Source organism: Arthrobacter sp. RCC_34, from assembly GCF_041360795.1.
Lineage (GTDB): Bacteria > Actinomycetota > Actinomycetes > Actinomycetales > Micrococcaceae > Arthrobacter_E.
In genome coordinates this window covers 1-56841 of record NZ_JBFUPW010000001.1, presented here as the reverse complement: position 1 = coordinate 56841, position 56841 = coordinate 1, and the positions used below count along the sequence as shown (strand labels likewise).

General features: G+C 69.0%; 50 protein-coding genes and 2 pseudogenes (1 of these 52 only partly in view). 24 read left to right on the top strand and 28 right to left on the bottom strand.

Annotated elements, in window-relative coordinates; translation table 11 throughout:
* A protein-coding gene (locus tag AB6732_RS00260; RefSeq protein ID WP_370957514.1) for a helix-turn-helix domain-containing protein crosses the window boundary here: on the top strand, positions 1–78 show its final stretch. It extends 1182 nt beyond the left edge of the window; the window shows 78 of its 1260 coding nt (coding positions 1183–1260); its start codon lies off the left edge, out of view; it ends in the stop codon at positions 76–78.
* Between the two features lie 121 nt (positions 79–199).
* Here the strand turns inward: AB6732_RS00260 and AB6732_RS00255 are convergent, their stop codons facing one another.
* Both AB6732_RS00255 and purD read right to left on the bottom strand, forming a co-directional pair.
* Positions 200–1117, bottom strand: coding sequence for a phosphoribosylaminoimidazolesuccinocarboxamide synthase (locus AB6732_RS00255; protein WP_370957513.1), 918 nt, complete (start codon positions 1115–1117; stop codon positions 200–202).
* Positions 1114–2436, bottom strand: a complete 1323-nt coding sequence (purD, locus tag AB6732_RS00250; protein ID WP_370957512.1) for a phosphoribosylamine--glycine ligase — start codon at positions 2434–2436, stop codon at positions 1114–1116. The genes AB6732_RS00255 and purD overlap by 4 nt, the downstream gene beginning before the upstream one ends.
* A 220-nt stretch (positions 2437–2656) precedes the next feature.
* Between purD and AB6732_RS00245 the strand changes: the two genes are divergently transcribed.
* On the top strand, positions 2657–3673 hold the full coding sequence (locus AB6732_RS00245; RefSeq protein WP_370957511.1) for an asparaginase: 1017 nt from the start codon (positions 2657–2659) through the stop codon (positions 3671–3673).
* Positions 3674–3681: 8 nt separating this feature from the next.
* The gene (locus AB6732_RS00240) at positions 3682–4071 is read left to right on the top strand and encodes a sterol carrier family protein (RefSeq protein ID WP_370957510.1); all 390 of its coding nucleotides are present in this window, start codon (positions 3682–3684) and stop codon (positions 4069–4071) included.
* Positions 4072–4123: 52 nt separating this feature from the next.
* On the opposite strand, the gene AB6732_RS00235 is transcribed toward AB6732_RS00240, so the two are convergent.
* Together AB6732_RS00235 and AB6732_RS00230 are read right to left on the bottom strand one after the other, a co-directional pair.
* Complete coding sequence (locus AB6732_RS00235; protein ID WP_370957509.1) at positions 4124–4867, bottom strand: Pr6Pr family membrane protein; 744 nt, start codon at positions 4865–4867, stop codon at positions 4124–4126.
* Positions 4868–5045: 178 nt separating this feature from the next.
* The gene (locus AB6732_RS00230; protein WP_370957508.1) at positions 5046–6431 is read right to left on the bottom strand and encodes a sugar porter family MFS transporter; all 1386 of its coding nucleotides are present in this window, start codon (positions 6429–6431) and stop codon (positions 5046–5048) included.
* Between the two features lie 283 nt (positions 6432–6714).
* Between AB6732_RS00230 and AB6732_RS00225 the strand changes: the two genes are divergently transcribed.
* Positions 6715–7119, top strand: a complete 405-nt coding sequence (locus AB6732_RS00225) for a thiol-disulfide oxidoreductase DCC family protein (RefSeq protein ID WP_370957507.1) — start codon at positions 6715–6717, stop codon at positions 7117–7119.
* 104 nt (positions 7120–7223) lie between these two features.
* Here the strand turns inward: AB6732_RS00225 and AB6732_RS00220 are convergent, their stop codons facing one another.
* The 5 genes from AB6732_RS00220 to AB6732_RS00200 all read right to left on the bottom strand — a co-directional run bounded on the left by AB6732_RS00220 (position 7224) and on the right by AB6732_RS00200 (position 12069).
* Positions 7224–8600 carry an MFS transporter gene (locus AB6732_RS00220; protein WP_370957506.1) on the bottom strand — a complete coding sequence of 459 codons (1377 nt, stop codon included), beginning with the start codon at positions 8598–8600 and terminating at the stop codon, positions 7224–7226.
* The gene (locus tag AB6732_RS00215; protein ID WP_370957505.1) at positions 8593–8754 is read right to left on the bottom strand and encodes a hypothetical protein; all 162 of its coding nucleotides are present in this window, start codon (positions 8752–8754) and stop codon (positions 8593–8595) included. Before AB6732_RS00215 ends, AB6732_RS00220 begins: the two co-directional genes overlap by 8 nt.
* A gap of 165 nt (positions 8755–8919) precedes the next feature.
* Positions 8920–9711 (bottom strand): SDR family oxidoreductase, encoded by a 792-nt coding sequence (locus AB6732_RS00210; RefSeq protein WP_370957504.1) that lies wholly within the window; start codon positions 9709–9711, stop codon positions 8920–8922.
* Between the two features lie 56 nt (positions 9712–9767).
* Entirely contained in the window at positions 9768–10502 is a 735-nt protein-coding gene (locus tag AB6732_RS00205; protein ID WP_370957503.1) for an aspartate/glutamate racemase family protein, read from the bottom strand.
* A 103-nt stretch (positions 10503–10605) separates the two neighbouring features.
* Positions 10606–12069 carry an NCS1 family nucleobase:cation symporter-1 gene (locus AB6732_RS00200; RefSeq protein WP_370959566.1) on the bottom strand — a complete coding sequence of 488 codons (1464 nt, stop codon included), beginning with the start codon at positions 12067–12069 and terminating at the stop codon, positions 10606–10608.
* A gap of 488 nt (positions 12070–12557) precedes the next feature.
* On the opposite strand from AB6732_RS00200, the gene aceE reads away from it, so the two are divergent.
* Together aceE and nboR are read left to right on the top strand one after the other, a co-directional pair.
* A complete protein-coding gene (aceE, locus tag AB6732_RS00195) occupies positions 12558–15305 on the top strand; it encodes a pyruvate dehydrogenase (acetyl-transferring), homodimeric type (RefSeq protein WP_370957502.1) in 2748 nt (915 codons plus the stop codon).
* Positions 15306–15416: 111 nt separating this feature from the next.
* The gene (gene nboR, locus AB6732_RS00190) at positions 15417–16022 is read left to right on the top strand and encodes a nicotine blue oxidoreductase (protein ID WP_370957501.1); all 606 of its coding nucleotides are present in this window, start codon (positions 15417–15419) and stop codon (positions 16020–16022) included.
* Positions 16023–16102: 80 nt separating this feature from the next.
* On the opposite strand, the gene AB6732_RS00185 is transcribed toward nboR, so the two are convergent.
* The 5 genes and pseudogenes from AB6732_RS00185 to AB6732_RS00165 form a co-directional block, all read right to left on the bottom strand.
* A complete protein-coding gene (locus AB6732_RS00185; protein WP_370959565.1) occupies positions 16103–18937 on the bottom strand; it encodes a molybdopterin-dependent oxidoreductase in 2835 nt (944 codons plus the stop codon).
* Between the two features lie 36 nt (positions 18938–18973).
* Positions 18974–19870, bottom strand: a pseudogene (locus AB6732_RS00180) (FAD binding domain-containing protein); the annotation flags it as partial.
* A 129-nt stretch (positions 19871–19999) separates the two neighbouring features.
* Entirely contained in the window at positions 20000–21154 is a 1155-nt protein-coding gene (locus tag AB6732_RS00175) for an XdhC family protein (protein WP_370957500.1), read from the bottom strand.
* Positions 21155–21254: 100 nt separating this feature from the next.
* A complete protein-coding gene (locus AB6732_RS00170; RefSeq protein WP_370957499.1) occupies positions 21255–22802 on the bottom strand; it encodes an NCS2 family permease in 1548 nt (515 codons plus the stop codon).
* A gap of 14 nt (positions 22803–22816) precedes the next feature.
* Positions 22817–23302, bottom strand: a complete 486-nt coding sequence (locus AB6732_RS00165) for a nucleoside deaminase (protein WP_066215998.1) — start codon at positions 23300–23302, stop codon at positions 22817–22819.
* Positions 23303–23693: 391 nt separating this feature from the next.
* On the opposite strand from AB6732_RS00165, the gene AB6732_RS00160 reads away from it, so the two are divergent.
* Entirely contained in the window at positions 23694–25043 is a 1350-nt protein-coding gene (locus AB6732_RS00160) for an 8-oxoguanine deaminase (protein WP_370957498.1), read from the top strand.
* 101 nt (positions 25044–25144) lie between these two features.
* On the opposite strand, the gene AB6732_RS00155 is transcribed toward AB6732_RS00160, so the two are convergent.
* On the bottom strand, positions 25145–25354 hold the full coding sequence (locus AB6732_RS00155) for a hypothetical protein (RefSeq protein ID WP_370957497.1): 210 nt from the start codon (positions 25352–25354) through the stop codon (positions 25145–25147).
* 411 nt (positions 25355–25765) lie between these two features.
* On the opposite strand from AB6732_RS00155, the gene pucL reads away from it, so the two are divergent.
* Positions 25766–26677: a factor-independent urate hydroxylase gene (pucL, locus tag AB6732_RS00150; RefSeq protein WP_307498064.1), complete on the top strand. Its 912-nt coding sequence runs from the start codon at positions 25766–25768 to the stop codon at positions 26675–26677.
* Positions 26678–26952: 275 nt separating this feature from the next.
* On the top strand, positions 26953–28422 hold the full coding sequence (locus tag AB6732_RS00145; RefSeq protein WP_370957496.1) for a nucleobase:cation symporter-2 family protein: 1470 nt from the start codon (positions 26953–26955) through the stop codon (positions 28420–28422).
* Positions 28423–28483: 61 nt separating this feature from the next.
* Here AB6732_RS00145 and AB6732_RS00140 read toward each other — a convergent pair whose 3' ends face one another.
* Positions 28484–29056 (bottom strand): hypothetical protein, encoded by a 573-nt coding sequence (locus AB6732_RS00140; RefSeq protein ID WP_370957495.1) that lies wholly within the window; start codon positions 29054–29056, stop codon positions 28484–28486.
* A gap of 537 nt (positions 29057–29593) precedes the next feature.
* The gene (locus AB6732_RS00135) at positions 29594–30349 is read right to left on the bottom strand and encodes an IclR family transcriptional regulator (protein WP_370957494.1); all 756 of its coding nucleotides are present in this window, start codon (positions 30347–30349) and stop codon (positions 29594–29596) included.
* A 228-nt stretch (positions 30350–30577) separates the two neighbouring features.
* On the opposite strand from AB6732_RS00135, the gene AB6732_RS00130 reads away from it, so the two are divergent.
* From AB6732_RS00130 to AB6732_RS00115, 4 genes are all read left to right on the top strand, one after another.
* Entirely contained in the window at positions 30578–31993 is a 1416-nt protein-coding gene (locus AB6732_RS00130; protein WP_370957493.1) for an NAD-dependent malic enzyme, read from the top strand.
* A gap of 74 nt (positions 31994–32067) precedes the next feature.
* Positions 32068–33666 carry a malate synthase A gene (aceB, locus tag AB6732_RS00125; protein ID WP_370957492.1) on the top strand — a complete coding sequence of 533 codons (1599 nt, stop codon included), beginning with the start codon at positions 32068–32070 and terminating at the stop codon, positions 33664–33666.
* The gene (locus AB6732_RS00120) at positions 33666–34931 is read left to right on the top strand and encodes an aldolase (protein ID WP_370957491.1); all 1266 of its coding nucleotides are present in this window, start codon (positions 33666–33668) and stop codon (positions 34929–34931) included. Before aceB ends, AB6732_RS00120 begins: the two co-directional genes overlap by 1 nt.
* An 18-nt stretch (positions 34932–34949) precedes the next feature.
* Complete coding sequence (locus tag AB6732_RS00115; RefSeq protein WP_370957490.1) at positions 34950–35780, top strand: bifunctional allantoicase/(S)-ureidoglycine aminohydrolase; 831 nt, start codon at positions 34950–34952, stop codon at positions 35778–35780.
* 98 nt (positions 35781–35878) lie between these two features.
* On the opposite strand, the gene AB6732_RS00110 is transcribed toward AB6732_RS00115, so the two are convergent.
* From AB6732_RS00110 to AB6732_RS00095, 4 genes are read right to left on the bottom strand one after another with little or no spacing between them, the layout of a single operon-like run.
* Positions 35879–39007, bottom strand: coding sequence for a glycoside hydrolase family 2 TIM barrel-domain containing protein (locus tag AB6732_RS00110; RefSeq protein WP_370957489.1), 3129 nt, complete (start codon positions 39005–39007; stop codon positions 35879–35881).
* Positions 39004–39918, bottom strand: coding sequence for a carbohydrate ABC transporter permease (locus AB6732_RS00105; RefSeq protein WP_066216019.1), 915 nt, complete (start codon positions 39916–39918; stop codon positions 39004–39006). The genes AB6732_RS00110 and AB6732_RS00105 overlap by 4 nt, the downstream gene beginning before the upstream one ends.
* Positions 39915–40838, bottom strand: a complete 924-nt coding sequence (locus AB6732_RS00100) for a carbohydrate ABC transporter permease (protein ID WP_370957488.1) — start codon at positions 40836–40838, stop codon at positions 39915–39917. Before AB6732_RS00100 ends, AB6732_RS00105 begins: the two co-directional genes overlap by 4 nt.
* Positions 40835–42172 (bottom strand): ABC transporter substrate-binding protein, encoded by a 1338-nt coding sequence (locus tag AB6732_RS00095; protein WP_370957487.1) that lies wholly within the window; start codon positions 42170–42172, stop codon positions 40835–40837. The genes AB6732_RS00100 and AB6732_RS00095 overlap by 4 nt, the downstream gene beginning before the upstream one ends.
* Before the next feature lie 136 nt (positions 42173–42308).
* Between AB6732_RS00095 and AB6732_RS00090 the strand changes: the two genes are divergently transcribed.
* From AB6732_RS00090 to AB6732_RS00080, 3 genes are all read left to right on the top strand, one after another.
* Entirely contained in the window at positions 42309–42908 is a 600-nt protein-coding gene (locus tag AB6732_RS00090; RefSeq protein WP_370957486.1) for a TetR/AcrR family transcriptional regulator, read from the top strand.
* 80 nt (positions 42909–42988) lie between these two features.
* A complete protein-coding gene (locus AB6732_RS00085) occupies positions 42989–43633 on the top strand; it encodes an NADPH-dependent F420 reductase (protein WP_370957485.1) in 645 nt (214 codons plus the stop codon).
* Positions 43634–43800: 167 nt separating this feature from the next.
* Positions 43801–44859, top strand: a complete 1059-nt coding sequence (locus AB6732_RS00080) for an App1 family protein (protein ID WP_370957484.1) — start codon at positions 43801–43803, stop codon at positions 44857–44859.
* A 30-nt stretch (positions 44860–44889) separates the two neighbouring features.
* Here the strand turns inward: AB6732_RS00080 and AB6732_RS00075 are convergent, their stop codons facing one another.
* Together AB6732_RS00075 and AB6732_RS00070 are read right to left on the bottom strand one after the other, a co-directional pair.
* The gene (locus tag AB6732_RS00075) at positions 44890–45474 is read right to left on the bottom strand and encodes a histidine phosphatase family protein (RefSeq protein ID WP_370957483.1); all 585 of its coding nucleotides are present in this window, start codon (positions 45472–45474) and stop codon (positions 44890–44892) included.
* Positions 45475–45614: 140 nt separating this feature from the next.
* A complete protein-coding gene (locus tag AB6732_RS00070) occupies positions 45615–46349 on the bottom strand; it encodes an NUDIX domain-containing protein (RefSeq protein ID WP_370957482.1) in 735 nt (244 codons plus the stop codon).
* Between the two features lie 102 nt (positions 46350–46451).
* Between AB6732_RS00070 and AB6732_RS00065 the strand changes: the two genes are divergently transcribed.
* The 3 genes from AB6732_RS00065 (at position 46452) to AB6732_RS00055 (ending at position 49003) form a co-directional block, all read left to right on the top strand.
* Complete coding sequence (locus AB6732_RS00065; RefSeq protein ID WP_370957481.1) at positions 46452–47450, top strand: SPFH domain-containing protein; 999 nt, start codon at positions 46452–46454, stop codon at positions 47448–47450.
* Between the two features lie 12 nt (positions 47451–47462).
* Complete coding sequence (locus AB6732_RS00060; RefSeq protein WP_370957480.1) at positions 47463–48365, top strand: hypothetical protein; 903 nt, start codon at positions 47463–47465, stop codon at positions 48363–48365.
* Positions 48366–48454: 89 nt separating this feature from the next.
* On the top strand, positions 48455–49003 hold the full coding sequence (locus tag AB6732_RS00055) for a hypothetical protein (protein WP_370957479.1): 549 nt from the start codon (positions 48455–48457) through the stop codon (positions 49001–49003).
* Positions 49004–49042: 39 nt separating this feature from the next.
* Here AB6732_RS00055 and AB6732_RS00050 read toward each other — a convergent pair whose 3' ends face one another.
* Complete coding sequence (locus tag AB6732_RS00050) at positions 49043–49231, bottom strand: hypothetical protein (protein WP_370957478.1); 189 nt, start codon at positions 49229–49231, stop codon at positions 49043–49045.
* 61 nt (positions 49232–49292) lie between these two features.
* Here AB6732_RS00050 and AB6732_RS00045 point away from each other — a divergent pair, with 61 nt between their 5' ends.
* Complete coding sequence (locus AB6732_RS00045; protein ID WP_370957477.1) at positions 49293–49940, top strand: adenylate kinase; 648 nt, start codon at positions 49293–49295, stop codon at positions 49938–49940.
* Positions 49941–50007: 67 nt separating this feature from the next.
* Positions 50008–50490: a GNAT family N-acetyltransferase gene (locus AB6732_RS00040; protein ID WP_370957476.1), complete on the top strand. Its 483-nt coding sequence runs from the start codon at positions 50008–50010 to the stop codon at positions 50488–50490.
* Between the two features lie 43 nt (positions 50491–50533).
* On the opposite strand, the gene AB6732_RS00035 is transcribed toward AB6732_RS00040, so the two are convergent.
* The 3 genes from AB6732_RS00035 to AB6732_RS00025 are packed head-to-tail and all read right to left on the bottom strand — an operon-like array spanning position 50534 to position 52981.
* Entirely contained in the window at positions 50534–51142 is a 609-nt protein-coding gene (locus AB6732_RS00035) for a DUF1992 domain-containing protein (protein ID WP_370957475.1), read from the bottom strand.
* 4 nt (positions 51143–51146) lie between these two features.
* Positions 51147–51539, bottom strand: a complete 393-nt coding sequence (locus AB6732_RS00030) for an OsmC family protein (RefSeq protein ID WP_370957474.1) — start codon at positions 51537–51539, stop codon at positions 51147–51149.
* Positions 51540–51568: 29 nt separating this feature from the next.
* Positions 51569–52981 (bottom strand): APC family permease, encoded by a 1413-nt coding sequence (locus tag AB6732_RS00025; protein WP_370957473.1) that lies wholly within the window; start codon positions 52979–52981, stop codon positions 51569–51571.
* 172 nt (positions 52982–53153) lie between these two features.
* Between AB6732_RS00025 and AB6732_RS00020 the strand changes: the two genes are divergently transcribed.
* A complete protein-coding gene (locus AB6732_RS00020; RefSeq protein ID WP_370957472.1) occupies positions 53154–53585 on the top strand; it encodes a MepB family protein in 432 nt (143 codons plus the stop codon).
* Positions 53586–53622: 37 nt separating this feature from the next.
* Here the strand turns inward: AB6732_RS00020 and AB6732_RS00015 are convergent, their stop codons facing one another.
* A complete protein-coding gene (locus tag AB6732_RS00015; RefSeq protein ID WP_370957471.1) occupies positions 53623–54024 on the bottom strand; it encodes a hypothetical protein in 402 nt (133 codons plus the stop codon).
* Between the two features lie 371 nt (positions 54025–54395).
* On the opposite strand from AB6732_RS00015, the gene AB6732_RS00010 reads away from it, so the two are divergent.
* Together AB6732_RS00010 and AB6732_RS00005 are read left to right on the top strand one after the other, a co-directional pair.
* Positions 54396–55649, top strand: coding sequence for a hypothetical protein (locus tag AB6732_RS00010; protein ID WP_370957470.1), 1254 nt, complete (start codon positions 54396–54398; stop codon positions 55647–55649).
* A gap of 89 nt (positions 55650–55738) precedes the next feature.
* Positions 55739–56841: pseudogene (locus tag AB6732_RS00005) on the top strand (hypothetical protein); the annotation flags it as partial.

Genomic DNA, 56841 nt, shown 5'->3' with positions numbered 1-56841 from the left:
GAGGGCATCCAACAGGCCATGGACGCCATGCTGGAGATCCGGCTCGCCGAACGCCGCGCCAAGGCCAACAGCGCCTGACGCGCGCGGCTGGGCACAGCACGCACGAAGGAGGGGTTCGACGGCGGTGATCACCGCCGTCGAACCCCTCCTTCGTTGTCTCCTACGCCGGCCGGGCCCACGCCGTGGGCTGGCGCTGCGGTTACGCCTCCGGTTCGAAGGCGTGTCCGGTGAGCCGTTCGTAGGCCTCGATGTAGCGGGCGCGGGTCTTCTCCACGACCTCGGCGGGCAGAGCGGGCGGCGGGGTGTCCGACGCCTTGTCCCAGCCCGATTCGGACGACGAGAGCCAATCACGGACGAACTGCTTGTCGAAGCTCGGCTGGGCCTTGCCCGGCTCGTAGGACAGCGCGTCCCAGAAACGGGAGGAGTCCGGGGTCAGGACCTCGTCGCCCAGGGTGATGACGCCCGTGGCCGGATCGGAGCCGAACTCCACCTTGGTGTCCGCCAGGATGATGCCGCGCTTCCGGGCGATCTCCTCGGCCCGCGTGTACACGGTCAGGGTCAGCTCGCGGAGACGGTCGGCCACGTCGGGACCGACGGCGTCCACCACGGCTTCGAAGGTGATGTTCTCATCGTGCTCGCCCACCTCGGCCTTGGCCGACGGGGTGAAGATCGCGGGCTCCAGGCGGGACCCGTCCACGAGTCCCTCCGGCAGCGGCAGGGAGCACACGGTGCGGGATTCACGGTACTCGGCCAGGCCGGAACCGGTCAGGTAGCCGCGCGCGATGCACTCGACGGGGAACATGTCGAGCTTCTTGCACAGCATGGCGCGGCCCACCACGGCCGCGGGAACGCCGTCGGCCTCGGTGGAGCCGAGCACGTGGTGCTCGACGCCGAGCTGGTCGAACCACCACAGGCTCAGCTGGGTCAGGACCTTGCCCTTGTCCGGGATGGTCGATTCGAGGACGTGGTCGAAGGCGCTGATGCGGTCGCTCGCCACCACCAGGAGGCGGTCCGTCGGCGCGTCCGGTCCGACGGGCTCGTAAAGATCGCGGACCTTCCCGGAGTAGACGTGCCGGTACCCCGGCAGCTCCAGGACCTCGGTGTCCAGCCCGCTCATGCCTGCTCCCCTTCCGCTGCCACGTGACGGCCCGGCGCCCGGCGGGACGCCACCACGATCTCCCCGCGAGCGGCCTTCGCCGCGATGTCACGGCGGAACTGGCCGCCGTCCAGCTGGATGAGTTCGATGCCGTCGTAAGCCTTCTCGCGGGCCTCCACCAGGTCATCGCCCAGAGCGACGACGGCGAGCACACGGCCGCCTGCGGAGACCACCTTGCCCTCGTCATCCAGCGCCGTCCCGGCATGGATCACATGGACGCCTTCCAGCGCATTGGCTTTCTTGAGCCCGCGGATCCGGTCGCCCTTGCGAGGGGTGTCCGGGTAGTTCTCCGCGGCCAGGACCACGCACACAGCGCTCTCGCGGGACCAGCGGAGGTCCTCGGCCTGGTCCAGCTCGCCCTTGGCCGCGGCGAGGAGCAGGCCGCCGAGCGGCGTCTTGAGGCGGGCAAGCACGGCCTGCGTCTCCGGGTCGCCGAAGCGGGCGTTGAATTCGATGACGCGCATGCCACGCGAGGTCAGCGCGAGACCGCAGTACAGCACGCCGATGAAGGGGGTGCCGCGGTGGGCCATCTCGTCCACGGTCGGCTGGGCCACCCGGTCGATGACCTCGCCCACGAGTTCCTCGGGAGCCCAGTCGAGCGGGCTGTAAGCGCCCATGCCACCGGTGTTGGGGCCCTCGTCGTTGTCGAAGATGCGCTTGAAGTCCTGGGCCGGAGCCAGCGGGACGGTGGTCTTGCCGTCGCAGAGCACGAAGAGAGAGACCTCGGGGCCGTCCAGGAACTCCTCGATCACCACGGTGCCGCCGGCGTCGAAGCAGGCCTGTGCGTGGGCCAGCGCCTCGTCACGGTCCGAGGTGACCACGACGCCCTTGCCGGCCGCCAGGCCGTCGTCCTTGACCACGTACGGTGCGCCGAAGGTGTCCAGGGCGTCCGCGGCCTCTTCGGCGTTCACGGCGACCTTGGCCAGGGCCGTGGGCACGCCGGCTTCGGCCATGACCTGCTTGGCGAACGCCTTCGATGCCTCGAGCTGGGCTGCGGCGCGGCTCGGGCCGAACACCGGGAAGCCCGCCTCACGCAGCGCGTCGGACACACCGGCGGCGAGGGGCGCCTCGGGGCCGACCACGACCAGGTCCACCTCGAGCTTCACCGCGAGCGCGGTGGCCGCGGCCGGGTCGTTGGCGTCGACGGCGTGGCACGGGACCAGCTGCGCGATTCCGGCGTTGCCGGGTGCTGCGTGGACCTCCGCGACCTGCGGATCGGAGAGGAGGGAGCGGATAATGGCGTGTTCGCGGCCACCCGGGCCAAGGACGAGTACCTTCACAGACACCAAGGGTACTGGGCGGGCCTCGGGCACGCCCAGTCCACGAGGAACGGTGACGTCCCCGTGGGCCCGGGCCCGGTCTGTGCCCGGGCACGCTCGGCTTGCGCGCTCGGTATGCGCTCACCTTGTGTGCTCAGCAGATGCGGGTGCACAGCCGAAACACCCGCATCTGCTGAGCACGCAACCCTGGAGGACCGGCGCGGGGCCATAAACTGGCGGTATGCCCCACACCTCACAGGCGACCTTCGACGCCGACTCCGCGGTGGAACTCGCCGTCCTGGAACGCAGCGGCTTCATCGAATCGCGGCACCTCGGGTCCGCCGTCGTGCTCTCCGGAGACGGACACGTGGTCACGGCCCTCGGGGACGTGGACGCGCCGGTGTTCGCCCGCTCCGCGCTCAAGCCGTTCCAGGCGCTCGCCTCGATGCGCGCCGGGGTTCCCCTGCGCGGCGCCCAGGTGGCCCTGGCCGCCGCCAGTCACGTCGGGTCGCTGGAACACATGGACGTGGTCGAGGGGATGCTCCGGGCCGGCGGCAACAAGGAGTCCGATCTCCAGTGCCCCGCGGACTGGCCGCAAGACGAGACCGCCCGCAACTGGCTGGTGCGCACGGACAAGGGCCGCACCCGGGTGGCGTTCAACTGCTCCGGCAAGCACGCCGCGTTCCTGTGGGCGTGCACCGAGAACGACTGGAACAAGTCGGGCTACCTGGAGCCGAACCACCCGCTGCAGCGCCTGGTGGGCAGCGTGATCGAGGAGTTCACCGGCGAGCGCATCGCCCACCTCGGCACGGACGGCTGCGGCGCACCGGTCGCCGCGGTCTCCCTGACCGGGCTGGCCCGCGCGTACTCACGGCTGGCGAAGGCTCCCGGCGACAAGAACGCCGACGCCCGTGCCGCCACGATCGCCACCTCGATGCTCGACTACCCCTGGGCCGTCCAGGGCAAGGGCGAGGCGAACACCGTGGTGATGGAGGAACTGGGTGTGATCGCCAAGCTGGGCGCCGAGGGCGTCATGGTCATGGCCGCGCCCTCCGGCGCCACCGTGGCCCTGAAGATCCTGGACGGCAACCTCCGGGCGGCGTCTCTCGTGGCCCTGACCCTGCTGACCGCTGCCGGGGCCCTCGAAGTGGGACCCGTGGCGGCCGTCCTGGAACAGATCGTGGAACCGGTGCTCGGCGGCGGGCGTCCCGTGGGCGGCCTCCGCCTGGGCACCCCCGTCATGGCGCTGCTGGGTTAGGAGCGGGAATGGCAGGCGCACGACGGCGGATCGACGTCGCGGAAGGCCAGGCGGCTCTGGCGTCCTGGCAGGCGGCCCGGGCCGGGTCGTCGGACGCGGGAAACGCAGCACCGTCCCGCGCGACGACCGCCATGGCCGTGCGCTACGCGCTGGAGGAGCTGACGTCCCGCGCCCCCGGCAATTCCGTGGAGGTTCGGGTCCCGCCGTTCGGCGTGACCCAGTGCATCGAGGGTCCCCGGCACACCCGCGGCACCCCGCCCAATGTGATCGAGACGGACGCCGTGACGTGGCTGGAACTCGTGACCGGAACCCTGAACTGGGCCGATGCCGTGACGGCCGGTCGCGTGGTGGCATCCGGGACCCGCGCCGACCTCAGCGAGCAGCTGCCGCTGGTCTGAGCCTCAGGCAGCTCTGGGCCTCAGGGGCTCTGAGCCTCGGGGGCTCTGAGCCTCAGGCGTCGAGGGTCCCGGCCGACGTCCCGCCAGCCGGCCCGTCCGGCTGAGCGTCCGGCTCCCGGTGCTGGTGCAGATGGACCCGCGACCCCGCCAGCCGTGTGGACAGCGCCGCGGCGGCCACGAACACGAACGCCGCCACCGCGATCACCACACTCATGACCGCCACCTGCCCGTAGCCGGAGATCCGCGGGTCGAGGAAGGGGTAGGGGTACCAGTCCACGAGCGGCCCCCGGACCAGGCTGTACACCAGGTACAGCGCGGGGTAGGCGAGCCAGATGAGCGCCGTGCGCAGGCCGATGCGCGGCGACGGCAGATCGACCAGCCAGTCGATGACCGTGATGGTCGGGATCGTGTAGTGCAGCACCACGTTCACCCAGGGCAGCGGAGTGTTGACGTCGATGTCGGACAGCAGAAGGCTGTAGACCACACCCGTGATCGAGATGTAGACGGTGGCCGCGCCCCGGAGATAATCCAGCCAGCGGGTGCCTCGTCCGCGCCATGCGGCGACGGCGGCGATCGCCAGCACGATCACCACGATGATGTTCGACTGAATGGTGAAGTAGCTGAGGAAGTTGCTGACTTTTCCGGGTGGCGTCCGCAGCAGCAGATTGACCAGTTGCGCCACGACCGCGGCCAGCCCCAGGACCGCGAAGAACGCGCGGAACAGCGCCAGTCCGCGGTTGACGGGAGCGCCCCGGTGGGCGGCGTCATTGCTGTTCACCCTGCGATTCGTGTCCACACTGCGAGTCTAGGTCCGCCCGGCCGGAACGGCGAGGGTTCCGGCGTCCTCAGACCCGGCCCGCGCCCCCGGGCGGCGAGGCGCGCTCAGCCGCTCCCCTCCCCCGGACACGACGACGGCGGCGCCCTCAGCGTGAGGGGGCGCCGCCGCCGCCGTCGTGCGGGCTGAGGGGTGAGGGCTAGCGCTTCGCTTCCCAGCGGCCGCCGTTCTCCCAGAAGATGCGGATGTCCTCGAGGTTCTTGCCCTTGGTCTCCGGGGCGAACTTGTAGACGAAGCCGAACGCCGCGAGCGCCAGGAGGCCGAACACGAGGAACGTCCCCACGCCGCCGAGGCCGCTGAGCATCGGCAGGAACAGGAAGCCGACGATCACATTGGCCACGAGGTCGCTCGTGAGCATGACCGAGGAACCCAGGGAGCGGAGCCGCGCCGGGAAGCTCTCACCGGCGTAGACCCACACCAGGGCGCCGAAACCGAAGGTGAACCCGACCGTGAAGAGCAGGACCCCGATGAAGCCGAGTGCCGTGAGGATGCCGCCGAAGCTGCTGCCGCCCGCGATGAAGACGCCCACCAGGAGGATGTTCGCCGCGATCATCATGGCGATGCCGCCGAGGAGGATCGGACGGCGTCCCACCCGGTCCACGAGGGAGAGCGAGATGAAGACGGCCACCAGGGCGACGGCCTGGACAAGCGCGGGCAGGCCCAGGATGGCGGCGTTGCCCTCGAAGCCCATGGACTTGAAGAGGATGGGGCTGTAGTAGACGATCGCGTTGATGCCGGTGATCTGGATGAAGAAGCCGAGGATGACCACGAAGATGGTGGCACGCAGGTACGGCTTGCGGAGCATCTCCTTGAGGGCGCCGCCCTTCTCTTCGCTCAGCGCGGCCCGCATGTCGGCGATCTCGCGGTCGATGTCCGCGTCGGGTTCGATGTTGGCGAGGGTGGCGCGGGCCTCGTCGATCCGGCCCTTCATGACGTACCAGCGGGACGTGTCCGGGATGCGGATGACGAGGAAGAACACGAGCAGGGAGGGGATGGCGGCGAGGCCGAGCATCCAGCGCCAGGCGCCGGCGTCGGAGAGCGCCCAGGCCACGAGGTACCCGAGGATGATGCCGAACACGGTGGCCACCTGGTACGCCACGAGCATGGCGCCGCGGATCTTCGCCGGGGAGCTCTCGGCCACGAACACCGGGACCACCACGATGGAGATGCCCACGGTCAGGCCGAGGAACAGGCGGGCGGCCACGAGGACTTCGAGGTTCGGAGTCAGGCCGCTGAGCAGGGCGAACAGGGCGTAGCCCGCCGCCACCAGGACCATGGAGAGCTTGCGTCCGAGCTTGTTGGCGAGCACGCCGCCGAGCAGGGCGCCCACCACTTCGCCGATCACGACGGTGGTGGTGACCAGACCCAGCCCGGCGTCGTCGAGCCGGAACTCATCCTTGAGGAAGAGCAGCGCGCCGCCGATGTTCGAGGAGTCATAGCCGTAAATGATGCCGACCGCGGCGGCCGTAATGCCTGCCAGGAGCCCCGCACGGGGCGTGCTCCTGATGTCCTGGATAAGCGACACTGCATCTCCTGAAGGTTGGGGACCGATCCGGCCCTTTCTGTCCTCGCGGCCGGGGCCAGGCGGGGATCAGAGGAATTCTGTTGCCCTCAGTCTACGCAGAGTGTGATTGATATCGCACTATTGAAGGCGATATTGATCACAAAAAATCATCACTGTGTGGTTTTGATCACTTAGGAGAGCGGGCAGGATCACAGACTCACACTTCCGCAAGCGGAGTTACGATGAGGTCAGGTCACGCGCCCGGAATCCCGGGCCTGCGGGCCGGAATGGAGCGGGGGTTGTCATGGACGCGGTGTTCGACGGGCAATGCGGGTTCTGCACCCGTGCCGTGGGCTGGGTGCGACGACTGGACCGCCACCGCAGGATCGCCTTCCACCCGTTCCAGGATCCTCTCGCGCTGGACGCCTTCCGCCTGAGCCACGAGGAGGCGCGCTCGGCCGTCTGGGCCCTGACCGACGACGGCGGTCGCTTCCGTGGCGCCCGCGCCATCGCCGCGATCCTCGACACCGCCGTGGGCGGCCGCTTCTTCGCCACGTTCTACCGGATCCCCGGCGTCGGACGCCTCCAGGAGGCCGTGTACGGCTGGGTCGCCGCCCACCGCTACCGGCTGCCGGGCGCCACTCCCTGGTGCACGGAACACCCCCAGGACTGCTCCGCCGCCGTGCCGGGAGCCGGCTGCGCGCTCTGAGCCGGTCTGACTCGCTTTAGTAAGCGGGGCTGACAGCCCACACACCAACGCCCCAGGGACGCGGTTCACACCGCGTCCCTGGGGCGTTCTACGAGCGAAGGGCCTCAGGCAGCCTGCTCCGTGAGAGCCGCCGGGTTCGGCGGGATGGGCTCGATCCGGCCGAGCACCATCGTGTAGAAGATGATGCCGATGACCAGCATGACGCCGGCCACGACGAACGCCATCGCGAAGCTGCCCGTGAACTGGACGATGAAGCCGGTGACGATCGGCGCCGTCGTGCCGATGATGTTGTTCACGGTGTTCATGACGGCGCCCGTGGCGCCCACGGCGCCTTCCGGGGCGATCAGGGCCGGCAGCGAGTTCGTCACGCTGAAGGCGATGGTGATGCCCGTGGTCCCGAGAGTGATCCACACGAGCGACCAGAAGAGGTCCGTGGTGAAGGCGGTGCCGGCGATCGTGATGGCCAGCAGCATGCCACCGATGATGAAGACGCGGCGAACGGTGGTGCTGGACTTCCCGTTCTTGATCAGACGGTCGAGCCACCAGCCGGGCAGGGCGTACTGGACGATCACGGCGAACAGCCACGGGATGGCGGTGACGAGGCCGGACTTGGCGACGTCCATGTGCATCTGGGACTGCAGGAAGCCCGGGAGCCAGGTGAGCAGCATCCACTGGACGTAGCCCGCACAGCCGAGGCCGAGCGACATGCCCCACACCTTGCGCTGGCGCAGGATGTAACCGAGGTTGTTGAGGGGGTTGGGCTTGGGGGCGTCCTCATCCTGAGCGCCACCGGAGACGATGTGCTCGAGCTCGGCGTCGCTCAGCTTGCCCTTGCGGTTCATCTCCTTGGGGTCCCGGTAGCGGAAGAAGAAGACGGCCGTGTAGATGAGGCTGAGGACACCGATGGTGATGAACGCGCCGCGCCAGCCGAACATGGCCACGGCGGCGCCGACGATCGGGAAGCCGATCACATTGGAGAGACGCTGGCCGCTGTCGAAGATCACGGTGGCCATGCCGCGCTCGGACCGCGGGAACCAGTAGCCGGTGGTCTTCATGGCGCCCGGGAAGATCGGAGCCTCCGCGAGGCCGAGGATCAGGCGGGCGACCAGGAGCAGACCCATGCCGCTGACCGCCGCCGTCAGGAAGCAGGAGATCGCCCACAGCGTCGTGGCGACCCGCATGACCCACTTGATCCCGATCTTGTCCAGCAGCATGCCCATGGGGATCTGCATGATGGCGTAGGTCCAGCCGAAGCTGCCGAGGATGATGCCGATCTGGCCTTCGGTCATGCCGAATTCCATCCGCATATCGTGTTCCGCCACGGACATCGAGCTGCGGTCGATGTAGTTGATCAGCACCGCAAAGAACAGCAGGATGCCCATCGACCAGCGGACCCAGCCCTTTTTGCCCGCACGGGCGATGTTCACCGGAAGCGGCGTGGTGGCCGAGTTCTGGTCGACGGCCCTCTGGTTGTCAGACATGGCGTCCCCCCACCGGGACGCTCGAGCGGAACTGCCCGATCGTGAGACCTGCGACGACGGCGATCAGAATCTGGAGGAAGAGCGGCCGGTGGCCCGGCGCCTTCTTCCGCGGGGCCGAACTCGCCTTCAGCTCCGCTTCGGTGGGGATCTTCATGTCCTGAACCATTCTCTTGGGATTGCGCCCGGCTTCCGGGTGAACCCCAAGGTAACGAAGATCACATCGATTCCACAAGGGAATAATTTGTTTCCATCATGTGAAATCAGTAATATCCGCTTTATTCGGAATGGCTCATAATTTCAGACCCTCCCCGGAAGGCCCTCAACCCCGTCCGACGAAGGGCATTCCGGCCGCCGTGACCAGCAGGCTGCCCACCGAGGCACTCGGCGGCATCGACGCCATCAGGAGCACCGCACGGGCCGCGTCCTCGACCGGGAACATGGGCTCGACTTTGCGCGAACCGTCCGCCTGCAGCGCGCCGTCCCCCACGCCGATCACGTCCATGATCTCCGTGCGGGTGTTGCCGATGTCGATCTGGCCGCAGCTGATGCCGAACGGCCGCCCGTCCAGCTCGATGCTCTTGGTCAGGCCGCTGATGGCGTGCTTACTCACCGTGTAGGCCACGGAGAGGGGACGGGGTGAGTGCGCCGAGATCGAGCCGTTGTTGATGATGCGGCCGCCCTGTGGCTCCTGCTCCTTCATCACGCGCACCGCCTCGGCGGCGCAGAGGAACGATCCGGTGACGTTGATCCGCAGGGTCTCCTCGAAGCCTGCGGCGTCCACCGCGTCCACCGCCCCGCTGGGGCCGAAGATCCCGGCGTTGTTGAACAGGACGTCCACCCGCCCGAAACGCTCGCGGGCCGCGGCGAAGAGGCGCGCGACGTCGTCGGGGACGGTCACGTCGCACGGCGCCACGAGCGCCTGGGGCGAGCCGGCCGCGGTCTCCTCGAGCGCGGCGGCCCGCCGCCCGGCGAGCACCACACCCCAGCCCTCGGCCAGGAAGAGGCGCGCGACCGCGCGGCCGATGCCGGACCCGGCCCCTGTGACGACCGCGATCCTCGTGGGGGCACCGCCGTCCGCCGACTGGGCTGCGCTGTTCACTGTGCTGTTCATGGCGCTGTGGTGTTCATGATCGATCCTGCTCTGCTGGAACCGGGCTGTTCTGGGGACTACCGTACGGGACCCTGGGTGATGGGCCAGCCGATGACCGTCTTGGGCCGCGGCGTCGCGTAGGTGCGGACCTTCGAGGTGGACAGGCCCAGCCGCACCAGCGATTCGGCGATCAGCACGGCCGCAGCCACGCCGTCCACCACCGGGACGCCGCAGCGCTCCCGGATCTGCTCGTCGAGATTCGCCATGCCGCCGCAGCCGAGCACGATCACCTCGGCCTTGTCCTCCGTGACGGCCAGCTCTGCCTGGCGGACGATCGCCTCGACGGCGCGGTCCGGGTGCTCCTCGAGTTCCAGCACGGCCATGCCGCTCGCACGGACCGAGGCGCAGCGGTCATCCAGGCCGGCCAGCTTGAGCCGGTCCTCGATGAGCGGCACGGCCCGGTCCAGCGTCGTGACCACGGAGTACTTGTGGCCCAGGAACATCGCGGTGCTCGCGGCGGCCTCGGTGATGTCCACCACCGGGACGTCGAGCAGCTCCTGCAGGCCCTCCCGGCCATGCTCGCCGTAGCCCGCCTGCACGACGGCGTCGAACTCGCCGTCGTAGTTGACCACCGAGTCCATGACCGCGATGGCGGCGAGGTAACTCTCGAAGTTCCCCTCGCAGGAGTCGGCGCCGAAGCGCGGCGTGATGCCCACGATCTCGGTGTCCGGGGCGGCGACGGCGCGGGCCTGCGCCGCGATGGAGTCCGTCATGGTCTGAGTGGTGTTGACGTTGGCAACCAGGATTTTCATGTGTTTCTCCCCAGGATCCGGCGGGGCGCGGATGCCGCGCCCCGCCGTCGTCTGCTGTCGGTGTCTGTGGCTCTGTCGGTGTCCGCGGCTATGCGCCGGCGGGCTAGTGCGTGCTCGCCACGGCGATGACTTCGCCGTCAGAATCGAGGTACCGGGCGCCCCGGTCCGCGATGAAGTAGTAGACCAGTGCGCCGATGCCCGCTCCGAAGAACCAGGCGAACGCCGCCAGGTGATCCAGGGCCGGGACGAAGGCGATCAGCACGGCCACGGCGGCGGCCACCAGGAGGGCCGTGATGGCCTTGGGGTTGAAACCGCGCTTGTAGAAGTACGGGCCCTGCTCATCCTCGGTGTACAGCTTGACCACTTCCACCTTGCCGCGGCGGACCAGCCAGTAGTCCGCCATGACCACGCCGAACAGCGGGCCGAGGAGGGCGCCCAGGCCACCGAGGAAGTACACGATGACGAACGGGTTGTTGTAGAGGTTCCACGGCAGGATGATCAGGCCGATGGTGCCGCTCACCCAGGCCGCCCGCCGGAAGTCGAGGTGCTTGGGGAAGAGATTGGTCAGGGCGTAGACCGGGGCCACGAAGTTGGCCATGAGGTTCACGGCCACGGTCAGGACCAGCAGCGCGAGGCAGGCCAGCACCAGCAGGAGGGTGTTGGGGATCAGCTGCACCACGTCGGACGGCGAGGTGATGAGGGTTCCGTTGATCTTGAACTGACCACCGGCCAGCACCACCACGATGCCTCCGAAGAGCAGCATGTTGATCGGGATGCCCCAGAAGTTGCCCTTGACGATCGAGCTCTTGCCCACCGCATTGCGGGTGAAGTCGCAGAAGTTCAGGACGAAGGTGCCGTAGATGGAGACCCAGAGGGCGCCACCGGCGAAGATGTTCCGCCAGGTCTCGCCGGCGTCCATGTGCTTGATGCCGTTGATCTCGATGGTGCCGCCGGCCTGGACGAAGACCCAGATGGCCAGGGCGGCCATGGTCACGAGGATGATGGGGCCGGCGAACGCCTCGTACTTGCGGATCATCTCCATGCCGAAGCTGACGATCACCAGCTGGATGATCCACAGGATGACGAAGGCGATCCAGCCGAGCGTGGACAGGCCGAGGACGTCGTTCCGGTCCAGGGGCGCCAGACCCGGGATCAGCTTGATGATCATGATCCGGAAGATCACCGAGGCGAGATAGGTCTGAATGCCGAACCAGGCGACCGCGACGGCGCCGCGCACCACGCTGGCGATCTGCGCGCCGCGGATGCCGAAGCTGATGCGGCTCATCACCGGGAACGGGACACCGGTCTTCTGCCCCATGAACCCCGAGAAGTTCAGCAGGAGGAAGAGCAGGACCGCGCCGACGCCGAGCGCCAGCAGGATCTGCCAGGCGCCCATGCCCAGGGCGAAGAGGCCCACCGCGAAGGCGTAGTTGCCGAGGCTGTGCACATCGTTCGCCCAGAGGGTGAAGATGCTGTACGCGGTCCAGGTGCGACCGGCTTTGCGGGTCGGGGCGAGGTCCTTGTTGTACAGCCGGGGACTGAGTTCGACGCCGGTCATCTCCGACATCCGGGGAAGGTCACCCGTGAAGTCGTGGTGATGGTGGTGATGATGTTCCGGCGTTTCCGGACCTGGCTGAGTCGCCACCGGGGTGGTGGGCTCGACGCCGCTGGGGTTCGTCTGCATGGGTGCTCCGTTTCGATGCTGACGGTTCCGCACCCGTCGGTCGCGGACTCCCCATTGGGCCGGCTTCCATAATGCGGAACTGATTTATTGAAGTATGGAATACAGAATATGGCCCGGATCACAGGCGGTCAATGGTTTCGCGGTGATCGCAGTCACATTTGGCATACCAGTCTGGCCGCCCGGAACGTCTCCCCTGGTGGGAAGGCAGGGGGGCGCCGAGGCCCGGCCTGTCGCAATCCGAACGGTGGGCGATCCCGTTGACGTTGGGCGGAGCTCCCGATAATCTCGATAGACAAAATTATTTTTTCGCATGTCGGAAAGACGTTGCCATCGCGACGCCAGCCCAACCATTCGATGAAGAGAGGTCCCCTGTGGCTGCTGAAGAAATCACGCCCTCCATCCTGAGTACGCTCACGAACAACCTGCCGGACTCGGATCCCGAGGAGACCGGCGAATGGGTTGAATCGTTCGACGCCCTGGTGCGTGAGCAGGGCACGGAGCGCGCTCAGTTCGTCATGCGCTCACTGCTGCAGCGGGCAGGGGCCCAGTCCGTGGGCGTCCCCATGGTCACGACCACCGACTACGTGAACACCATCCCGGCCGATCAGGAACCCGAGTACCCGGGCAACGAGGAGTACGAGCGCGCCTACCGCCGCGCCATGCGGTGGAACGCCGCGATCATGGTGCACCGCGCGCAGCGGGCCGACATCGGCGTCGGCGGCCACATCTCCACCTACGCCGGCGCGGCGACCCTGTACGAAGTCGGCTTCAACCACTTCTTCCGCGGCAAGGACCACCCGGGCGGCGGCGACCAGGTGTTCTTCCAGGGACATGCTTCGCCCGGTATGTACGCCCGGGCGTTCATGGAAGGACGCCTGACCGAAGAGGATCTGGACGGATTCCGCCAGGAGAAGTCCAAGGAGGGCCACGCGCTCTCCTCGTACCCGCATCCCCGCCTGATGCCCCACTTCTGGGAGTTCCCCACGGTCTCCATGGGCATCGGCCCCATGAACGCCATCTACCAGGCGCAGGCGAACCGCTACCTCCAGGACCGCGGCCTCAAGGACACGAGTGACCAGCAGGTCTGGGCGTTCCTGGGCGACGGCGAGATGGACGAGCCGGAGAGCCGCGGGCTCCTCCAGCTCGCGGCGAACGAGGGGCTCGACAACCTCAACTTCGTGATCAACTGCAACCTCCAGCGTCTCGACGGGCCGGTGCGAGGCAACGGCAAGATCATGCAGGAACTCGAGGCGTTCTTCCGGGGCGCCGGCTGGAATGTCATCAAGGTCGTCTGGGGCCGCGAGTGGGACGACCTGCTCGCCAAGGACCAGGACGGTTCGCTCGTGAACATCATGAACGACACGGTCGACGGCGACTACCAGACGTTCAAGGCGGAGAACGGCGCGTTCATCCGCGAGCACTTCTTCGGGCGCAGCGCCCAGACGAAGGAGCTGGTCTCCGATCTGACGGACGACCAGATCTGGAACCTCAAGCGCGGTGGCCACGACTACCGCAAGGTCTACGCGGCCTACAAGGCGGCCACCGAGTTCAAGGGCAAGCCGACCGTCATCCTCGCGAAGACCGTCAAGGGCTACGGCCTGGGCGCGCACTTCGAGGCCCGGAACGCCACCCACCAGATGAAGAAGCTGACCATGGAGGACCTGAAGGCCTTCCGCGATCTGCTGCGCATCCCGATCAGCGACGAGGTCCTCGAGAAGGACCTGTACCGCCCGCCGTACTACCACCCCGGCATGGACGCCCCCGAGATCGAGTACATGATGGAACGCCGCTCGGCTCTGGGCGGGTCCGTCCCGGAACGTCGCCCGGACCATGTCCCCGTGACGCTGCCGGACGCGAAGTCCTACGAGATCGCCAAGAAGGGCTCCGGCAAGCAGAAGGCCGCGACCACCATGGCGTTCGTCCGCATGCTCAAGGACCTCCTCCGCGACAAGGACTTCGGCAAGCGCCTGGTCCCCGTGGTCCCGGACGAATCCCGCACCTTCGGCATGGACGCGTTCTTCCCGACCGCTAAGATCTACAACCCCAAGGGCCAGAACTACCTGTCCGTGGACCGCGAACTGGTGCTCGCCTACAAGGAGTCCCCGCTCGGCCAGCTGATCCACCCGGGCATCAACGAGGCCGGCGCCGTCGCCGCGTTCACCGCGGCCGGGACCGCCTATGCCACGCACGGCCAGCCCCTGGTGCCGATCTACGTGTTCTACTCGATGTTCGGTTTCCAGCGCACCGGCGACTCCTTCTGGGCCGCCGCGGACCAGATGACGCGCGGCTTCATCATCGGCGCCACCGCCGGCCGCACCACGCTCACCGGCGAGGGGCTCCAGCACGCCGACGGCCACTCGCCGCTGCTCGCGAGCACGAACCCCGCCGTCGTGACGTATGACCCGGCGTACGGCTACGAGATCGCCCACATCTTCCGCGACGGTCTGGAACGGATGTACGGCCCGGACTCCGAGGACCGCAACCTCATGTACTACCTCACGGTGTACAACGAGCCCATCACGCAGCCGGCCGAGCCGGAGAACCTCGACGTCGAGGGTGTCCTCAAGGGGATCTACAAGGTCTCCCCCGCGGAGGACGCCGAGGGCAAGCCGCGCGCCCAGATCCTCGCCTCGGGCGTCTCCGTCCCGTGGGCCCTGGACGCCCAGCGGATCCTCGCCGAGCACTGGGGTGTAGCCGCGGACGTCTGGAGCGTCACGAGCTGGAACGAACTGCGCCGCGACGGCCTGGCCGCCGAGGAGCACGGATTCCTGAACCCCGGCGAGGAGCCGCGGGTGCCGTTCGTGACCCGGCAGCTCGAGGGCGCCGAGGGTCCCGTGGTGGCCGTGTCGGACTACATGAAGGCCGTGCCGGACCAGATCCGCCAGTTCATCCCGAACGAGTACGGCGTGCTCGGCGCGGACGGCTTCGGTTTCTCCGACACCCGTCAGGCCGCGCGTCGCTTCTTCAAGAACGACACCCACTCCGTGGTGGTCAAGACCCTGCAGATGCTCGCCCGCCAGGGCAAGGTCGACCCGCAGGCCCCGGCCCAGGCGATCGAGAAGTACAGCCTCCTCGACGTGACCGCCGGAACCACGGGAGGCGCGGGCGGCGACGCCTGACGCACCTGACGCGGCTGACGCGCCGAGACGCCGAGACGCCAGAAGGTGCCCGTATCCGCGAGGAATACGGGCACCTTTCGGCGTCTCGCGGGAAGGACTTAGGGTGACAGCATGACCTCGAGCACAGCGGCCACGGCCGTCCTCCTCGCCGCGGGCGCCGGGACCCGTCTGGGCCTCGGGCCCAAGGCACTGCTGCGCCGCCACGGCACGCCCCTGGTGGACCACCTCGCGGCCGTGCTGCACGACGGCGGCTGCCAGGGCGTCGTCGCGGTGCTGGGCGCGGAGGCCGGGCGCGTGCGTGAGGAGGCCGCGCTGACGGACTGCGCCGTCGTGGTCAACGACGACTGGCCCAGCGGCATGGGCGGTTCGCTGAAGGCCGGGCTCGCGGCCGTGCGGCCGGGGTGTCACGCGTTGGTCGCCCTGGTGGACCAGCCGGCGCTCACCGCGGAGGCCGTCGCCGCGCTGCTGGCCGCACACCGGCCGGGACGGGTGACTGCCGCAGCGTACCCCGACGCTTCGGGGGGCCTGAAGCGAGGGCATCCGGTGCTGTTCGACGCTTCCCTGCTGCCCGCCGTCGCGGACTCAGCACACGGCGACGCCGGGGCGCGGGACTTCCTCAGGGCGCATCCGGAACTGCTGGACGTGGTCGATTGCCGGGCCTGGGGCAACGGGCAGGACGTGGACACCCCGGCGGATCTGCCGCTGCTGGAAGGATGACGGCCGGAACACTGACGGCCGAACCGTGAGCGCACTGTGGGCCCGGAACCTGAGGTCCCGGGCCCCCGTCGGGAAGTGACTCAGACCAGCGTCAGCCCCGCCTCCTTGAGCCCCAGGTACACGGCGTCCTGGGTCAGAGGGAGCGTGCCGAACCGGACCCCCGTGGCCTGGCGGATCGCGTTGGCCAGGGCCGGAGCCACCGGGTTGAACGGGCTCTCGCTCATGGATTTGGCGCCCAGCGGGCCCGTGGAATCCTCGGTCTCGGCGAAGTAGACCTCGCTCCGAGGCGTGTCCGCGAAGGTCGGGATGTGGTACTGCCGCAGGATGTCGGTGTAGACGCGTCCGGTGTCGTCGATCCGCACCGCCTCGTACAGCGCCGCGCCCAGCGCCTGCGCGATCCCGCCCTCCACCTGGCCCCGGCACTGGCGCGGATTGACGACCTTGCCGGCGTCGGCGGCCTGGACACTCTGGAGGATGCGGATCTCGCCCGTCACGCGGCTGACCGCCACCCGGAAGCCGTGCACGTTGAAGGCGACGGAGCGCGGCGTGCCGCCCCATTCGCCGTCGGCTTCCAGGGACAGCCCGCGCTCGACGGCGGCGGCGTGCAGCCGCTCGAGGCTCACCGTCCCGCCGGGGTGAGCGACGCCGTCGGGCCCCAGGACGCAGTCCTCCACCGGGGCGCCCAGCAGCTCGGCGCCCAGCGTGCGGAGCCGCTCCGCGAGCTCCGTGGCCGCCGCGAGGGTGGCCTTGCCCGCCACCACGGTCCCGGTGGACCCGAAGGCCCCGGTGTCATGCCGGGTGTTCGCCGTGTCCGCCTGGCGGTAGTCGACGGCGTCGGTGCTGGTGCCGAGGGCCTCCGCCGCGAGCTGGGTGTGCACGGTGGTGGTGCCGTTGCCGAACTCGGCCGTCCCGAACTCCACGAGGTACCGGCCGTCGGCCCCGAGGGAGACCCGGCTGTGCGAGAAGTGTCCGCGCGGCGGGACCGTGTCGATCATGGACAGCGCGCTGCCCTCCCCCACGAGCCACTCCTCGCCGAGCTCCGTGCCGAACGACGCCTCCCGCTCGGCGCCGCGGCGCAGGGCGTCCTCGGCGAGCTGCACGCACTGGTCCAGGCCGTAGCTGCCGTAGAGCACGTCCTCCTCGGGTTCACTGTGCGAGGAGAGCATCGGGTCGCCCTTCCTGACCATGTTCTTCCGGCGGAACTCCCAGGGGTCCATGCCGATGCCGTGGGCCAGCTCGTCCATGGCGGATTCGACCGCGAAGATCATCTGGCTGAGACCGTAGCCGCGGAAAGCCCCGGAGGGCAGGGTGTGGGTGTAGACGGCCTGCGCGTCGAGCCGCTTGTTGGCGCAGTTGTAGACCGCCACCGACTCACCGCAGCCGTGGAACATGACGCCCGGGCCGTGGTTGCCGTACGCCCCGGTGTTCGTCAGAACGTCGAGCTGGAGAGCCGTCAGCGTGCCGTCCCGGCGGGCCGCGGCCTTGAGCCGGATGTGGAACGGGTGGCGCGTGGTGGTGGCCGTGAACTGCTCGGACCGCGTGAATTCGAGCTGCACGGGCACGCCGAGTTCCAGGGCGGCCAGCGCGGCGAGGTCCTCGGTGATGACCTCCTGTTTCCCGCCGAAACCGCCGCCGACGCGGCCTGTCAGGACCCGGACGCTGTCCCGCGGCCGGTCGAAGATCCGGGCCAAGGTGCGCTGCGCCAGGAACGGCACCTGCGTGGAGGAGCGCACCGTGAGCACGCCGTCCTCCACCCAGGCGATGGAGCAGTGGGTCTCCAGCGCCACGTGCTGGACACGATGGGTGCGGTACTCCTTCTCGTGGACCACGTCCGCCGTGGCGAACGCGGCGTCCACGTCCCCCAGCTCGGAGTGCAGTTCGGCCAGGACGTTGTCCTGCGGCCGGGAGATCCGGGCGACGGCGCCGTCCTTCTCCCCGTGGACCGTCGGCGCGCCGGGCAGGATCGCCTCCTCCGGCGTGAACACGGCGGGCAGCACCTCGTACTCGACCTCGAGGGCCCGGACCCCCGCTTCGGCGGCCTGGACGGAATCGGCGACGACGGCGGCCACCCGCTGCCCGACGAACCGCACCACGGTGTCCAGCATGCGCATGTCATCCGGGTCGTCCTCCACCAGCTCGTGCTGCGCGGTGGAGTAGAGGAGGTCCGGGACGTCCTCGTGCGTGAAGACGCGCACGACGCCGGGCACGGCCAGGGCGGCCGACGTGTCGATCGAGACGATCCGCGCGTGCGCGTGCGGCGAGCGCAGGAGCTTCATGTGCAGCAGGCCCGGGAAGTCCGCGGGATCCGCGTCCAGGGTGTACTGCACCGCGCCGGTGACGACGCCTGGCCCGGCCGGAGCGGGGACGTTGTCCCCCATGCCGCCGCTGTGGCCGCGGTTCTTACCGTCGGCGTCGCCCCGGATCGCATCCTCGATGGCCCGGTAGCCGGTGCAGCGGCAGAGGTTGCCCTTCAGGTTCCGGGGCATGTCCTGCTTCTGCTCCTCGGAGAAGGTGGCGCTGGTCATGATCATGCCCGCCGTGCAGAAGCCGCATTGGAAGCCCTGGGTCTCCAGGAACTGGCGCTGCATCGGGTGGAGGGCGCCGGCGTCACCCGGGGCGGCGCCGTCGTGGTTACCGTGGGAGCCGTGCGAGCAGGTGGCGGCGAGGCCTTCGATGGTCGTCACCTCGTGGCCTCCGGCGAGCGCGGCCGGGTAGAGGCAGGAATGGACCGGCTTGCCGTCGACGTGCACGGTGCAGGCGCCGCAGTCGCCGCCGTCGCAGCCCTTCTTCACGCCGGTGTTGCCCTGTTCGCGCAGGAAGGTCCGGAGGCACTGCCCGGCGCGCGGCTCGGCCGTGGCGGGGGCGCCGTTGATGACGATCGTGTCGCCGGTGGTGTCCGTGGCGAGCGCGTCCAGGCCGATCGCGGCGAGCTCCGCGGACGCCTCCTTCGGCGCGACCGGCGGCCAGAAGTCACCGGACACGACGACGCCGTCCCCGCCTCCTGCGGTCGCTGCACCGCCCAGCTCGGCCAGGATCTCGCGCGCCAGGCGCAGCGTCATGTCCCGGCGCCATGCGGGAAGCCCGTGGATGTCGTCATGCCAGAGCCCGTCCGGAACCACCGCCTCGATGTCGCGGGTCAGGGCCGCGGCGTCCGGGAGGACCGGCGACCCCGCCGTCCCCTCGTACCGCAGCTGAACGGGCCGCTTGGTGGACGCCGTGATGGTGAGGAGGAAGGTCCCGTCCTCGTCCAGGCGCCCGATCAGCAGCACGCCGGACCGGCCGAGCTTGCTGAGCGAGAGGCGCCGGAACGCCACCCGGGCGCGCAGGGCCGTCGCGGGCAGGAAGACGCTCCGCAGCAGTTCCCCGGGCGCCAGGACGTTCCGCGCGTCGCCGGTCACGAAGTCGGCGACCGGCACCCGCCGCGAGGTCCCGTCCGGGGAGAGGATCAGCGCGACTCCGTCGAGCCCCGCGGTCAGGGAGATCATGGGACCGGCGGGCAGCGAGGTGCAGAGGTTGCCGCCCAGGGTGGACATGTTCCAGATCTTGAAGGACGCCACGAAGGAGTCGCAGGCGGGGCGGAACAGCGCGATGCCGGGCCAGTCGGCGCGCCCGGCCAGTTCGCTGGGCAGCGCGTACACGCGGGCCACCGTGCACGTGGCGGCGAGTTCCAGCCCGTCCTCGTGCACGGTCACCGGCTCCCAGCCGGCGTCGTGCAGACTCAGCAGCCTCTTCAGGGTGCTGCTCCCGTAGGAGTACAGGACCGTCCCGCCGGCCAGCCACGCATCCCCGTCACGCCACTGCGCCGGGTCGGCGGTGGGCACCACCTGCTCGATGGTGTTCATGTCCATGTCGTCCTCCTTACTGCGATGCCCCGAAGCCGGAACGGTGCTTCGTCGCGCCGTCCCGCCGCCGGTGGCAGGGTCTTTCCGATGTGCCGACCGTGAGGGCACGGCCTGGTGAGCTGGTCAGTGATGTGGTCAGTGATGCAGGGGGCCGCTCCCCCGCGAGAGGGAACCGGAGGTCCCAGGCGCGCCGTGCAGGACGCCCACCAGTTCCGCGGCGATCGACACCGCGACCTCCGCCGGGGTGACGGCGCCGAGGTCCAGTCCGATGGGCGAATGCAGCCGATCCAGGAAACCGGGTTCCAGGCCCTGTTCCAGAAGCGACGCGCGGCGCTGCCGGTCACTGCGCCGCGACCCGAGGGCGCCCACATAAGCCAGGTCGAGGCGCAGCGCGGTAAGCAGCAGGGGGACGTCGAACTTGGGGTCGTGGGAGAGGACGAACAGCACGCTGCGTTCGTCCAGCAGCCCCTCCTCGGCCTGGCGTTCCAGGTAGCGGTGCGGCCAGGTGCGCTCCACGGAGTCGGCCAGGGCGAACCGGGTCTGGGCCGCGAAACCGGGCCGGGCGTCGCACAGGGTGACGTGGAAGCCCAGGAGTTTCAGGACCGGGAGGAGCGCTTCGGAGAAGTCGTTCGCCCCGACCACGACGGCCCGCGGCGCAGGGAGCCGGCTTTCGACGAACAGCTCCAGCGGGCGCGTGTCGGCCTCGCCGTCGTGGCATCCCTCGGGCGGCGCCACCCGGACGAGCCCGGAGCGGCCCTGCCGGAGCAGCGGCTCCACCTGGGTGCGTGCCCGGGCCAGGAGTTCCTCCTGGACCGGCTCGGGTGCGGCCCCCAGACCGAGCAGGCCCACCCAGGCCTCCCGGGCGATGCCGGCCCCCGACGACGGCGCGGCCAGCGTCACTGCGGGCGCGCCGTCGTCGTCGAGGCGGCGCAGCAGGGCCACCGGCGCGGAGGCGAGGGCCATCCGCTCGGGCTCGCTGAGCCGGCTCAGGTGGATTTCCAGTTCCCCGCCGCAGGTGAGTCCCACCGCGAAGGCGTCCTCGGCGCTGTAGCCGAAGCGTTCGCGACGAGCCCCGCCACAGGCCAGGACCTCCTGCGCCGCGGCGACCACGGCGCCCTCGACGCAGCCTCCGGAGAGACTGCCGAGGATGCCGCCTCCCGCGGCGACGAGCATGGACGTCCCCGCGGGGCGCGGTGTGGAACCGCTGGTGGCCACGATGGTCGCGACCACCAGGTCCTCGCCGTCGCGGGCGGGGGCCCAGCCGTCGAAATGCCGTCCGAGTTCCAGCACCGCGCTCCTCCTTTCCTGGGGATTCCTTCTCACGTGCGGGGCGTCCGGCGCCGGTGCGCCGGATGTTCCTGTCAGGATGCCCCCTGCGGGACGGTTCCCGTCAGACGCCCATCAGCGTGTTGATCGGGCCGCGGGCGAAGTAGACCAGGAATCCCACGGTCACCACCCACATGAGCCAGTGGACCTTACGGGCCTTCCCCGAGGCCGTGGCGACCACGGTCCAGGAGATGAAGCCCGCCCCGATGCCGTTCGCGATCGAGTAGGTCAGCGGCATGGTCACGATGGTCAGGAACGCGGGCAGGGCCACGGAGAACTTGTCCATCCGGATCTCACGGATCTGGGACATCATGAGGGCGCCCACCACCACGAGTGCTCCGGCCGCCACTTCGAGCGGGACCACGGACGTCAGCGGAGTCAGGAACATCGAGCCGATGAACAGCAGTCCGGTGACGATCGACGCAAGGCCGGTGCGGGCGCCTTCGCCGATGCCGGCGGCCGAGTCGATGTAGACGGTGTTCGAGGAGCCGCTGTTGAGGCCACCCGCCACCGCGCCGAAGCCTTCCACGATGAAGGCGCTCTTCAGCCGCGGGAACGTGCCGTCCTTGTAGGACAGACCCGCGCTCTTCGCCAGGCCGGTCATGGCGCCCATGGCATCGAAGAAGTTGGTGAAGACCAGGGTGAAGACGAGCATGGTCGCGGCCAGGCCGCCGATCCGGCCGAACGCTCCGAAGAAGTCGACCTGGCCCACCAGGGACAGATCCGGCACGGAGACCAGCTGTCCCGAGATGACCGGGGTGTTCAGGTGCCAGCCGCCCGGGTTGTCAGGACCGGCGGCGCCGATGTGGAAGACCTGTTCCGCCACGACCGCCAGGATGGTGGCCACGACGATCCCGATCAGAAGACCGCCCTGCACCTTGCGCGCCACGAGGACGCTCATGAGGAGCAGCCCGATGATGAACACGAGCGTGGGGATGGTGGCGATGGACCCGTCGGTGCCGAGCTGGACCGGCGGACCGCCGGGGGTGCGCGTCACGAAACCGGAGTCCACGAAGCCGATGAAGGCGATGAACAAACCGATGCCGACCGTGATCGCAGCCTTCAGTTCCTTGGGCACGGCCTTGAAGATGGCCGTCCGGGCGCCGGTGATGCCGAAGAGGACGATCAGGATGCCGTTGATGACCACGAGGCCCATGGCTTCGGGCCAGGTGACCTCGTGGATGACGGAGACGGCCAGGAAGGAGTTGATTCCGAGACCCGCGGCGAGGCCGAACGGGAGCCGCGCCACCAGACCGAAGATGATGGTCATGACGCCGGCGGTCAGGCCAGTGACGGCCCCGACCTGGAGCGCGGAAAGCCAGCCTCCGAGGACGTCCCGCGGGGCCCGGTCGGCAGAGAAGCCTCCCAGGATGAGCGGATTGAGCACCACGATGTAGGCCATGGTGAAGAAGGTGACCACGCCGCCGCGGATCTCACGGGCCACCGTGGAGCCGCGCCGGGTGATCTCGAAGAAGCGGTCCAGGGGGCTCGTGCCGCCCGGGGCGCCACTGGTCTGGGCAGGTCCGCCGGACGGGCCGGCCTTTTTGCCCCGGGCGCTGGTGTTCCCTGAATTCCCGCCGTGAGTGCCGGACTGGGTTGAGGTGATGGACATCGGGGACGCCTCCCTCAGTAATCGATCCGGGAGTCGAGCGTGTTCCAGGTGGTGAAGGGGTCCATGCGCTGGGGGCCTTCGGCATCCAGCTCGGCCCGGACCACCGGCATGATGCCACGGGTCTCCGGCTTGTCGAAGTAGTCGTAGAAGACGGCATCGTCGAAGCCCGCGGAGGCCGCATCGTGGCGGTCCGCAGCGAAGACCACGCGGGAGACGCGGGCCCAGAGTGCGGACGCGAGGCACATGGGGCACGGCTCGCAGCTCGTGTAGAGGGTGGCGCCGCTGAGGTCGAAGGTGCCGAGCGCCGCACAGGCGGTGCGGATGGCGGTGACCTCGGCGTGGGCCGTGGGATCGTTGGTGGCGGTGACGCGGTTGACGCCGTCGAAGCGGTGACCGTCGGAGGTGACGATCAGGGCGCCGAACGGGCCTCCGTTGTTGAGGACGTTGTCTGTGGCCAGCTGGACTGCGGCGGCCAATTCCTTGGTGGCGGTGGTGCTCATCTCAGAGACTCCCTTGCGAAGGCTGGATCCGGCCGCGCGGAAGCCACTGAGAGCTGCGCGGGCTTCGTCGACCAGGATCCAACGTTGTGCTGTGAAGGATTTGTTGTAACGCCTGGTAGATAGCGTCCCGTGTTCGGGGTGCCCGCCTTTGGCAGGAACGAATCTAGCAGAGGACCTGTGAGCTGCGCCATACTTTTTTGAAATTTGATTTCCATCTTGCGGAACATTGCGGCTGAGCTGGGAGGACGCCGCTGATCTGAACTTCACGCGCCTTGAGCGAAGCGGTCATGATTGACCGCGAACCGGCGCAGCCCTACCCTGATGACACCTGGATCAGCAGACAGGCCATAACTGAGCTGGCACACATTCCCCGCACGGAAGGACGCCAGCCATGGGCCGGATCTGGATCAAAAACCCCCTCGCCGCTTTCACCGCCACGGAGCAGGATGCCGGCGGCGGCATCGTCATCGAGGACGGCGTGATCGCCGAGATCCTCGCCTCGGGCCAGAGCCCCGCGACACCGGTCGACGAGACGTTCGACGCCTCCGCCCACGTCGTCACGCCGGGCCTGATCAACACGCACCACCACTTCTACCAGACCCTCACGCGCGCGTGGGGGCCGGCCGCGAACGCCAAGCTGTTCCCTTGGCTGAAGAACCTCTATCCGGTCTGGGCGCGGCTCACCCCGGAGAGCCTGGAGCTCGCGGTCACCGCCGCCCTGGCGGAACTGCTCCTCTCGGGCTGCACGACGGCGGCGGATCACCACTACGTCTTCCCCGCCGGTCTGGACGACGCCATCGACATCGAGGCCGGCGCCGTCCGAAGCCTCGGCATGCGCGCGACCCTCACCCGCGGCTCCATGACGCTCGGCGAGAAGGACGGCGGACTCCCGCCGCAGAGCGTGGTCCAGGACGGCGACACCATCCTGGCGGACGCCGAACGGCTGATCGACACCTATCACTCCACCGCCCGCGACGCCGACCTCCACATCGCGCTCGCCCCCTGCTCGCCGTTCTCGGTCACGCGGGAGATCATGACGGAGAGCGCCGGCCTCGCCGCCCGCCGCGGCGTCCGGCTGCACACCCACCTCGCCGAGACCCTCGACGAAGAGGACTTCTGCCGGGAGATGTTCGGCCTGCGCACCGTGGATTACCTCGAAAGCGTCGGCTGGCTGGGGCCGCAGAGCTGGCTCGGCCACGGCATCCACTTCGACGACGCCGAGGTGGCCCGGCTGGGCGCCGCGGGCACCGGCGTCGCGCACTGCCCGACGTCGAACATGCGCCTTGCTTCCGGCATCGCCCGGGTGGTCGAGCTGGAGGACGCCGGAGCTCCCGTGGGCCTCGGCGTGGACGGTTCGGCCAGCAACGACGCGTCGAACATGATCCAGGAGGCCCGGCAGGCTCTCTACCTGCAGCGGCTGCGGTACGGCGCGGACATCCCCGTGGAGCGCGCGCTCGGCTGGGCGACGCTCGGATCGGCTCGCGTGCTCGGACGGGAGGCCGACCTGGGCTCCCTCGAGGTGGGCAAGCAGGCGGACCTGGCGTTCTTCCGTCTCGACGGACTCCGCTTCTCCGGCAGCCACGATCCGCTCGCGGCCCTGCTGCTCTGCGGCGCCGACCGCGCCGACCGCGTCATGGTCGGCGGACAGTGGCGCGTGGTGGACGGCGAGATCCCGGGTCTGGACCTGGAGGACCTCATCCGCCGGCACAGCGCCGCCGCGCGCCGGATCATCTCCGTCTGACGGCACACCCACCTGGTCCCGCACACCGAAGAACCCCCGGGCGTCGTCGACCGGGGGTTCTCTGGGTTCAGGGGCGGAGTTCGGACTCTGGAGCCAGCCCCTCAGGAACCGGAGGCGGGCCTGCGGAAGAAGGGCAGGCCCTTGACCCAGCGGTTGGCGGGACGGCCCTTGGCGGCCTCCGCTTCGCGGGCCCGGCGGTAGGCCGGCAGGCAGAAGTCTGGATCGGTGCCGCCGAGCGGCAGGTAGAACTCCTGAGTGCGGGCCTGTGCCGCGAGTTCGTGAATCCGGGTGGTGCTGCTGCGATCCTGCATGATCTACTCCTTACCTTTCGCCCAGGGTCCGCACCGAGCGGACGATCCGTAGCTGATGTTCCGCTTACTTCCGTATTGCGGAAGAACTTTTCTGTTCTGTGAAAAGTATACGAAGAGGGCCGGAGGGCGTCAAGACCCCCTCCGGGGACGTCGCCAACCGGCACTGTCACAATCGCCACTTTTGAATCAGTCAGAAAATGTGATTTACAACACCGGAAACCCGGGTCTAGGATGATTCTCAATTCGTGACGCAGATCACGGATACCTGAGAGCAGCAGGCAGGGTCGTAATGAGCTGGCATCCACGGATGTCGGCTCATTTTTTTGTGCCGGGATCCGCCAACAGGCGCCGCACGGCGCACGACACGACAACGGTGGACTGAGCATCCATCAGGAAAGTTGGGACAAGACCATGAGCAACAACATCGTCCTCGGCAAGAATCAGTACGGCAAGGCGGAGAACCGCGTCGTCAAGATCACCCGCGACACGGACCGCCACGAGATCGAGGATCTCAACGTCACCTCGCAGCTCCGCGGCGACTTCACCGCGGCGCACATCGACGGCGACAACGCCCACGTGGTCCCCACCGACACCCAGAAGAACACCGTCTTCGCCTTCGCCCGTGACGGCATCGGCTCCCCCGAGGAATTCCTCATCCGCCTGGCCAACCACTTCACCGGTGAGTTCGAGTGGGTCACGGGCGGCCGCTGGGAGGCCGAGCAGTTCGCCTGGGAGCGCATCCTCGCCGGCGGTGAGGAGCACAACCACTCCTTCGTCCGCAAGGGCCAGGAAGTGCGCAACGCCGTCGTCACCAAGGACGGCGACGACCTCTACGTCATCTCGGGCCTGAACGACCTCACAGTCCTCAAGTCCACCCAGTCCGGCTTCGTGGGCTACCCGAAGGACAAGTACACCACCCTGCAGGAGACCACGGACCGCATCCTCGCCACCGACGTCTCCGCCCGCTGGCGCTACCGCAACGACGCCGTCGCCGAGGGTGGCATCGACTACAACGCGACCTACGAGTCCGTGAAGGCCCTCCTCCTGGAAGGCTTCTCCGAGGAGTACTCCTACGCGCTGCAGCAGACCCTGTTCCAGATGGCTCAGAAGGTCTTCGCGGCACACCCGGAGATCGACGAGCTGCGTTTCTCCACCCCGAACAAGCACCACTTCGTGGTGGACCTGTCCCCGTTCGGTCTCGACAACCCCGGCGAGGTCTTCTTCGCCGCAGACCGCCCGTACGGCCTGATCGAGGCCAACTTCGAGCGCGAGACCATCTCCGACCCGGGCAACGCCTGGGACGGCATCGTCGGCTTCTGCTGATCCCCTGACTCGCCCGGGCTGCGCGCCACCAGCGCCCCTCGTGCCTGCTCTGCACCGAGGCGGCCGCGAGCGCAGCCCGGGTGACACCCCCCCTCCCGGAGCGCACCCACTCGGCGACCAGGCGTCGTCGTTCCTTTGATCTTGTGACCGTTTCCGGCAATGGCGCCGGAACGCGCCGCACCACCTTCCCAGGCCCCCGGTGCCCCCACCGATGCCGGCCGATCGCCGCAACGCCGCGGCACCCCACCAATCATTAGGCAGACAGGAAGTCTGAAATGAGTGCAACAACCGTCAAACCCACCACCCGGCCGGAGGATGAGCGCCTCTCCCTCGGCAGCACCTTCGCGTACGGATTCCAGCACGTTCTCACCATGTACGGCGGGATCATCGCGCCGCCGCTCGTCATCGGCCAGGCCGCGGGCCTCAAGCCGGACGAGATCGGCGTCCTGATCGCCAGCTGTCTCTTCATGGGCGGCGCGGCGACCCTCCTCCAGACCCTCGGCATCAAGTTCTTCGGCTCGCAGCTCCCGCTGGTGCAGGGTGTGTCCTTCGCGGGCGTCGCCACCATGGGCGCGATCGTCTCCCAGGGCGGCGGTCTCCCGGCCGTGTTCGGCTCGGTGATCGTGGCCTCGATCATCGGTCTCGTGATCGCACCGCTCTTCTCGCAGATCCTGCGCTTCTTCCCACCGGTGGTGACCGGCACCGTGATCACCACCATCGGCCTCACGCTGATGCCGGTGGCCGCCAACTGGGTCATGGGCGGCAACGCCAAGGCCGACAACTACGGCAGCATGGCCAACGTCGGGCTCGCGGGCCTCACCTTCGTGATCGTCCTGATCCTGTCCAAGGTCGGCAGCGCCACCATCTCGCGGCTCTCCATCCTGCTGGCCATGGTGATCGGCACGATCATCGCCGTGTTCACGGGCCAGGCCAACTTCTCCAACGTGGGCAACGGACCGATCTTCGCGTTCCCGACCCCGTTCGCCTTCGGCCTGCCGACGTTCAACGTGGCCGCCATCATCTCCATGTTCATCGTGATCCTGGTGACCCTGACCGAGACCAGCGCGGACATCATCGCCGTCGGTGAGATCGTCGGCACCAAGGTGGACCGCAAGCGAGTGGCCGACGGCCTCCGGGCCGACATGATCTCCAGCGCCGTCTCCCCCGTGTTCGGTTCCTTCACTCAGAGCGCCTTCGCCCAGAACGTGGGTCTGGTGGCCATCACGGGCATCAAGAGCCGCTTCGTGGTCAGCGCCGGCGGTGTCATCCTGATCGTCCTCGGCCTGCTCCCGGTCATGGGCCGCGTGGTGGGCGCCGTGCCCATGCCGGTCCTCGGCGGCGCAGGCATCGTCCTCTTCGGCACGGTGGCCGCCTCCGGCATCCGCACCCTGTCCACGGTGGACTACAAGGGCAACATGAACCTCATCATCGTGGCATCCTCGCTGGGCTTCGGTCTGCTGCCCGTGGTCAAGCCGGACATCTACCACGCCTTCCCGGACTGGTTCGTGACCATCTTCCACTCCGGCATCAGCTCGGCCGCCCTCATGGCGATCCTGCTGAACCTCCTGTTCAACTACTTCAAGACCGGCAACTCCAAGAACTCCTCGGTGTTCGTGGCCGGCACGGACCGCGTCCTCACCCCGCAGGACCTCCGCGGCCTGCGGGAGGGTGACCGCTTCGAGAACGGCAAGCTCATCGACTGCGACGGCAAGGAAGTCAAGGTCGAATCCGGCGGGGCCCACTAGCCGCTCCCTCTCCTTCACGCGAGGGAACAGTTGATGCCCGGAAGACGTGCTCTTCCGGGCATCAACTGTTCCCTCGCGGGGTGGGCGGCTCAACACCGGCCTTCAGCAGCGCTTCCCGGATACGCACGACGGCGAACGGCCGGCTTCCCTTGAGGTCGCCGTGGCCGATCCGCACCTCCGTCCACCCGGCCTCCTCGGTCAGCCGCTGACGCTCGAAGTCGCGACGGAACTGCGCGGTGTCCCGGTGAGTCTCGCCGTCGTACTGGACGGACAACTTCGACAGCGGATAGGCGAGGTCCGGCCAGACGCACGGGCCTCGCCACGGAAGATCCAGCGAATGATTGAGCACCGGCTCCGGCAATCCATGGTCGATCAGGGCCAGACGGAGGAAAGTCTCCTGGGCGGAATCCGCGCCGACCCTGATGAGGTCCAACGCTGCTCGGGCGCTCTTCACCCCGCGTTTTCCCGGATGCGCCGCGACGACACGTCGGAGGTCGGCCATGGCACACAGGGGGATTTTCGGGCGCGGGTGAGGTTCGACGTGCTCGTTGACGAAGTAATCTCCTGCGGCGACCAGGTCGTGGAGTGGGAGCAGTTCGGCCAGGTCGAGGAACGTTCGCGCCGGGGAAGTCACCCGGGCCCCATCCTTCACGACCACCTCACCCGGAGCGAAGGTCAGCTTCCGGCCGGTGACCCGCTTCCGCCGCGGCTGCCCGGATCCACGCGGCCGCGCCAGTCGGACTTCAGCGGAGGCCTGAATCCAGAAGGGCAAGGGAGCACCCCAGATCCCAGCAGCGCTGAGGTCCACCAACGTGACCGACGGGTCGAGTTCCGTGTAGGCGCGCAGAGCGTCCGCGTGAGACTCCACCGGCCACGAAGGAACCCGGATCCCCCGCGACGGAACGTGCAGATCCGACCCGCGGGTCCGCTTCCGTGGAACACCCAGCCGGTCGGAATGCGGGAGAGCGAATGAGGCGATCACGAGCTCTGGCGGCAAGGATGAAGGGCGACGAGGCATGCCTCATTCTGCCCACCAGCAGGCACCGTGGAATGGGTTATCCACAGGACTGCGAAGCCTCACACCGCGAAGTCACAGATGGCGCCCCTAAAACCTCTCGGTAGGGGCGCCATCTGTGACTTCGCGGAGGGGGGAGGGGGAGGGACGGGTGGGTCAGACCCGGTTGAACTCCTGAGACAGGGCCTTGGCGGCCTCCGTCAGCATCGGGACGGCCCGCTCGGAGAACGCCTGGTCCACGCGGGTGATCGGGCCCGAGACCGAGATGGCGCACGGGGTCGGCGCGTTCGGCACGGCCATGGCGAAGCACCGCACTCCGAGCTCCTGCTCCTCCTCGTCGATCGAGTAGCCGCGTTCGCGGATCAAGGCGAGGTCGTCCAGCAGGGCCTCGACGGACCCCAGGCTCTTGACGGTCGGCGTCGGCATCCCGGCGCGCTGCACGATCCCGCGCACGGTCTCGTCGTCGAGCTGGGCGAGGATCGCCTTGCCCACACCGGTCGCGTGCATGTGCGCACGCCGGCCCACCTCGGTGAACATGCGCATGGCGTGCGGCGACGGCACCTGGGCGACGTAGATGATCATGTCCGTGTCCAGCACCGCCATGTTCGCGGTCTCGCCGAGGCGGTCCACCAGGAACTTGAGCTGTGGGCGCGCGACGGCGCCGAGCTGCATCGAGGCCGCCTCACCGAGGCGGATCAGCCGCGGGCCGAGGGCGTAGCGCCGGTTGGGCAGCTGCCGGATGTAGCCGAGCGACACGAGGGTCCGCAGGAGCCGGTGGATCGTGGGCAGTGGCAGATCCGTGGAGGAGGACAGCTCACTGAGCGTCACGTCTCCGCCCGCATCAGTGATGAGTTCCAGCAGTTCAAAGACGCGTTCCACGGACTGAACTCCGCCTGAGGTCTTCTCAGCCATCTCAACTCCTTCCCGCTTCGTTGCGTATGGTGCGGTACCGTCCGGTAAATCTTATCCGCATAGTGGAAAGAGCCGTGGACCGTCTGCCTACCATCCAACAGTTAGAAACGGTCCAGAAGCAAGAGCAATTGCTCTTGTCTTTCCACTTTGTAGAGAATAATATCCATAATACGAAAACATCTCGCGGGAGGCTGACGCTCCGCGGGCCCAACACTGGAGGAGAATTCAATGGCGAATCCCAGCCCCGGAAATTCCATCACCCTGCGGGTCGAGGCCCCTTCGAGCTTCACCGCGACCAGCGAACTGGCCGCCGCCGTCGGTAACGCCGGCGCTGCCGTCACCGCACTGGACGTGGCGGAATCGCACCACAACACCATCGTCGTCGACGTCACCTGCAACACCACGGATGACGAGCACGCCAAGCGCGTCGAAGCCGCCCTGAACGCCCTCGACGGCGTCAAGGTCCTCCACGTCTCGGACCGCACCTTCCTCATGCACCTCGGCGGCAAGCTCGAGGTGGTCCCGAAGGTCCCGCTCCGCAACCGTGACGACCTGTCCCGCGCCTACACGCCCGGCGTCGCCCGCGTCTGCATGGCGATCGCCGAGGATCCCTCTGCCGCCCGCAACCTGACGGTCAAGCGCAACACGGTCGCCGTGGTGACGGACGGCTCCGCCGTCCTGGGTCTCGGCAACATCGGCCCGGCCGCCGCCCTCCCCGTCATGGAAGGCAAGGCCGCTCTGTTCAAGCAGTTCGCCAACGTCGACGCCTGGCCGGTCTGCCTGGACACCCAGGACACCGAGGAGATCATCCGCACCGTCAAGCTCCTGGCACCCGTCTTCGGCGGCGTGAACCTCGAGGACATCGCCGCTCCCCGCTGCTTCGAGATCGAAGCCCGCCTGCGCGACGAGCTCGACATCCCGGTCTTCCACGACGACCAGCACGGCACCGCGATCGTCACCCTCGCCGCCCTCGTCAACGCCCTGCGCGTGGTGGGCAAGAAGATCGAGGACGTCAAGATCGTGGTCTCGGGCGTCGGCGCCGCCGGCTCCGCCATCATCCAGCTCCTCAAGGCCCAGGGCGCGCAGCACATCATCGCCGCCGGCCGCTCCGGCGCCATCCACAAGGGTGAGAGCTACGACGACCACCACCGCACGTGGATCGCCACCAACACCAACGAGGAAGGCTTCTCCGGCAGCCTCCACGACGCGCTCGCAGGCGCCGACGTCTTCATCGGCGTCTCCGCTCCGAACATCCTCGCCGAGGAGCACGTGGCGTCCATGGCCGACGACGCGATCGTCTTCGCCATGGCCAACCCGACCCCCGAGGTGGACCCGGTCGTCGCGTCCAAGCACGCCGCCGTCGTCGCCACCGGGCGCAGCGACTTCCCGAACCAGATCAACAACGTGCTGGCCTTCCCGGGCCTGTTCCGCGGTCTTCTGGACGCCGGGGCCAGCGACATCACGCCGGACATGCTCGTCGCGGCCGCCGAGGCCATCGCCAACCGCGTGGCGGATGATGAGCTCAACGCCAGCTACATCATCCCGAGCATCTTCGATCTTCAGGTGACCAAGGACGTCGCCGCGGCCGTCGCCGCTGCCGCCCACGCCAATTCGGCCGCTGCTGAGGCAGTGGCAGCCCTCTGACCGGCTGGGTAATCCAGCACTCGCCGTCCGGCCCCACGGGGCCGGACGGCACCGTGGAGAAGTAAGGACAGCACATGACCATCACCGTCACCAACCCCCAGCCGGTGGAGCGCGCCGAGGAGATCCTCACCCCGGAAGCCCTCGCTTTCGTGGAGGCCCTGCACCAGAAGTTCGCGGCACGCCGCAATGAGCTGATCGACGCCCGCGTCACCAAGCGCGAGCAGGTCGCCAAGACCGGGACCCTGGACTTCCTTCCCGAGACCGCCGAGGTCCGCTCGGGCGACTGGAAGGTCGCCGAGGCCCCCGCGGCCCTGCAGGACCGCCGCGTCGAGATGACCGGACCGGCCTCGCCGGCCAAGATGGCCATCAACGCCCTGAACTCCGGCGCCAAGGTCTGGCTCGCCGACCTCGAGGACGCCAGCACCCCGACGTGGCACAACGTCATCGACGCGATCCTCAACCTGCGCGACGGCGCCCGCGGCACCCTCTCCTACACCTCGCCGGAGGGCAAGGAGTACCGGCTGCGCACGGATGCGCCGCTCGCCGTCGTCGTGACCCGTCCGCGTGGCTGGCACATGGACGAGAAGCACGTCCTGGTGGACGGCCAGGTCGCCGTGGGCGCGCTCGTGGACTTCGGTCTGCACTTCTTCCACGTGGCACAGCAACTGATCGAGAACGGTCACGGCCCGTACTACTACCTGCCCAAGATGGAGAGCCACCTCGAGGCCCGCCTCTGGAACGACGTCTTCACCTTCGCCCAGGAGTACGTCGGCATCTCGTACGGCACCATCCGCGCCACCATGCTGATCGAAACCATCCCGGCCGCGTTCGAGATGGAGGAGATCCTCTACGAACTGCGCGACCACGCCTCCGGCCTGAACGCCGGCCGCTGGGACTACATGTTCAGCATCGTCAAGTACTTCCGCGACGCCGGCGAGGACTTCCTCTTCCCGGACCGCGCCTCCGTGCAGATGACCGCGCCCTTCCTGCGCGCCTACACGGAACTGCTCGTGAAGACCTGTCACAAGCGCGGCGCCTTCGCCATGGGCGGCATGGCCGCCGTCATCCCGAACCGCCGCGAACCCGAGGTCACCGAGGCCGCGTTCGCCAAGGTCCGCAACGACAAGACCCGCGAGGCAACCGACGGCTTCGACGGCTCCTGGGTGGCGCACCCGGACCTTGTCCCGATCTGTGTCGAGGTGTTCGACTCCTTCCTCGGCGACAAGCCGAACCAGCTGGACAAGCAGCGCCCCGAAGTCGAGGTCACCGCGGCCCAGCTGCTCGACGTCGCCTCCGCCAAGGGTGAGGTCACCGAGGCCGGCCTGCGCCTGAACCTCTACGTGGCCGTGGCCTACACCGCCGTCTGGATCTCCGGCAACGGCGCCGTGGCCATCCATAACCTCATGGAGGACGCCGCCACCGCCGAGATCTCCCGCTCCCAGGTGTGGCAGCAGATCAACGCCGGTTCCGTGCTGGCCGACACCGGCAACACCGTCACCCGCGAGCTCGTCCGGCAGATCCTCACCGAGGAGACCGACAAGCTGCGCGGCGAGGTGGGCGAAGAGGCCTTCGAGAAGTTCTACTCCCCCGCCAGCGAACTGATCGCCGAGCTGTGCCTGGGCGAGGACTTCGTCGACTTCCTCACCACCCCGGCCTACGAGCTGGTCGACTGATGGCGGGCACCTCACTTTCCGCCGCCGATCTGGCGGACGTCGAAACCCGGCTCGCGGCCACGGACACCCTCCTGGACCGCAACTACCCGGGCGATGACGGCAGCCGCCAGCCCATCCACACCGTCTACGTCTCCGCGGACCGCTTCACGCCGGACTTCGCCGCGGAATGGGGACAGGCCGCGAACGACGTCGTCGCGCAGCACGGCGGGCTCGAGGCCCTGGGCGCTCTGCTGGGTCAGTCCGAGGAGCTGAACGCCGCCGTCGCGCCGCGCGTCGCGGCCAAGCTCGCGAACGAGCCGATCGAGGACCTCCGTCTCGACTTCGAGGACGGCTACGGCAACCGTGGCGACGAGGCCGAGGACGCCGACGTCGTGACCGCCGCCAAGGCCGTCCACCAGGCGGTGGAGGCCGGCACGGCTCCCCCGTTCATCGGCATCCGTTTCAAGTGCTTCGAGGCCCCCACCCGGGCCCGTGGCCTGCGCACGCTGGACCTCTTCGTCTCCACCCTCGTGGAACAGGGCGGCCTGCCCGACGGCCTGGTCCTGACCCTGCCGAAGGTGACCACCGTGGACCAGGTCACGGCCATGGACCACGTGGTCTCCCGCCTCGAGGAGATCCACGGACTGCCGTCCGGCCGCCTGCGCTTCGAGGTGCAGGTGGAGACGCCGCAGCTGATCCTCGGCCATGAGGGCACGCATCCGGTGGCGCAGCTGCCGCACGTGGTGCCGGGCCGCATCAGCTCGCTGCACTACGGCACGTACGATTACTCCGCCAGCCTGCAAATCGCCGCCGAGTACCAGTCCATGGAGCACCCGGTGGCCGATGTGGCCAAGGAGATCATGCAGCTGGCCGTGGCTGGCACCGGCATCCGCCTCTCCGATGGCTCCACCAACATCATCCCCGTGGGCGACAACGTGGAGAACGCCTGGAAGCTGCACGGCCGCCTGGTCCGCCGCTCCCTGGAGCGCGGCTACTACCAGGGCTGGGATCTGCACGCGCACCAGCTGCCGAGCCGGTTCGCGGCGAGCTACGCCTTCTACCGCGAGGGCCTGGCCGCGGCCACCACTCGCCTGAAGAACTACTTCTCCCAGACGGACGCGGGCGTCATGGACGAGCCCGCGACCGCGCGGGCGCTGGCCAACTTCGTCCTCCGCGGCGTCCAGTGCGGCGCAGTCGGCGAGGACGAGGTCCTGGCCCTGACCGGCGTCGCACTCCCGGAGCTGACGGTGCTCGCGCACCCGCGGCTCGCCACCACTTCTCACTGATTCACGAAGGAGTCCTTCATGGGAAATCTCTACTACCCCACGGGTGGCCTGCCGCCGCAGACCCATCTCACCACCGAGCGCGCGATCGTCACCGAGGCGTACACGGTCATCCCCAAGGGCGTTCTCACGGACATCGTGACGAGCCTCCTGCCGGGCTTCACGAACACCCGTTCGTGGATCATCGCCCGCCCGATCTCGGGCTTCGCCACCACGTTCTCCCAACTCATCGTCGAGGTGGGGCCGGGCGGCGGCGCGCCGAAGGCCGAGTTCGAGTCCGGCGTCGAGGGCGTCATCTTCGTGGTCAAGGGCACGCTCACGTTGAACCTCAAGGGCGAGCAGCACGTCATGGAGGAAGGCGGCTACGCGTACCTGGCCGCCGGCGACGAGTGGGGTGTGGAGAACACCAGTGGTGACATCGCCACGTTCCACTGGATCCGCAAGGCCTACGACCGTCTCGAAGGCTACGAGGCCACGTCCTTCGTCACCAATGAGAAGGACGTCGAAGGCACCGCGATGCCGGACACCGACGGCGTCTGGAAGACCCAGCGCTTCGTGCCGTCGGACGACCTGGCCCACGACATGCAGGTCAACATCGTCACCTTCCAGCCCGGCGGCGTGATCCCCTTCCCGGAGACCCACGTCATGGAGCACGGCCTCTACGTCCTGGAGGGCAAGGCCATGTACCTGCTCAACAAGGACTGGGTGGAGGTCGAGGCGGGCGACTACATGTGGCTCCGCGCGTTCTGCCCGCAGGCCTGCTACGCCTCCGGCCCCGGCCAGTTCCGCTACCTGCTCTACAAGGATCAGAACCGCCAGATCAAGCTCACCGGCGCACCGCTGCCGGGCTGAGCCGCTGACCGCGACGGCCGCCGTCGTGCACTCTCGAAGGAGGGGCACGACGGCGGCCGTCGGCGTTGGGGGGTGAGGCGCGGGGCCGCGCCTCCCGCTCAGAGCGCCGTGAACCTCAGCAGCAGCGTCCGGGCCTCGGGGCGCAGGGCGTGCTCGGGCCACACGTCCGGACCACAGGCCCGCGAGCCGAGGCCGTTCTGCGCGGCGTCGAGGTAGAGCCACGTGCGGCGGGATTCCGGGAGCTCGTGCGGGTGCGCTGCGCCGGAGAGCTCCTGGGCCGTGTGCCGCGAGAGCGTGAAACCGGGCAGACACCCGGCGGCGTCGCGCTCCGCCTCCACCCGGAGCCAGGGCTTGCCCGCACCACCCGGGCCCCCAGCACCACCCAGCAGCAGCTCCAGTTCCCGCACGTCGCTCCGGTGACCGTTCTCCTGGGGCCGCGAGTACACCGTCCCCAGCCCTTCCACGGAGTCCGCATACCGTCCGACGAGCGCCGCGTGACGGCTGTCCGGGTACGACTCACGAGGGCCCGTGCCGAACCACTCCGCGCCGGACACCTCCGACGGCAGGCCGAACCGCACCCCGATCCGGGGCAGGAGCAGATCCCACGCCCGGTCACGGACGTGGTTCCCGCTCGGGGTGAGGTCGAGCCGCAGCCAGAGGTCCTCCCCGGACAGCTCCCAGTGCTCGTCGAGGTGGAAGGACCGGGCGGTGTCCGCGGCCGCGTACCGGGCGCGGACCGTGAGCGAACGGTCCGTCGCCTGCACGGACTCGATCCGGCGGTGGAGCCGGTCCAGTCCGGCGGACCGCCAGACCTCCTCCCAGGTCGGCGCGGGCTGACCCGTGCCGAGCCCCCGGACGCCCTGCGAGCGCGGGTCGGCGGCGTCGTAGGAGCCGAAGCCCTGCCCGCGATCGTTGTCCGTGGGCGCCCGCCAGAGCTCCAGCCGCGGCGCCTCCACGGACTGTCCGGCCAGCGAGGTGAGCAGGCCGCCGTCGAACACCGCGGGGCCCAGCTCCAGCCGGCGCGGAGCACCGGAGAGGGCGCGGGAAGAGGCCGCCGCCGGACGGGGGCCCGCCCGGCGCTCCCGCGCTGGGGTCAGGTCGAGCTGGGCGGACGCGAGGACGTGCCCCTCCTCCGCCCACGCGGTGTCCGCGGCGAGCACGACCTCGGCCGTCAGCCACGTCTCACCCTCCGGGGACACCGGCACCGCGGGAAGAGCGTAGGCGGCCGACGCTCCGGCAGCCAGCGCCCCGCCGTCGTCGCCCACGATCGCAAGCGCACCCGTGTCCACCGGGCGCCCGTCGTGCTCCAGCCGCAGGTTGATCCGCACGTCCGACGCCGGCGCGCTGTGGCGGCGGTTCTCAACCCGGACGACGGGCGCCGCGGCGGTCCCGCTCAGCGTCAGCCGGAGCGGCGAGACCACCTGACGGTACTCGTGGAGTCCCGGGCTGGGGGTGCCGTCGGCGAGGACCATGCCGTCCATGACGAAGTTGCCGTCGTGGATCTCCTCCCCGAAGTCACCGCCGTACGCGTAGAACGGGGTGCCATCCTCGGCGTGGCTGAGCAGCCCGTGGTCGCGCCATTCCCAGACGAAGCCGCCGTGCAGCCGGGGGTGCCGGTCCACGAGGTCCTCGTACTGGTCGATCGCGCCCGGTCCGTTGCCCATGGCGTGGATGTACTCGCAGAGGATGAACGGCTTGCGGCGCTGCCGCAGCGACTCCGCGGCACTGCACCCCAGCAGAAGATCGGTGGCGCCGTCCGTCCCGATCGACTCGGTCTCCGGGATGGAGGAGTACATCCGGGAGTACACATCGGTGTACGCGCCGGTGTAATCACCCTCGTAGTGCACGGGCCGCTCGGGGTCCCGCGCGTGCACCCAGGCGGCCATGGCGGCGAGGTTCGCCCCGGTGCCGGATTCGTTGCCCAGTGACCACAGGACGACGCTGGGGTGGTTCTTGTCGCGCTCCACGGTCCGTTCGATGCGGTCCAGCAGGGCGTCACGCCAGACGGGGTCGTCGCCGGGGTTGCCGTCCCAGCCGTGCCGCTCGAAGCCGTGCGTCTCCAGATCGCATTCCAGGATGACCCAGAATCCCAGCTCGTCGGCCAGATCCAGCAGGCGAGGATGCGGCGGGTAGTGGCTCGTGCGGATCGCGTTGACATTGAAGCGCTTCATCAGCAGCAGGTCTTCGCGGGCGAACTCCTCGTTGAAAGCGCGCCCCCGCTCGGGATGCGTCTCGTGCCGGTTGACGCCATGGAACACCACACGCCGCCCGTTGACCAGGAACCGGTCACCCTCGATCCGCACCGTGCGGAAGCCGATCCGCTGCGTCACGGTCTCGCCCTGCGCCTCGACGGTCGCCTCATAGAGCCGCGGCGTCTCCGCACTCCAGGGTTCGACGCCGGCCACCACCACCGGGGCCACGTCGCCGGGGCGCTCCCAGACGACGTCGACGTCCAGTTCCGCGATCCGGAACCGGACCGGGAACGCCACCTCCCCCGCACTCACCTCGGGCACGACCGTGCCCTGCCCGGTCCCGGACGCGTCGCCGTCGTACGCGGTGCGCAGCCACAGGTCATCGAGCGCACCCACGGGACGGGCCAGCAGGGTGACCGAGCGGAAGATGCCGGGCAGCCACCACTGGTCCTGGTCCTCGAGGTAGCTGGAGGCGGACCACTGGTGCACCCGGACCGCGAGCACGTTCTCCCCCGGGCGCACGGCCTCGGTGACGTCGAACTCCTGAGCCAGGCGGCTGCCCGACCCCACGCCGATCTCCGTCCCGTTGAGCCACACCTTGTACCGCGACTCCACCCCGTCGAAGCGGAGCAGGATCCGTTCGGCGCCGTCGAAGCTCTCGGGCAGCGTGAAGACGCGGCGGTGGTCACCAGTCGGGTTCGCGTCCGGGACGAACGGCGGCTCGCAGGGGAACGGGAACTGGACGTTCGTGTAGATCGGACGGCCGTACTTCCCGTCACCCTGGAGCACCCAATGGGACGGGACCGGCAGGGTGTCCCAGCCGTCGGTGCTGAAGCCGGGGGCCGCGAAGTCCTCAGGGCCCTCGCCCTCGGGCAGGGCCAGCGCCCCCGCCGGGGTGCCGGGCGCGGCCGGAAGGAGGCGGAAGGCCCAGTCGCCGTCGAGACTCAGCTCCGGCGCGTCCGAGGCGAGCCGCGCACGGGCCGGGCTGCGGCGTCCCTCGCCGGGCGCGGTGCTGGTGAGGTAGGCGGCGGTCATTTGACGGCTCCTTCGGTCAGGCCCCCGCGCCAGAAGCGCTGCAGGACGATCATGGCGATGGCCAGCGGGATGATGGAGAGCAGCACGCCGCCCGTGGTGAGTTCGTAGAACTCGGGCAGGCGGTCCACCTGGGACAGCCAGTTGTTCAGGCCGAGCGTGATCGGGTACAGCTTGCTGTCCGAGAGCATGACCAGCGGCAGGAAGTAGTTGTTCCAGATCCCGACGAGCTGGAAGAGGAACACCGTGACCAGGGCCGGCGTGAGAACCCGCAGGCCGATGGTGTGGAAGATCTTCAGCTCCCCGGCGCCGTCGATGCGCGCCGCCTCGATCAGGGCGGTGTCCACCGTCGCCTGGGCGTAGATGCGGCAGAGGAACAGGCCGAAGGGGGACACCAGGGACGGGATGAGCACCGACCAGTAGGTGTTGGCGAGGCCCAGCTGGCTGAAGAGCAGGAACATGGGCAGGGCCGTGGCGGTGCCCGGGACCAGGACTCCGCCGAGGATCGTGCCGAACACGGCGTTGCGGCCACGGAACTCGTACTTGGCGAGGGCGTAACCGCCCGCTGCGGCGAGGTAGGTCGCCAGCAGCGCGCCCACTCCGGCGTAGAGCACCGAGTTCAGGAACCAGCGGAGGAAGACGCCGTCGTCGTAGCTGAGCACCCTCGCGAGGTTGTCCCAGAGGGCGAAGTGCCCGGACAGAAGGAACCCATTGGTGGAGAAGAGGTCCTGCGTGGTCTTGGTCGACGCCACCAGGACCCAGTACACGGGCACCAGGAAGTACAGCGCGACGACGACGAGGATCGCCGTGACGATGATGGTGCTGGACCGCTTGCGGCCGGTGCGCGGTGCGGCGCCGGAGCGGGGCGCCTCGGCGGCGCGACGGGTGGCGGGAGGGGCCGTGGTGCTGGTCATGAGGACTTCCTGTTCGTGAGGCGGAGGAAGACGAAGGAGAGGATGAAGGCCGCGAGCGCGATGAGGACGGCCTGCGCGGCGGCGACGTTGTAGTCGTTGTAGGCGAAGGCCGTCGAGTAGGCCGAGAGGTTCGGCGTGTACTGGCTGTCGATGGCCGGGGCCGAGGTCTTCAGCACCTGCGCCTCGGCGAAGAGCTGCAGGGTTCCGATGATGGAGAACACCGTGGTCAGGACCAGCGCCGGGGTGATGAGCGGCAGCTGGATGCTCCGGGCGATCCGCCAGGGGGAGGCGCCGTCCACGCGGGCCGCCTCATAGAGCTCGCCCGGGATGGCCTTGAGCTGCGCGACGATGATGAGCATGTTGTAGCCCGTATAGCTCCAGGTCACGATGTTCGCGATGGACCACAGCACGTGATCGGGCCCGAGGAAGTCCAGCGTGATGCCCATGCTCCCGGCGATGTCGATGAACGGGCTCAGGCCGGGCACGTAGAGGAAGGACCACAGGATCGTGGCGATCACACCGGGCACGCCGTACGGCATGAAATAGGCGGCGCGGAAGAAGCCGGGCCACCGGGCCGAGGCCGATTCCAGCAGGAGGGCCAGGACAGTGCAGAGGACGATCATGACGGGCACCTGCACGACGCCGAACAGCAGCACGCGCCCGATCGAGGCGATGAAGTTGGCGTCACCGAGGGCCTGGGCGTAGTTGTCGAAGCCGGCGAACCCGCTGGTCACGCCCTTCTCCCCGAAGAGCCCGCTGCGCGTGACCTTGGTGAAGCTGGAGACGAGGGCCACGAGGATGGGCAGGACGAAGGTCAGGGTGAAGAGGGCCAGGAAGGGCGCCAGGAGGATCCAGGGGGCGCGGGCCGCGGCCCGGGAGCGGCCGCCTCGGGACGGTGCTGCGGCTGGTGTGCTGCTCATGCCTGTTCCTTCCTGATGGTCAGGCCCTTGTTCCTGAAGACGGTCATGACGTCCTTCTCAGCGGAGGCCACGGCGTCCACCAGGGAGGTGCCGCTCGCCTTCTTCCGGAAGCCGTCGCTGAGGATGTTGAAGGTCTGCTGCGTGACGGGCCACCAGGACCATTTCGGGTTCTGTTCGCGGCTCGCCGGGATGAGCACGTCCTTGAAGTAGTTCTGCCCGCTGAAGAACTCCGAGGGCTGCTGACGGGCGGTGCCGACGAAGTCCTTCGCGGGCGACCAGCCGATGCCGCTGTGCTTGATCATGGCGTCGATGCCTTCGTGGGAGGTCGTCAGCCAGACCGCGAATTCGAGGGCCTCGCGGGGGTGCTTGCTGCCGGCCAGGATGGCCGTGGTGGAGCCGCCGAGGTAGCTGGACCCGAAGCCGGTCTTGCCCCACACGGGCATGGGGGCGGCTTTCCATTTGCCCTTGCCGCCGCTGACGCCTTCCACGAGGGCGTCTCCCCAGCTGCCGGACGTGATGGAGGCGATGCCGCCCTTGGCGGCCGCGGCGAACCAGGCCGGGCTGTAGTGGGCGAAGCCGGTCTGGACCAGGCCGTCGTCGATCGCCTTGTCGAAGAAGCGCGCGACGTTCAGGGTGGCGTCGTCCGTCATGTTGATGACCCAGCCGTCCTCCTCGGGCCGGAACCAGGTGGCTCCCGCCTGGCCCGCGAAGCCGGCGAAGGGGCTCGCGTCGCTGATCGCGAAGCAGTCGATGTAACTGCCCGCGCGCCGCAGCTCCTTGCCCACGGCGGCCCACTCATCCCAGGTCTTCGGAGGGGTGGCCCCCACCTTCTCCAGGAGCGCGGGCTGATAGAACGTCGCCATGGGGCCGGAGTCCTGGGGGATCCCGTAGACGCCGCCGGTGAAGCTGACCTGACCCCAGAGCGTGGGGTCGTAGAGCGGCGCGAACTCCTGAGCGCCGTAGCGGTTCAGGTCCACGAGGCCGTTGACCAGCATGAACTCTGGGATGGACCGCAATTCGATCTGTGCCAGATCCGGGCCGGCGCCGGCGGCGAGCGCCGAGTACATCTTCTGGTACCCGCCCGAGTTTCCTCCGGGGATCCACACCACGTCCACCTGGACCTGGGGGTTCTTGGCGTTCCAGAGGTCGGCCACCTTCTGGAAGTCCTTGAGCCAGGCCCAGTAGGTGAGGCGGATCTTCTCCCCCTTCGCGGCGGGGATGGCCGGATCGGCGTTGACGGAGTGCGTGCCGGGAGTGGCGCAGGCGCCGAGTGCGGCCAGAGACAGGGCGCCCAGCCCTGTGCCGAGCAGCCGTCTCCGGGAAACATGGGGCATGACACATACCTCTCTGTACCTGTAGCGGGCGCCGGACGACGGAGGCCGGCGCGGCCAGTGTGACGAGGCTAACACAAATTTCGAGTAGTCACTCTGATTTCGCATAGTTCGCCGCACCGGCGCTAAGCTCCACTCCATGAGCGTCCAGCGAGCACCCCGCACCGGCAAGCGCGGCCCGTACGCCAAGACGGCGGCGACCCGGCAGAAGATCGTCGACGCCGCCCTCAACGTGTTCGCGACGCGCGGCTATCACGCGGGAAGCCTGCAGGATGTGGCCGACGAGGTGGGCATGAGCCAGACGAGCCTCCTGCACCACTTCAAGCGCAAGAGCGATCTGCTTCTCGCGGTCCTCGAACAGCGCGACAGCAGCGGCGTCTCACGCCTCGGGCCCATGCCGTTCCGGGAGATGGTGCTTCTGCAGGCGCGGGCCAATGTGGACATCGCGGGTCTCACCCAGCTCTACGCGGTGCTCAGCGGCGAGTCGACCACCGAGGGCCATCCCGGCCGGGACTACTTCACCCAGCGCTTCGAGCGGCTGCGGGAGGAGTACACCGGCGAACTCGAGGCGCTGCGCGCAGCCGGGAAGCTGCGCCCCGGCGTCGACCCCGCGCAGGCGGCCGCGTCCCTGATCGGCCTCTGGGACGGTGTGCAGCTCCAGCGCCTCTACGCGCCGGACACGGTGGATGTGGCCGCCAGCCTGGAGGCCTATCTGGACCTGATCCTGCTCCCGGAGTGACCCCCGGCCCCCACTGATTCATTCCGCGTCATATTTCTCAATGCCGGAATGGAGTCCGCCCGGCGCCGGTTGTGCCGGACATGAGCGAAACCATTGGAATCATCGGAGCAGGAAACATCGGCAGCCAGGTCGCCCGCAAGGCGGTGGAGCTGGGGTACGACGTCGTGATCAGCAACTCGCGTGGGCCGGAGACCCTCACCGAACTGGTGACGGAGCTCGGCCCCCGGGCGCGAGCCGCGACGGCTGAGGAGGCGGCGGCCGCCGGCGACTTCGCCGTCGTCACGGTCCCGCTGAAGGCCTATCAGGACGTCCCCGTGGCACCGCTGGCGGGCAAGGTCGTCATCGACACCAACAACTACTACTGGGAGCGCGACGGGCATATCGAGGCCCTGGATCGCGGCGAAGCCACCACCTCCGGGCTTCTCCAGGAACACCTTCCCGAGTCGAAGGTCGCCAAGGGCTTCAACCACATCGCGGCCGCCGACATCACCACGGACGGCACCCCCTCCGGCACGGAGAACCGCCGCGCCCTGGCCACCGCGAGCGACTTCCCCGACGCGGCGGCCCTCGTCACGCGCCTCTACGACGAGTTCGGCTTCGACACCGTGAACGCCGGCCCGCTCTCGGAGAGCTGGCGCGTGGAGCGTGACCGCCCGGCGTACGTCGTCCGGCAGAACGCGGCCGAGCTCGAAGCGAATCTGGCGAAAGCGCCGCGCACCGTCTGAGACGATTGCGGCCCCGTGCCACCACAGCCCCCGGGACGGCCGTCACCGCCCCGGGGGCTGCGGCCGTTCTCGGAGCACGCGCACATGACGACGGCCGGACCAGGGCAAACGACGCTCGGAACCGTGCCGCCCGGGCACGGCGGGCAGTCTGTGACAGAGTTAAGCCCATGCAGCATGAGCCAGCCCGCCGCTCCTGGGCAGGCAACCCGCTCTTCGGGGCGGCCCACAGGATCTCCTCCTTCATCAATTCGGCGCGCCTGAAGATGGCCCGGAAGACGCACTTCCAGCCCGCGACCGTCCCCTACATGGGCTACGGCTCCACCACGCAGGTCCGGATCCTGGCCCGCGTGATGCTCGCCTCCCGTCTGCTGCCGGGCAGTCGCGCCGACCGCGCGGCCCGGAACGGCAACCAGAACATCCGCGGCTGGCGCGCTTTCACCTCCGTTCCGATTCCGGAGCGCGAAGTGGACATCGAAATCGGCGAGGCGCGCGTGCGGGTCAAGGCGGACCGCGGCGGCCTCGTGGACACCACGGTCGCGGTGGACCTGGAACCGGGCTGGCACACCGCCACGATCCGCGCCTCCGGGACGCCCTCCGCCGAGGCCCCGTTGCTGGTGCTGCCGCCGGACATGGAGTTCGGCATCCTCTCCGACATCGATGACACCGTCATGGTGACGGCGCTCCCCCGCCCCCTGCTCGCCTTCTGGAACGCCTTCGTCCTCAACGAACGCGCCCGGATGGCCACCACCGGCATGGCCGTGCTGTACGAGCGGATCCTGCGCGCCCACCCGGGCGCTCCCGCGTTCTACCTCTCCACAGGTCCGTGGAACGCCGCCCCGACGCTGAGCCGCTTCCTGCACCGCAATCTCTATCCCGTGGGACCCATGCTCCTGACCGATTGGGGTCTCACGGAGGATCGCTGGTTCCGCAGCGGCCGCGAGCACAAGCAGGACAATCTCGAACGGCTGGCGCAGGAGTTCCCGCGCATGAAGTGGCTCCTGGTGGGCGACAACGGCCAGCACGACGAGGCCATCTATTCGGAGTTCGCCCAGCGGCATCCGGAGAACGTGGCCGCAGTGGCCATCCGGCAGCTCTCCGTGGGCGAAGCCGTCCTGGCCGGCGGCCACACGCCGGACATGGACCACTCGGGCTCGGCCATCCCGTGGGTCTACGCCCCGGACGGCGCCGGGCTGGCGGAGCAGCTCCGGAAGATCGGGCTGGTGTAGCCCCAGGCTCGTTCAGTCCCGGACGAGCCGCTAGTCGCGGACGAGCTGCGCGACGGTCTCCACCCCGGCGACCCGCACCTCACCCGCGGCGGCGTCCCAGACCAGGGTGTGCACGGAGCAGTTGGTGAGCGTGGAGTAGTCGTAAGCGTCTCCGACCAGCGTGCGCAGCACCATGGCCATCCAGCCGCCATGACTCACGACGGCGATCTCCTCACCGTCGAACGCCGCGGCCAGCTCCTCCAGCGCGCCGAACGCCCGCGCACGCAGCTCCTCATCACTCTCCCGGCCCGGGATCTGCTCGCGGTCAGGGAAGAGGCGCTCGACGTCGTCGCCATGCATCCCTTCCGCCTCGCCGAAGTGCCGCTCCATGAGGCGTGCATCCGTGGCGGGAGCGGGAAGGTCCTGCGCGTCGGCGATGGCCTGGCCGGTGGCCACGGCACGGCCCAGGGTCGAGGTCACGACGGCGGCCAGCGGCACCTCACGCAGTGCCTCGGCCACGCCCGCAGCCTGCTCGACGCCGGTCCGGTTGAGGGGGATGTCGGTCTGCCCCTGGAAGCGGCGCTGCACGTTCCAGTCCGTCTGGCCGTGTCGGACGAGGTGCAGGGTGCTTGCCATGAGATGCCTTCCGGAGCGGGGTGGGTCTGGTTCCAGTGTCTCAAAGACGGGCGCTCCGGCGAATCAGCCGGCCGCGGCCCGGCCGCCACCCCCGAAGCGCGCCTCGAACCCCGGCCCAGACCCCAGCTCAGACAGGAGCGTCAAACCACCGGTCGCATGAGTGGCGGGTTCAGCACCGCGCGGTTTCCTGTGCGGGCCTCGGGTGCCAGCCTGTACAGGGCCGCGGGACGACCGGCGTCGCCCGAGGACACTTCGCCCGTCTCCTCGAGAAACCCTGCTGCGCCGGTGGCCTTGCGGTGGAAGTTCCGCGGATCGAGCCGGACACCCCAGACCGCCTCATAGACGCCCCGCAGCTGGGCGATGGTGAACTCGTCACCGCAGAACGCCGCGCCCAGCGGCGAGTACTCCAGCTTGGCGCGCGCCCGCTCCACGCCGTCGTCCAGGATCCGCGCGTGATCGAAGGCCAGGGCGCCGTCGTCGCCCAGCACCCGGTCCACCGGGACCCAGAGCGCTTCGCTCGCGTCGCCGCCACCCGCGACCACCGGGAAGTCCGGTGCGAGCACCAGGTGGGCGACCGTCAGGACGTCGCCTCGCGGATCGCGTCCGGCGGGGCCGTAACTCGCCAACTGCTCAAGGTGCCCGGGCAGGCGTTCGACGCCGGTCTCCTCGGCGAGCTCCCGCCGCGCGGCCTCGGCGAGCCCCTCCCCCGGCAGGACGAAGCCGCCCGGCAGCGCCAGCCGGTCCTTGAACGGCTCGAGCAGACGGCGCACCAGCAGCACGTGCAGCGCGGCATCGCGCACGGTGAGCGCGACGATGTCCACCGTGACCGGGAAAGCGTGGAAAGCAGCGAGGGCGTCGGACTTCCGGTTCGTCATGTTCCTCAGCCTAGCATTTATCGTCACCTTGACATTAATGCCGAAGACCTCTTAGAGTTCAATTATCGTCAAGTTGACGATAATGAACGAAGGAGAGACATCATGACCACCATCAAGAGCTACCCCTGGATCAACCACTTCCTCGGCGGCCCCACCGGTTACGTGGTCCACGTCCAGGGCGGGCAGGTCCGTCACCAGGGTGTGGGACAGGCGTTCTGGTACCGTCCCGGGATCTCCGTGCTGAGCGAGATCCCCGTGGAGGACCGCGAACTGCCGACCCTCTTCCACGCTCTCACTCAGGATCACCAGGACGTCAGCGTCCAGGCGAACATCACGTACCGCTTCACCGACCCGGTGCTCGCGAGCGCCCGCCTGGACTTCGGCCTCAAGAAGAGGGACGAGGCGCCCGCGACCGGCGCCCAGCAGGTCGAGACGATCATCGGCCAGCTCTGCCAGGCGGCCGCGAACGACCACGTCGCCCGCTTCACCCTGGCCGACGCCCTGAGCAACGGGGCCGCCCCGCTGCGGGACGTCCTGTTCGGGACCCTGACCCGGGACGCACGTCTCCAGGACACCGGGATCGCGGTTCTCGGCGTGCACGTCCTCGCCATCCGCCCCGAGGCCGAGGTGGAGCGTGCGCTGCAGACCCCGGTCCGGGAACAGCTCCAGGCCGAGGCGGATCGCGCCACCTTCGAACGGCGGGCACTCGCCGTCGAACGCGAACGCGCCATCGCCGAGAACGAACTGGCCAACCAGATCGAACTCGCAGCGCGTCGCGAGAACCTGGTGGCCCAGGAGGGCGCCAACGCCCGCCGCGAAGCGGAGGAGCGTGCGGCCGCAGCGGGTATTGAAGCGCAGGCCGCGGCCGAGCGCGGCGCCATTGCAGCGGAGGCCGAAGCTGGCAGGATCAAGCTGGTGGGTGAGGCCGAGGCGGCCCGGGAGAAGGCGACCATGGACACCTACCGCGATCTCGACCAGGGCATCCTGCTGGCGCTGACCCTGAAGGAGGCCGCGGCGAACCTGCCCGGCATCCAGAACCTGACCATCACGCCGGACATGCTCGGAACCGCACTGGCCGCTCTGACCGCGGCGAAGAAGTAGAGAGGACTGATCATGGCCAATCCCCGGATGGTCCTGGTCCACCGCCGGACCGAGCTGGACGAACTCCTGGACCGGCACGGGACCCGTGGCCAGGTGGAGTTCTTCCTCAAGGTCCGCGACCGCGACCTGGCCGAGGTGCAGGCGGCGCACGACACCCTCACCGAAGCCCGCGCCGCACTCCGCCAGGCGGTCCCCGCCGGCTGGCGGACGGGGGAAGTGGAACGCGCGGACCTCAGCCGCTTCCTCATGGCGCCCGACGACGTCGTGGTGGTGGTCGGGCAGGACGGCCTGGTGGCGAACACGGCGAAGTACCTCGCGGGCCAGCCGGTGATCGGCGTCAACGCCGAGCCGCGCCGCAACCCCGGCGTGCTCGTCCGCCACAGTCCGCGTCAGGCGGCGGCCCTGCTGGCCCGCGCGGCCGCCGGGACGCCGGGTGCCTGGGGTCTGCCGCAGGAGCGGCTCTCCATGGTGACCGCCCGCACGGACGACGGCCAGGAGCTCTCCGCCCTCAACGAGGTTTTCCTGGGGCACGCCTCGCATCAGTCCGCGCGTTATGAACTGCGCACCCCGGACGGCCGGCGGGAACGGCAGTCCTCCTCCGGCCTCATCGTCTCCACGGGAACCGGGTCCACGGGCTGGTGCGCGTCGATCGCCGGAGAGCGGGGAGGACGGACCCTGCCCGCGCCGACCAATCCGCAGCTCGCGTGGTTCGTCCGCGAGGCCTGGCCGTCCCCGGCGACCGGGGCGACGCTGACCGAGGGACTGCTCCAGCCTGGCGAGGCCCTCAGCGTCACGGTGTCCTCGGAGCAGCTCGTGGTGTTCGGCGACGGCATGGAGGACGACCGGCTGACGCTGACGTGGGGCCAGGAGGTCCTGGTGGGACTGGCCCCGGCCCCGTTGAACCTGGTGGCGTGAACGCGGCCGTTCCCCGCTCCGCCCACTCCCCCGACGATCGTGATGGGATCGTCACCGGCACGTGACACGATGCCGCCCAGAATAAGGTCATGAGCACACGCAGCGATCCTGCCACGCGCCTCTGGCGCCTGTTCAACGTCGGACTCCTCGGCCTCGGAGTCCTGCTGCTGGCCGGCCTCTTCGGGATGATGGCACTCAACGGCCAGAGGTTCCCACCGGCCACCCCGTGTTCGCCCGCGCTGTTTCACCTCAGCGCCCCGACGGCCCACCCCGGGGACACCCTGACGGTGGAGGCGCCCGACGCCGAATGCCACCCGCATTACGGCGCGAACGCCCAGGCCGAGGTCCAACTGATGGACCGGACATCCGCGAGCGTCGTCCGCCTGCTCGTCCCGATGAGCGACGACGGCGGATTCCGCACCACCCTGAACGTGCCCGGAAACCTCCCGCCCGGCGACTACACGGTCACCGCCACCCCGTACAACATCGACGCATGCTTCGACACACCGCGCCGCGCGGGATCGGCCCAGGACCACCAGAATTCCGGGGCCGCGGCCTTCGCTGCCGATGCCGACGCCGGGCCTCCCCTCGCCAGCTGCGCGGTGCCGCAGAGGCCGCTGGCCGTCGTCGCGCGCTGAGCCCGGCTGCCGCTCAGGGCACCCGGGGGACTTCAGCGGTCAGCCGGTGATCCGGACGTTCTTCGCGAGGGTCTTGAACCGGACGCCGTCGGACTGAAGGACCGTGATGGTGACGGCGCCGGTCTTGCTCGTGTTGACGTCCTGGACGATTCCGGACTTGCCGGAGTGGGTGCCTGCGATGACGTCGCAGTGCTGGCCGTTCTGCACGGACACGGATTCCTGGCTCATGCGGCCATGATACTGAGGAGGATTCTCCTGACCGGCACGGGCCTCTGGGTAGGCTGGGGCCATGAGCCGAGCATCCGTGGATTCCCCCCTGCCCCGAAGGATCCTGATCTACGGCGTGGCCGGGACCGGGAAGTCGACGGCGGCGGCCCGGCTGAGCCGGATCACGGGGATCCCGTGGCACTCGTCGGACGATGAGATCGGCTGGCTGCCTGCGTCCGAGGCGCCGTGGACCAACCGCACCGATGAGGACATGAGAGCCATCGCGGAGGACATCGTCGCACGCCAGGAGTGGATCCTGGACAGCGCGTACCGCCAGTTCCGCGAGCCGGCGCTGGCCCGGGCGGAGCTGGTGGTCGGGCTCGACTATTCCCGCGTGTTCTCGTTCGGTCGTCTGGTGCGGCGGACGTTCCTGCGGGTCAAGGACCGCACCCCGGCATGCAACGGGAACATCGAGACCCTGCGGCGGGCGCTCTCCAACGACTCCATCCTGCTGTGGCATTTCCGGAGCTTCCCGGGCAAGCGTGCCCGGATCCGGGCCTGGGCCGACGACCCTTCGGCCCCGCCCGTCCTGGTGTTCCGCAAAGCCACCGAGCTGGACCGCTGGCTCGAGGCGCAGGCGGCACTCTCCTCCCCTCACCCGGAGACCCACGACGGCGGCCGGACGGTGGCGTCCGACGACGACCGGGCCCCGTCCCACGACGGCAGATAAAACAGCCCTGACACCCTCAGGAAACACGCCGGAAATCGTCGCCTGCCATGGTGAAGGGGTGGAAATCATGATCGAACGTGTCCGGCTCACCACCCCCGCGCTGGAAGACTTCCTGACCACCCATCAGGCCGAGCTGTCGCGGACCGCCCCCGCGGAGAGCTGCCATGCCCTGGATGTCGACGCGCTTCTGCACCCTTCCGTCCGTCTGTTCGCGGCATACCTCGGTCGGGAACTGATCAGCACGGGCGCCCTCAAGATGATCGACGGCGCCCACGAAGAACTCAAGTCCATGCGGACCCACCCGGAGTTCCGGGGCCGCGGTGTCGCTCGCCGCATGCTGGACTTCCTCCTCGAGGATGCCTGGCGCCGCGGTGTCACCCGGGTCTACCTGGAGACCGGGAGCATGGCCTTCTTCGAGCCCGCCCGAGCCCTGTATCGGCAGGCGGGTTTCCGGGAATGCCGTCCCTTCGCGGACTACGCCGAGGATCCGAACAGCGTCTTCATGAGCCGCGAACTCGCGGGTCAGGCAGTCCTCGCGGTCCCCGCCTGACCAGAGTCACGCCGGCGGTGTGATCGCCGGGCGGTTCGGCGGGCTACGTTTCGCCTCGCCAGAGCCGGCGCCACCAGCCGTGGCCGCGTTCCGGCGTCGTCGGTTCTTCAGGACTCGCGACGACGGCGGCGCGACGCGAGCGCCAGCGTTCCACTTCCTCCTCGACGTCCCGGGTGGGTGTCACGACCGGCGGACCGCCCTGCAGTTGCCGGCGGGCGTTGATGACGCGCCGGTTGAATTCCTCGAGCGCCTCACGGACCTGACGTTCGCCGGGCAGCCCGTCCAGGGTGGTGTCGAGGTCACGGTCCACGGTTCTCAGGAGAATCGCCTCCGGAGCCAGGCCGCGCAGGTTCTCGCGCTGGACGAGGCCCTTGAGCCACCAATCAGGGTCATAGCCGCCGTCCAGACCGGGGATGGGTTTCCCCGCGTACTGCAGGTTCTCGAACTTCCCCTGGGCCATCGCTTCGCGGACCAGGTAGTCGGCGCGCGCCACGGTGTTCACGCGGGAACGCTTCTCTCGGAGTGCTTCCTGCTCGGCCTCGTGAGCGCGCTCTTCCTCGGTCAGCGCGGCGCCGTCCGCCCCGGCGCGCAGCACTGCGGCCCGTTCCAGACGGGCCTCGAGCGAATTCCTGCGGGAACCACCGGTGGCCATGGTTCTACGGTACTTCCTGGAGCAGTTCGACCGTCACCTCGGGTTCGGAGGCCAGGGTGGCGTGGATGGTGCAGTGCTTGCTGGCGCGCAGCAGGGCCTGCCGCTGGGAGTCGGTCAGCCCGTCCGGGAGGCCGAGCCGGACCACGATCGACCCCATCCGCCGCGGCTTGTTCGCCATGTCCCCGTCCACCTGGACGGTCAGCGGGGCGGACAGTTCGATGCCGTTGCGCTGCGCGTAGTCGGACACCACGGAGAGGATGCACGATCCGAGGGAGCCGAGAAGAAGTTCGGTGGGCATGAACGTCCCGATCCCCACCTCCACCGAGCTCTCGCCGGACCGGACGGTGAAGTTCTGCGCCGCCGTCTGCTGGGCGGTGACGCTGTAGTGATCTGCCATGGGAGCCTCCTGAGGTGGGGATCGGATGTCTAGTCGTGGGTGGGGTCGGCAGCCGAGGGCGCCGTATGGGTCCCCTCTGCGGAGGGGACGCCGGCGCCACGCCGCCGCAGGTGCTGGAACACGGCCACGGCGATGCCGAGGACCAGCCAGACGGCGCCCACCGTCAGGGCACTGATGTTCGCGAAGGCGATCACCAGCAGGAAGAACACGATTCCGACCACCGGCACGACCAGGTGCACCAGCCGGTTCCCGCTCTTGCGTTTGACCAGGAAGTACCCGATCACGGAGGCGTGAAGCAGGATGAACGCGCTCATGGCCCCGATGGAGACCGTGGAGGACAAGAGATCCAGTCCGTCCGGTTCAGCGGCGGCCCACACCGCCAGGATCAGGGTGACCGCGGTGACGAGCACCGTGGCCAGCGCCGGGGCCGAGCCGTTCCGGGTCACCTTTCCGAACACCGCCGGGAAGCGGCGTTCGCGCGACATCGTCATGACCACCCGGCTTCCGGCGGCCAGGCCCATCATTCCGGCGAAGCTCGCACCCAGCGCCTTGGCGATGCCCAGGAGAGTCGCGAGCCACGGCGCCACCTGCGAGCGGATGGTGTCGTAGAACGCCGTGCCCTGCGCCTCCGGGTCAGCGGCCAGCTGCGCCGGCGACGGAACGGTGATGAGCTCCACGATGTAACTCTGGAAGAGGAAGAGGACACCCGCGATCACGAGGCATGCGAGCATCGCCTTGCCGACCATGCGGCTGCTGCCCTTGGCCTCCTCGGCGAAGGTGGCGATCGCGTCGAACCCCAGGAACGCCATGGCCGCGATCGACACCGCACCCAGGACGGCGGCCAGAGAGAACCCGTCCACCCCCGCGATCGGTGACAGCGGGGCCTGGTGGATCCCGGATCCCGCGATGGCGGCCAGCGCCGCCACGAGGACTATCGCCAGCACGGCCACCTCGGCGATCACCACGGCCATCGCCGCGCGGGCGAGACTCTTGCCGCCGGCGAGGTTCAGCCCGGTGGTCAGGAGGACGGCGAGTGCCGTGAAGACCCAGGCGGGGATGGCGGGGAGGAAGGAGTGCATGGCCAGCCCGGTGAAGAGGAAGGCCACGCTGGGGATGAGGAGGTAGTCCAGGAGGACCATCCACCCGGCCACGAATCCCGCGCCACGGCCGATGCCCGCCGTGGCATAGGAGTACACCGACCCGGCGGCCGGGACCACCCGCGACATCTGGGAGTAGGAGATCGCCGTCAGCGCCATGATCAGCGTGGCCACCACGTAGACCGTGACCACCGCGCCACCGCTCTTGGCGTAGATGGGACCGAAGATGCCCACTGGTGCGGCCGGCCCGATGAAGACCAGGCCATTGCCGATCAGCTGCTTGAGACCGAGCGAACGGCGCAGGCCTCCCTCCGGCACTGTGGTGGCTGTATGCGTTTCTGACATCTGCACGCTCCTGAAGACCTGCCCGAAGGCTCGTGGTGGAACGTCCTCCTCCCCAGGACGGACCGTCTTTCAATTCTGCGCGCGCTCCCCCAGCGCGCATAGGGGTAAGGGCCGTATGTGGACAAGGTATTCCCGTACGGGGAGCGCCGCCGTCGTGCGGTAGCGTGGCCGGATGCTGTTCAGTGCGTTGGAGGATTATGCGGCCCACCTGGGGGAACCGTTCTCGGTGACTCCCGAAGAGCAGAACAGCGACTACGCCTCAGGGCTCGCCCGCCTCCAGGGCGGCTCGTGGCATGTCCGGACCGCACGGATCACACCCACCAAGCCGGGAGCCTTTCTCGCTTTCTGGCGGCGCGACGACGACGGCGCCACGGCGCCGTTCGGACGGGACGACGCCGGGGCGGGACTGCTCGTGTTCGTGGAGGAAGAGGGACGCCGGGGCGTCTTCCGGTTCACGGCCGCTCACCTCGAGGCGCTCGGCATCATCACGGGAGCGCGTCCGGGCAAGCGCGGCTTCCGGGTGTACCCGGCTTGGTGCGAAGGGCTCAACCCCCAGGCGACGAGGTCCCAGCGTGCCCAGGAGCCCGCGTTCCAGGAGTACTGAAGTTCAAGAAGAACTGAACCCCACTCACCAGAGGCGGCTATTTCTCAGCCTTCCGGCGCATCATGCCGGGCAGAAACAGGACATCCGTGAGCAGAGCCGTCGCACACAGCGTCAGGAACGGAATGGCCGTCATGGTGAAGAAGAAGACGGTGCTTCCGATCAGCCCGCCCGGAACGGCCTCGTAGACGGGCTTCAGATTGGCGAGCATCAGGAACCCGAGAGTCAGGATGACCGCGCGGATCACCACTCGGACCCACGCTCGTTCCACCTTCTGAATCCTCGGGGTGATCCAGAGCCCGAGGAGAGCCCCGGCGACGATCGCCAGGAGGAACGGAAGGAAGTCCGTGGCCTTCTCGACCGCGAGCCACGGCGTCGCCAGGAAGTAGCACAGTAGTGCTATAAGCGGGAGGGCGTAGCGCTTGAAAGCCTCGGAAATCACGGCTCAACGCTAGCAAGAAGCCCGGCCGCACGCGGCTCCTCGCACAGAAGATGGAGAAATCCTTCTCCGCGCACAGCGGATTTAACCGTTACGGAACAAAATCAACAATCCAGTTTCAGGGTTCGCGGATCACCGACCGGAATTATGAACCTACTGCTTCACAGATCGAGCAGGCCCAGGGTGAGGCAGTTCAAGCGAAACCAAGCTCTCACCTTGGAAAACTCTCACGATGCGGAATGCTGCAAAGTTTAAGTCCCGTTAACTGCAATCTTCTTGACATGCTTGTCACGCATTTGTGTAATTGGTAGCAGTCGATGTGGTGTGGGGACCATCCCTGAATTCCACAGCTGGTGTGACCGAGGGGAGGGAACATGCCATCCAGGAACGGCTCGCAGTCGCGGGCGCTCCGCCTGTTGCGCTATGCGGCTCTGGCCGCAGGCACCGGCGCGGGATGGCTCCTCCTGTCCGCAGCTCCCGCCTCAGCCGCCGCCGACGACGGATCCTCCCAGGGTCTCCTCGGCTCCGTGACCAGCTCGGTCAGCTCGACGGTGGGCGGACTCTCCCACGACCTCGGCCCGGCGACCCGGACGTCCGCTCATGCGGCCCCCGCCCGGCAGGCACCCCCCGTGCACACCACGCCGGCACCGCAGGCTCCTCGGCCCGCACCCGCGCCGGCAGCGCTTCCGGCCGTGCTCGGCTCGACCGTCTCCGGACTGAGCGGCACCGTGACCCGGACGCTCGACACCACCACCGGCAGCGTCGCCTCGACCACCGCGACCGTGACGTCGACCGTCCGGTCCGTGACCGCCGTCGTGCCCCAGGTCCAGAAGGTCGCAGCCGACACCGTAGCCTCCACCACCAAGACCGTGTCCACGGAGATCACCTCCGTGACGGGCGTGGTGAACCGGACCGTGAAGTCCACCGTCCCCGCACTCGCACCCACCGTGGGCGCCGTGACCGGCGTGGTCGACAAGACCGTGGCCTCCGCCGGTGACGTCGTGAGCGGGACCGTCAAGGACCTGCCGGTCGCACAGATCACCGCCCCGATCGCTTCGGTGACCACCGGCGTCGACCGGGCCGTGAAGGACACCACCGGACAGGTCGGCGGCATCGTCGGTTCGGTGACCGGCCCCGGCGGCCTCGTCCCCTCGCTTCCCGGAGCTGTGCTTCCGGTTCCCGGCGTCACCCCCACGGTCCCCGTGGCGACGCCGACGGCACCTCGGATCCCGGCCCTGCCGGCCCCCGCCCGCACCGTCCCGGCCGCCGGCCAGACGGCAGCGACGGTCGGCTCCGTAGCGACCACGACGACGGCGGTCGACACCCTCCGGTGGACCTCTGCCGACGCGGTCTTGGCCGACGTCGCGCAGGCCGCGGGAAGCGACCAGACCGCTGCGGCGCCTGCCAAGGCGGAAGGCCCGAAGCACCCCTCACCCACTCCGGATCCGCTCAATGTCACCAGCGGCCTGAGCTCTTCATCTTCGTCGCAGACGGGCGGCGGCGCCGTCGCCGCACTGCCTGCGGACGGTTTCGTTCTTCTCCCCCACCAGGCCGGCGACGCCGGTGCCCGCACCGCAGGCACCCCGCCCGCCTCCGCGGCTTTCAGCCCCGGCTCCACTCCTGACTGATCACGGGAAGCGTCTGCGCCAGACCGGCAGACACCTCATCCGAGCGCTTCGCGGCGCTTCCCGCATCATCATCATTCAGGAGAAATACAGTGAACAGGCATGCACGCCGGGTACTTCTCGGCACCTTCTTCGCCTGCGGCTTGTACGGCATAGGCCAGACCGCAGCAACAGCAGCCCCCTCCAACGACACCACCCCTCCGGCGGCCGATCCTCAGGTGGCCACCGCCAAACCGTCCCTCTTCGGAGCGGTCTCCGGCCTCACCCGCCAGGTGACCGGAACCGCCACGGCGACCGTCAACCAGACCGTCGGAGCCCTCACCGGCGCGACGTCGACGGCGGCCAAGGCAGCTGCCCCGGCACCCGCGACCGATGTGGTCCGGAAGGTCGCCGCGAAGGCGATCCCGGCCGCGCCGGCTCCCAGCGTCCCGGCGCCGCACGTCCAGGCGCCCGAGGCGATCACCCCGCAGAACGTCGTGAAGCGGGTGGCCCCGGCCAGCCGTCCGATCGCTCAGGTCATCACCCCGGCGCCGGGCAACGGCCGCCACGTGGCGGAGCCGACGACGGCGAACGGTCAGGCCAACGCCTCGGCCGGGAACGCCACCGCCGGAGCCCAGACCTCGACGCGGGTCCACGCCCCGAGCGCTCACACGCCGACCACGCATGTGCCCTCCGCACACGTGCCGTCAACGCACGTGCCGAGCGGCACCGGCCAGGGAACCGGGAGCACGGCTCCTTGCGGCTGCCCTGACGGCACGCACTCCACCACCGGGAAGCTGCTGGGCGGGGTCGTCGACCCCGTGGCGACTCCCGTGGAGAACGTGCTCGGTGGGCTCATCGGCAAGGTCCCGGGACACGGAAACGGCAAGCCGCCGGTGGACGTGCCGGGCCTCCCGGTTCCGCCGCTCGACGGTTCCGGCGAACTGCCGGGCCTGCCGGGTCTGCCGATTCCGGGCGGGACCGGTCCGCTTCCGGGTGGTCCGGGTGGTCCGGGTTTTCCCGGTATCCCTGGTCTTCCGGGTCTGCCTGGCCTGCCTGGTGGTAACCCCGGAACCCCGGGAACCCCCGGTACCGGTGGGGTCATCCCTGGCGGGAACAACGGCACCCCCAAGGGCGTCGAGATCCCCGTCCCCGGCATCGGCACCGTCCGCGCCGGAACCACCCCCAACGGCGGAGTCAGCGTCGGCAAAAACCT

Coding starts and splice junctions, on each gene's coding strand:
- AB6732_RS00010 (WP_370957470.1), top strand. CDS start 54,396: ATGCCATCCAGGAACGGCTCGCAGTCGCGGGCGCTCCGCCTGTTGCGC.
- AB6732_RS00095 (WP_370957487.1), bottom strand. CDS start 42,172: ATGCCCCATGTTTCCCGGAGACGGCTGCTCGGCACAGGGCTGGGCGCC.
- AB6732_RS00035 (WP_370957475.1), bottom strand. CDS start 51,142: ATGGCCACCGGTGGTTCCCGCAGGAATTCGCTCGAGGCCCGTCTGGAA.
- AB6732_RS00160 (WP_370957498.1), top strand. CDS start 23,694: ATGGGCCGGATCTGGATCAAAAACCCCCTCGCCGCTTTCACCGCCACG.
- AB6732_RS00225 (WP_370957507.1), top strand. CDS start 6,715: ATGGACGCGGTGTTCGACGGGCAATGCGGGTTCTGCACCCGTGCCGTG.
- AB6732_RS00130 (WP_370957493.1), top strand. CDS start 30,578: ATGGCGAATCCCAGCCCCGGAAATTCCATCACCCTGCGGGTCGAGGCC.
- AB6732_RS00220 (WP_370957506.1), bottom strand. CDS start 8,600: ATGTCTGACAACCAGAGGGCCGTCGACCAGAACTCGGCCACCACGCCG.
- AB6732_RS00245 (WP_370957511.1), top strand. CDS start 2,657: ATGCCCCACACCTCACAGGCGACCTTCGACGCCGACTCCGCGGTGGAA.
- AB6732_RS00110 (WP_370957489.1), bottom strand. CDS start 39,007: ATGACCGCCGCCTACCTCACCAGCACCGCGCCCGGCGAGGGACGCCGC.
- AB6732_RS00090 (WP_370957486.1), top strand. CDS start 42,309: ATGAGCGTCCAGCGAGCACCCCGCACCGGCAAGCGCGGCCCGTACGCC.
- AB6732_RS00210 (WP_370957504.1), bottom strand. CDS start 9,711: ATGAACAGCACAGTGAACAGCGCAGCCCAGTCGGCGGACGGCGGTGCC.
- AB6732_RS00060 (WP_370957480.1), top strand. CDS start 47,463: ATGGCCAATCCCCGGATGGTCCTGGTCCACCGCCGGACCGAGCTGGAC.
- AB6732_RS00020 (WP_370957472.1), top strand. CDS start 53,154: ATGCTGTTCAGTGCGTTGGAGGATTATGCGGCCCACCTGGGGGAACCG.
- AB6732_RS00200 (WP_370959566.1), bottom strand. CDS start 12,069: ATGTCGGAGATGACCGGCGTCGAACTCAGTCCCCGGCTGTACAACAAG.
- aceB (WP_370957492.1), top strand. CDS start 32,068: ATGACCATCACCGTCACCAACCCCCAGCCGGTGGAGCGCGCCGAGGAG.
- AB6732_RS00075 (WP_370957483.1), bottom strand. CDS start 45,474: ATGGCAAGCACCCTGCACCTCGTCCGACACGGCCAGACGGACTGGAAC.
- AB6732_RS00030 (WP_370957474.1), bottom strand. CDS start 51,539: ATGGCAGATCACTACAGCGTCACCGCCCAGCAGACGGCGGCGCAGAAC.
- AB6732_RS00145 (WP_370957496.1), top strand. CDS start 26,953: ATGAGTGCAACAACCGTCAAACCCACCACCCGGCCGGAGGATGAGCGC.
- AB6732_RS00215 (WP_370957505.1), bottom strand. CDS start 8,754: ATGAAGATCCCCACCGAAGCGGAGCTGAAGGCGAGTTCGGCCCCGCGG.
- AB6732_RS00170 (WP_370957499.1), bottom strand. CDS start 22,802: ATGTCCATCACCTCAACCCAGTCCGGCACTCACGGCGGGAATTCAGGG.
- AB6732_RS00135 (WP_370957494.1), bottom strand. CDS start 30,349: ATGGCTGAGAAGACCTCAGGCGGAGTTCAGTCCGTGGAACGCGTCTTT.
- AB6732_RS00240 (WP_370957510.1), top strand. CDS start 3,682: ATGGCAGGCGCACGACGGCGGATCGACGTCGCGGAAGGCCAGGCGGCT.
- nboR (WP_370957501.1), top strand. CDS start 15,417: ATGACCTCGAGCACAGCGGCCACGGCCGTCCTCCTCGCCGCGGGCGCC.
- pucL (WP_307498064.1), top strand. CDS start 25,766: ATGAGCAACAACATCGTCCTCGGCAAGAATCAGTACGGCAAGGCGGAG.
- AB6732_RS00105 (WP_066216019.1), bottom strand. CDS start 39,918: ATGACCAGCACCACGGCCCCTCCCGCCACCCGTCGCGCCGCCGAGGCG.
- AB6732_RS00055 (WP_370957479.1), top strand. CDS start 48,455: ATGAGCACACGCAGCGATCCTGCCACGCGCCTCTGGCGCCTGTTCAAC.
- AB6732_RS00070 (WP_370957482.1), bottom strand. CDS start 46,349: ATGACGAACCGGAAGTCCGACGCCCTCGCTGCTTTCCACGCTTTCCCG.
- AB6732_RS00025 (WP_370957473.1), bottom strand. CDS start 52,981: ATGTCAGAAACGCATACAGCCACCACAGTGCCGGAGGGAGGCCTGCGC.
- AB6732_RS00040 (WP_370957476.1), top strand. CDS start 50,008: ATGATCGAACGTGTCCGGCTCACCACCCCCGCGCTGGAAGACTTCCTG.
- AB6732_RS00155 (WP_370957497.1), bottom strand. CDS start 25,354: ATGCAGGATCGCAGCAGCACCACCCGGATTCACGAACTCGCGGCACAG.
- AB6732_RS00085 (WP_370957485.1), top strand. CDS start 42,989: ATGAGCGAAACCATTGGAATCATCGGAGCAGGAAACATCGGCAGCCAG.
- AB6732_RS00065 (WP_370957481.1), top strand. CDS start 46,452: ATGACCACCATCAAGAGCTACCCCTGGATCAACCACTTCCTCGGCGGC.
- AB6732_RS00050 (WP_370957478.1), bottom strand. CDS start 49,231: ATGAGCCAGGAATCCGTGTCCGTGCAGAACGGCCAGCACTGCGACGTC.
- AB6732_RS00120 (WP_370957491.1), top strand. CDS start 33,666: ATGGCGGGCACCTCACTTTCCGCCGCCGATCTGGCGGACGTCGAAACC.
- AB6732_RS00045 (WP_370957477.1), top strand. CDS start 49,293: ATGAGCCGAGCATCCGTGGATTCCCCCCTGCCCCGAAGGATCCTGATC.
- AB6732_RS00255 (WP_370957513.1), bottom strand. CDS start 1,117: ATGAGCGGGCTGGACACCGAGGTCCTGGAGCTGCCGGGGTACCGGCAC.
- AB6732_RS00205 (WP_370957503.1), bottom strand. CDS start 10,502: ATGAAAATCCTGGTTGCCAACGTCAACACCACTCAGACCATGACGGAC.
- AB6732_RS00165 (WP_066215998.1), bottom strand. CDS start 23,302: ATGAGCACCACCGCCACCAAGGAATTGGCCGCCGCAGTCCAGCTGGCC.
- AB6732_RS00100 (WP_370957488.1), bottom strand. CDS start 40,838: ATGAGCAGCACACCAGCCGCAGCACCGTCCCGAGGCGGCCGCTCCCGG.
- AB6732_RS00115 (WP_370957490.1), top strand. CDS start 34,950: ATGGGAAATCTCTACTACCCCACGGGTGGCCTGCCGCCGCAGACCCAT.
- AB6732_RS00080 (WP_370957484.1), top strand. CDS start 43,801: ATGCAGCATGAGCCAGCCCGCCGCTCCTGGGCAGGCAACCCGCTCTTC.